General features: G+C 68.5%; 51 protein-coding genes and 2 pseudogenes (2 of these 53 cut by a window edge). 31 read left to right on the top strand and 22 right to left on the bottom strand.

The genetic code is table 11. The features are described from left to right. Both RV986_RS19355 and RV986_RS19350 read left to right on the top strand, forming a co-directional pair. Positions 1–1,090: the 3' portion of an ATP-binding cassette domain-containing protein gene (locus tag RV986_RS19355; RefSeq protein WP_475918619.1), read on the top strand. Its footprint begins 23 nt before the window's first position; the window shows 1,090 of its 1,113 coding nt (coding positions 24–1,113); the start codon falls outside the window, past its left edge; the stop codon is at positions 1,088–1,090. Continuing rightward, positions 1,087–1,935 carry an ABC transporter permease gene (locus RV986_RS19350; RefSeq protein WP_475918618.1) on the top strand — a complete coding sequence of 283 codons (849 nt, stop codon included), beginning with the start codon at positions 1,087–1,089 and terminating at the stop codon, positions 1,933–1,935. The genes RV986_RS19355 and RV986_RS19350 overlap by 4 nt, the downstream gene beginning before the upstream one ends. Positions 1,936–1,997: 62 nt before the next feature. On the opposite strand, the gene greA is transcribed toward RV986_RS19350, so the two are convergent. Both greA and RV986_RS19340 read right to left on the bottom strand, forming a co-directional pair. Further along, a complete protein-coding gene (greA, locus tag RV986_RS19345; RefSeq protein ID WP_475918617.1) occupies positions 1,998–2,495 on the bottom strand; it encodes a transcription elongation factor GreA in 498 nt (165 codons plus the stop codon). 224 nt (positions 2,496–2,719) lie between these two features. Then, entirely contained in the window at positions 2,720–3,121 is a 402-nt protein-coding gene (locus tag RV986_RS19340; RefSeq protein ID WP_475918616.1) for a DUF4307 domain-containing protein, read from the bottom strand. 158 nt (positions 3,122–3,279) lie between these two features. On the opposite strand from RV986_RS19340, the gene mca reads away from it, so the two are divergent. The 3 genes from mca (at position 3,280) to RV986_RS19325 (ending at position 4,845) form a co-directional block, all read left to right on the top strand. Further along, the gene (gene mca / locus RV986_RS19335) at positions 3,280–4,140 is read left to right on the top strand and encodes a mycothiol conjugate amidase Mca (protein ID WP_475924333.1); all 861 of its coding nucleotides are present in this window, start codon (positions 3,280–3,282) and stop codon (positions 4,138–4,140) included. After that, the gene (locus RV986_RS19330) at positions 4,133–4,396 is read left to right on the top strand and encodes a hypothetical protein (protein WP_475918615.1); all 264 of its coding nucleotides are present in this window, start codon (positions 4,133–4,135) and stop codon (positions 4,394–4,396) included. Before mca ends, RV986_RS19330 begins: the two co-directional genes overlap by 8 nt. A gap of 95 nt (positions 4,397–4,491) precedes the next feature. Continuing rightward, complete coding sequence (locus tag RV986_RS19325) at positions 4,492–4,845, top strand: hypothetical protein (protein WP_475918614.1); 354 nt, start codon at positions 4,492–4,494, stop codon at positions 4,843–4,845. Here RV986_RS19325 and RV986_RS19320 read toward each other — a convergent pair. After that, a complete protein-coding gene (locus RV986_RS19320) occupies positions 4,814–8,032 on the bottom strand; it encodes a tetratricopeptide repeat protein (RefSeq protein ID WP_475918613.1) in 3,219 nt (1,072 codons plus the stop codon). The genes RV986_RS19325 and RV986_RS19320 overlap by 32 nt on opposite strands. Before the next feature lie 208 nt (positions 8,033–8,240). Between RV986_RS19320 and RV986_RS19315 the strand changes: the two genes are divergently transcribed. The 8 genes from RV986_RS19315 to RV986_RS19280 all read left to right on the top strand — a co-directional run bounded on the left by RV986_RS19315 (position 8,241) and on the right by RV986_RS19280 (position 21,789). Beyond that, a complete protein-coding gene (locus RV986_RS19315) occupies positions 8,241–9,899 on the top strand; it encodes a recombinase family protein (RefSeq protein WP_475918612.1) in 1,659 nt (552 codons plus the stop codon). A 65-nt stretch (positions 9,900–9,964) separates the two neighbouring features. Next, positions 9,965–12,004, top strand: coding sequence for a thioredoxin domain-containing protein (locus RV986_RS19310; protein ID WP_475918611.1), 2,040 nt, complete (start codon positions 9,965–9,967; stop codon positions 12,002–12,004). A 202-nt stretch (positions 12,005–12,206) separates the two neighbouring features. Beyond that, on the top strand, positions 12,207–13,460 hold the full coding sequence (locus tag RV986_RS19305) for a glycosyltransferase (RefSeq protein ID WP_475918610.1): 1,254 nt from the start codon (positions 12,207–12,209) through the stop codon (positions 13,458–13,460). Between the two features lie 168 nt (positions 13,461–13,628). Beyond that, complete coding sequence (locus RV986_RS19300) at positions 13,629–15,299, top strand: ArnT family glycosyltransferase (protein WP_475918609.1); 1,671 nt, start codon at positions 13,629–13,631, stop codon at positions 15,297–15,299. Continuing rightward, positions 15,296–16,501, top strand: coding sequence for a glycosyltransferase (locus RV986_RS19295; RefSeq protein WP_475918608.1), 1,206 nt, complete (start codon positions 15,296–15,298; stop codon positions 16,499–16,501). Before RV986_RS19300 ends, RV986_RS19295 begins: the two co-directional genes overlap by 4 nt. A gap of 5 nt (positions 16,502–16,506) precedes the next feature. Beyond that, the gene (locus tag RV986_RS19290; protein WP_475924332.1) at positions 16,507–18,909 is read left to right on the top strand and encodes a galactose oxidase-like domain-containing protein; all 2,403 of its coding nucleotides are present in this window, start codon (positions 16,507–16,509) and stop codon (positions 18,907–18,909) included. Positions 18,910–19,343: 434 nt separating this feature from the next. Continuing rightward, positions 19,344–19,970: a lasso peptide biosynthesis B2 protein gene (locus RV986_RS19285; RefSeq protein WP_475918607.1), complete on the top strand. Its 627-nt coding sequence runs from the start codon at positions 19,344–19,346 to the stop codon at positions 19,968–19,970. A 1-nt stretch (position 19,971) separates the two neighbouring features. Next, entirely contained in the window at positions 19,972–21,789 is a 1,818-nt protein-coding gene (locus RV986_RS19280; RefSeq protein ID WP_475918606.1) for an asparagine synthase-related protein, read from the top strand. Here RV986_RS19280 and RV986_RS19275 read toward each other — a convergent pair. From RV986_RS19275 to trhA, 5 genes are all read right to left on the bottom strand, one after another. Then, a complete protein-coding gene (locus RV986_RS19275; protein WP_475918605.1) occupies positions 21,773–23,002 on the bottom strand; it encodes a hypothetical protein in 1,230 nt (409 codons plus the stop codon). The genes RV986_RS19280 and RV986_RS19275 overlap by 17 nt on opposite strands. Before the next feature lie 561 nt (positions 23,003–23,563). Beyond that, the gene (locus RV986_RS19270; protein ID WP_475918604.1) at positions 23,564–24,301 is read right to left on the bottom strand and encodes a Mut7-C RNAse domain-containing protein; all 738 of its coding nucleotides are present in this window, start codon (positions 24,299–24,301) and stop codon (positions 23,564–23,566) included. A gap of 33 nt (positions 24,302–24,334) precedes the next feature. After that, on the bottom strand, positions 24,335–24,967 hold the full coding sequence (locus tag RV986_RS19265) for a TetR/AcrR family transcriptional regulator (protein ID WP_475918603.1): 633 nt from the start codon (positions 24,965–24,967) through the stop codon (positions 24,335–24,337). Positions 24,968–24,972: 5 nt separating this feature from the next. Next, positions 24,973–26,541, bottom strand: coding sequence for an MFS transporter (locus RV986_RS19260; protein WP_475918602.1), 1,569 nt, complete (start codon positions 26,539–26,541; stop codon positions 24,973–24,975). 114 nt (positions 26,542–26,655) lie between these two features. Next, the gene (trhA, locus tag RV986_RS19255; protein ID WP_475918601.1) at positions 26,656–27,369 is read right to left on the bottom strand and encodes a PAQR family membrane homeostasis protein TrhA; all 714 of its coding nucleotides are present in this window, start codon (positions 27,367–27,369) and stop codon (positions 26,656–26,658) included. Positions 27,370–27,703: 334 nt separating this feature from the next. Between trhA and RV986_RS19250 the strand changes: the two genes are divergently transcribed. The 7 genes from RV986_RS19250 to RV986_RS19220 all read left to right on the top strand — a co-directional run bounded on the left by RV986_RS19250 (position 27,704) and on the right by RV986_RS19220 (position 35,174). Beyond that, complete coding sequence (locus RV986_RS19250; RefSeq protein ID WP_475918600.1) at positions 27,704–29,548, top strand: phosphoenolpyruvate carboxykinase (GTP); 1,845 nt, start codon at positions 27,704–27,706, stop codon at positions 29,546–29,548. Between the two features lie 296 nt (positions 29,549–29,844). Further along, positions 29,845–30,831 carry a protein kinase domain-containing protein gene (locus RV986_RS19245; protein WP_475918599.1) on the top strand — a complete coding sequence of 329 codons (987 nt, stop codon included), beginning with the start codon at positions 29,845–29,847 and terminating at the stop codon, positions 30,829–30,831. Next, positions 30,818–31,282: a hypothetical protein gene (locus RV986_RS19240; RefSeq protein WP_475918598.1), complete on the top strand. Its 465-nt coding sequence runs from the start codon at positions 30,818–30,820 to the stop codon at positions 31,280–31,282. Before RV986_RS19245 ends, RV986_RS19240 begins: the two co-directional genes overlap by 14 nt. Positions 31,283–31,377: 95 nt before the next feature. Beyond that, complete coding sequence (locus RV986_RS19235; protein WP_475918597.1) at positions 31,378–32,409, top strand: hypothetical protein; 1,032 nt, start codon at positions 31,378–31,380, stop codon at positions 32,407–32,409. Positions 32,410–32,436: 27 nt separating this feature from the next. After that, on the top strand, positions 32,437–33,198 hold the full coding sequence (locus tag RV986_RS19230; RefSeq protein WP_475918596.1) for a vWA domain-containing protein: 762 nt from the start codon (positions 32,437–32,439) through the stop codon (positions 33,196–33,198). Between the two features lie 3 nt (positions 33,199–33,201). Next, the gene (locus RV986_RS19225; RefSeq protein WP_475918595.1) at positions 33,202–34,008 is read left to right on the top strand and encodes a PP2C family serine/threonine-protein phosphatase; all 807 of its coding nucleotides are present in this window, start codon (positions 33,202–33,204) and stop codon (positions 34,006–34,008) included. Further along, positions 34,005–35,174: a hypothetical protein gene (locus tag RV986_RS19220; RefSeq protein WP_475918594.1), complete on the top strand. Its 1,170-nt coding sequence runs from the start codon at positions 34,005–34,007 to the stop codon at positions 35,172–35,174. The genes RV986_RS19225 and RV986_RS19220 overlap by 4 nt, the downstream gene beginning before the upstream one ends. Here the strand turns inward: RV986_RS19220 and RV986_RS19215 are convergent, their stop codons facing one another. From RV986_RS19215 to RV986_RS19200, 4 genes are read right to left on the bottom strand one after another with little or no spacing between them, the layout of a single operon-like run. Then, positions 35,175–35,765, bottom strand: a complete 591-nt coding sequence (locus tag RV986_RS19215) for a hypothetical protein (RefSeq protein ID WP_475924331.1) — start codon at positions 35,763–35,765, stop codon at positions 35,175–35,177. It abuts the gene before it with no gap. A gap of 7 nt (positions 35,766–35,772) precedes the next feature. Continuing rightward, on the bottom strand, positions 35,773–37,329 hold the full coding sequence (locus tag RV986_RS19210; protein WP_475918593.1) for a substrate-binding and vWA domain-containing protein: 1,557 nt from the start codon (positions 37,327–37,329) through the stop codon (positions 35,773–35,775). Continuing rightward, positions 37,326–38,498, bottom strand: a complete 1,173-nt coding sequence (locus RV986_RS19205; protein WP_475918592.1) for a toxic anion resistance protein — start codon at positions 38,496–38,498, stop codon at positions 37,326–37,328. Before RV986_RS19205 ends, RV986_RS19210 begins: the two co-directional genes overlap by 4 nt. Positions 38,499–38,511: 13 nt before the next feature. Next, on the bottom strand, positions 38,512–39,585 hold the full coding sequence (locus RV986_RS19200) for a hypothetical protein (protein WP_475918591.1): 1,074 nt from the start codon (positions 39,583–39,585) through the stop codon (positions 38,512–38,514). Between the two features lie 201 nt (positions 39,586–39,786). Here RV986_RS19200 and RV986_RS19195 point away from each other — a divergent pair, with 201 nt between their 5' ends. Then, positions 39,787–39,921, top strand: a complete 135-nt coding sequence (locus tag RV986_RS19195; protein WP_475918590.1) for a hypothetical protein — start codon at positions 39,787–39,789, stop codon at positions 39,919–39,921. 73 nt (positions 39,922–39,994) lie between these two features. Here RV986_RS19195 and RV986_RS19190 read toward each other — a convergent pair whose 3' ends face one another. Both RV986_RS19190 and RV986_RS19185 read right to left on the bottom strand, forming a co-directional pair. Beyond that, positions 39,995–40,411 carry an SCO4983 family protein gene (locus tag RV986_RS19190; protein WP_475918589.1) on the bottom strand — a complete coding sequence of 139 codons (417 nt, stop codon included), beginning with the start codon at positions 40,409–40,411 and terminating at the stop codon, positions 39,995–39,997. 104 nt (positions 40,412–40,515) lie between these two features. Beyond that, complete coding sequence (locus RV986_RS19185) at positions 40,516–41,727, bottom strand: pyridoxal phosphate-dependent aminotransferase (protein ID WP_475918588.1); 1,212 nt, start codon at positions 41,725–41,727, stop codon at positions 40,516–40,518. Positions 41,728–41,852: 125 nt separating this feature from the next. Between RV986_RS19185 and RV986_RS19180 the strand changes: the two genes are divergently transcribed. After that, positions 41,853–42,521 carry a hypothetical protein gene (locus RV986_RS19180; RefSeq protein ID WP_475918587.1) on the top strand — a complete coding sequence of 223 codons (669 nt, stop codon included), beginning with the start codon at positions 41,853–41,855 and terminating at the stop codon, positions 42,519–42,521. A 226-nt stretch (positions 42,522–42,747) separates the two neighbouring features. Here the strand turns inward: RV986_RS19180 and RV986_RS19175 are convergent, their stop codons facing one another. Further along, the gene (locus tag RV986_RS19175) at positions 42,748–43,161 is read right to left on the bottom strand and encodes an ATP-binding protein (protein ID WP_475918586.1); all 414 of its coding nucleotides are present in this window, start codon (positions 43,159–43,161) and stop codon (positions 42,748–42,750) included. A gap of 246 nt (positions 43,162–43,407) precedes the next feature. On the opposite strand from RV986_RS19175, the gene RV986_RS19170 reads away from it, so the two are divergent. The 3 genes from RV986_RS19170 to RV986_RS19160 all read left to right on the top strand — a co-directional run bounded on the left by RV986_RS19170 (position 43,408) and on the right by RV986_RS19160 (position 45,332). Then, positions 43,408–44,259, top strand: coding sequence for a helix-turn-helix domain-containing protein (locus RV986_RS19170; protein ID WP_475918585.1), 852 nt, complete (start codon positions 43,408–43,410; stop codon positions 44,257–44,259). A gap of 11 nt (positions 44,260–44,270) precedes the next feature. Beyond that, positions 44,271–44,462 carry a hypothetical protein gene (locus RV986_RS19165; RefSeq protein ID WP_475918584.1) on the top strand — a complete coding sequence of 64 codons (192 nt, stop codon included), beginning with the start codon at positions 44,271–44,273 and terminating at the stop codon, positions 44,460–44,462. Between the two features lie 360 nt (positions 44,463–44,822). Continuing rightward, positions 44,823–45,332 carry a hypothetical protein gene (locus RV986_RS19160; RefSeq protein WP_475918583.1) on the top strand — a complete coding sequence of 170 codons (510 nt, stop codon included), beginning with the start codon at positions 44,823–44,825 and terminating at the stop codon, positions 45,330–45,332. Between the two features lie 108 nt (positions 45,333–45,440). Here RV986_RS19160 and ltrA read toward each other — a convergent pair whose 3' ends face one another. Beyond that, on the bottom strand, positions 45,441–46,826 hold the full coding sequence (gene ltrA / locus RV986_RS19155) for a group II intron reverse transcriptase/maturase (RefSeq protein ID WP_475917391.1): 1,386 nt from the start codon (positions 46,824–46,826) through the stop codon (positions 45,441–45,443). Between the two features lie 661 nt (positions 46,827–47,487). Here ltrA and RV986_RS19150 point away from each other — a divergent pair. The 4 genes and pseudogenes from RV986_RS19150 to RV986_RS19135 all read left to right on the top strand — a co-directional run. Beyond that, positions 47,488–47,736: pseudogene (locus RV986_RS19150) on the top strand (tyrosine-type recombinase/integrase); the annotation flags it as partial. 205 nt (positions 47,737–47,941) lie between these two features. Then, positions 47,942–48,784 (top strand): transposase family protein, encoded by an 843-nt coding sequence (locus RV986_RS19145; RefSeq protein ID WP_475918582.1) that lies wholly within the window; start codon positions 47,942–47,944, stop codon positions 48,782–48,784. Between the two features lie 210 nt (positions 48,785–48,994). Then, positions 48,995–50,760: pseudogene (locus tag RV986_RS19140) on the top strand (reverse transcriptase domain-containing protein). A 30-nt stretch (positions 50,761–50,790) separates the two neighbouring features. Next, positions 50,791–51,522, top strand: a complete 732-nt coding sequence (locus RV986_RS19135) for an ISAs1 family transposase (RefSeq protein ID WP_475924330.1) — start codon at positions 50,791–50,793, stop codon at positions 51,520–51,522. Between the two features lie 116 nt (positions 51,523–51,638). Here the strand turns inward: RV986_RS19135 and RV986_RS19130 are convergent, their stop codons facing one another. The 4 genes from RV986_RS19130 to RV986_RS19115 all read right to left on the bottom strand — a co-directional run bounded on the left by RV986_RS19130 (position 51,639) and on the right by RV986_RS19115 (position 55,289). After that, positions 51,639–52,097 carry an SMI1/KNR4 family protein gene (locus RV986_RS19130; protein ID WP_475918581.1) on the bottom strand — a complete coding sequence of 153 codons (459 nt, stop codon included), beginning with the start codon at positions 52,095–52,097 and terminating at the stop codon, positions 51,639–51,641. 339 nt (positions 52,098–52,436) lie between these two features. Next, complete coding sequence (locus RV986_RS19125) at positions 52,437–52,859, bottom strand: DUF4259 domain-containing protein (protein ID WP_475918580.1); 423 nt, start codon at positions 52,857–52,859, stop codon at positions 52,437–52,439. 609 nt (positions 52,860–53,468) lie between these two features. Further along, positions 53,469–54,722 carry an IS4 family transposase gene (locus tag RV986_RS19120; protein WP_475918579.1) on the bottom strand — a complete coding sequence of 418 codons (1,254 nt, stop codon included), beginning with the start codon at positions 54,720–54,722 and terminating at the stop codon, positions 53,469–53,471. A gap of 63 nt (positions 54,723–54,785) precedes the next feature. Further along, a complete protein-coding gene (locus tag RV986_RS19115) occupies positions 54,786–55,289 on the bottom strand; it encodes a polymorphic toxin-type HINT domain-containing protein (RefSeq protein ID WP_475918578.1) in 504 nt (167 codons plus the stop codon). Positions 55,290–55,389: 100 nt separating this feature from the next. Here RV986_RS19115 and RV986_RS19110 point away from each other — a divergent pair, with 100 nt between their 5' ends. Further along, positions 55,390–56,106, top strand: coding sequence for a hypothetical protein (locus tag RV986_RS19110; protein WP_475918577.1), 717 nt, complete (start codon positions 55,390–55,392; stop codon positions 56,104–56,106). A 74-nt stretch (positions 56,107–56,180) separates the two neighbouring features. On the opposite strand, the gene RV986_RS19105 is transcribed toward RV986_RS19110, so the two are convergent. Next, positions 56,181–56,582, bottom strand: a complete 402-nt coding sequence (locus tag RV986_RS19105) for a DddA-like double-stranded DNA deaminase toxin (protein ID WP_475918576.1) — start codon at positions 56,580–56,582, stop codon at positions 56,181–56,183. A gap of 152 nt (positions 56,583–56,734) precedes the next feature. Between RV986_RS19105 and RV986_RS19100 the strand changes: the two genes are divergently transcribed. Further along, a complete protein-coding gene (locus RV986_RS19100) occupies positions 56,735–57,556 on the top strand; it encodes an HARBI1 family protein (protein ID WP_475924329.1) in 822 nt (273 codons plus the stop codon). A 38-nt stretch (positions 57,557–57,594) separates the two neighbouring features. Here the strand turns inward: RV986_RS19100 and RV986_RS19095 are convergent, their stop codons facing one another. Next, positions 57,595–57,671, bottom strand: partial view of a polymorphic toxin-type HINT domain-containing protein gene (locus RV986_RS19095; protein WP_475918575.1) — the 3' end only. It continues 325 nt past the right edge of the window; only the last 77 of its 402 coding nucleotides appear in the window; its start codon lies off the right edge, out of view; its stop codon occupies positions 57,595–57,597.

The following is a 57,671-nucleotide window of genomic DNA, read 5'->3' as shown; positions in this document are numbered from 1 at the left end:
AGGCCTGGTGAAGACCTTCGGTGACGTAAAGGCTCTGGACGGCGTCGATCTCGATGTCCCGGAAGGCACCGTGCTGGGCCTGCTGGGGCCGAACGGCGCGGGCAAGACCACCGCCGTCCGCTGTCTGACGACCCTGCTGCGCCCCGACAGCGGCAAGGTGGTCGTCGCGGGCATCGACGTGCTCAAACACCCCGACGCGGTCCGCCGCAGGGTCGGCCTCTCCGGACAGTTCGCCGCGGTCGACGAGTATCTGACCGGCCGCGAGAACCTCCAGATGGTAGGCCAGCTCTACCAGATGAGGGCGAAGGCCGCAAAGGTCCGGGCGGTCGAGCTCCTGGAGCAGTTCAATCTGACGGACGCCGCCGACCGCCCCGCGAAGACCTACTCGGGCGGTATGCGCCGCCGGCTCGACCTGGCCGCCGCGCTGGTCGTATCGCCCCCGGTGATGTTCATGGACGAGCCGACGACCGGCCTCGACCCGCGCAACCGCCAGCAGCTGTGGGAGGTCATCAAGCAGCTGGTCTCCGGCGGTACGACACTGCTGCTGACCACCCAGTATCTGGAGGAGGCCGACCACCTCGCGCACGACATCTGCGTGGTGGACCACGGACGTGTCATCGCCCGCGGCACCGCCGACCAGCTCAAGGCGCAGACCGGCGGAGAGCGCGTCGAGGTCGTCGTGCACGAGCGCGAGCACATGGCGACGGCCGCGGAGGTGCTCCGGGGCTTCGGCAAGGGCGAGACGAGCGTCGAGGAGCACACCCGCAAGCTGACGGTGCCCGTCACCGGTGGCGCGAAGCTCCTCGCGGAGGTCATCCGCGAGCTGGACACCCGTGGCATCGAGATCGACGACATCGGGCTGCGCAGGCCCACGCTCGACGACGTGTTCCTCTCCCTGACGGGACACATGGCCGAGGTGAGGGACGAGGAGAACGGCGTGTCCGGGGAAGCGAAGAGCGGCCGTACGACCAAGAAGGAGACCGCGGCGAGCGGGGCCGCGGCGGACGAGAACGTAGACCAGCACGTAGACGAGAACGTGACGGACGAGAACGTGACGGACGAGAACGTGAAGACGGAGGCCGCGAAGTGAGCGCCGTGACAGACGCCCTGCCCGTGGCGGCCGGCCCCAAGGGTGCCGTCGTCCAGTCCGTGCGCGACTCCCTGGTCATCGCCAAGCGCAACCTGATCAGAATGTCCCGCATCCCCGAGATGGTGATCTTCGGGCTCATCCAGCCGATCATGTTCGTGGTGCTGTTCTCGTACGTGTTCGGCGGCTCCATGAACATCGGCGGGACGACGGATCCCTCCACCTACCGCGAGTTCCTGATGGCCGGCATCTTCGCGCAGACCGTCACCTTCGCCACCGCGGGCGCCGGCGCGGGTATCGCCGACGACATGCACAAGGGCCTCATCGACCGCTTCCGCTCGCTGCCCATGGCGCGTGGCGCGGTCCTGACCGGCCGTACGCTCGCCGACCTGGTGCAGACGGCTCTCACACTCCTCGTGCTCGCCGTCGTCGCCCTGCTGGTCGGCTGGCGCACCCACACCAACATCGGCGAGGTGCTCGGCGCCTTCGGGCTGCTGCTCCTGTCCGGATACGCGTTCACCTGGATCGGCGCGCTCATCGGCCTCTCCGTACGTACGCCCGAGGCGGCCACGTCCGGCGGGCTGATCTGGCTCTTCCCGGTCACGTTCATCTCGAACGCGTTCGTGGACTCCAGCAGAATGACCCCCTGGCTGCAGCACGTCGCCGACTGGAACCCCTTCAGCGCCACCGTGCAGGCCTGCCGCCGGCTCTTCGGCAATCCGGGTGTCACACCGTCGGACGCCTGGCCCATGCAGCACCCCGTCTGGGCCTCGCTGATCTGGTCGGTCCTGATCATCGTCGTCTTCCGGACCCTGTCGGTGCGCAAGTACCGGTCCGCCACCGCATGACCCGGGCATGACGATGCCCCCGGCCGCGACCGGGGGCATCGTCGTAGGGATCGGTCCCGGGCTCAGCCCTGGTACGGCTCGGCCTTGAGGATCCGCACCGAGGCGAGCTTGCCGTTGGGCAGCTCGTACTGGGCGTCCTCGCCGACCTTCTTGCCGTTCACACCGGAGCCCAGGGGGGACTGGGGCGAGTAGGTCTCGATGTCGGCGCTGGCGTACTCGCGCGAGGCGAGCAGAAAGTCCAGCGTGTCGTCCTCGTCGCCGTCGAAGGCGATGGTGACGACCATGCCGGGCGCGACCACGCCGTCCGCCGCGGGAGCCTCGCCCACCTTGGCGTTCTCCAGGAGCTGGGTCAGCTGGCGCACACGGAGCTCCATCTTGCCCTGCTCCTCCTTGGCCGCGTGGTACCCGCCGTTCTCCCGCAGGTCGCCCTCCTCGCGCGCCGCCGCGATCTTGGCGGCGATCTCCGTGCGCGCGGGACCAGACAGGTACTCCAGCTCGGCCTTGAGCTGGTTGTACGCCTCCTGGGTCAGCCAGGTGACGTTCTCGCTGGTCTGGGTCACAGGTGCTCCTCGTAGGTACTGGGAATACAAAGCATCGCCCTACCCAGAAGAATGTGCTTTCACGGGTGGGCGAAACCACGAGCCTAACAATTCAGCGGCTCAAGGGGGAGGACATAAGACATCAGAATTACGTAAACGCAGGTCAGCGCAGGTCAGCGCAGGTGAGTGCGGAGGCGCTGGGGGCGATGTCGGTGGTGGTGCGGGCGGTGACGCCGGTGGTGGTGTCAGTCGGCGTGGCAGCCGAGCAGTTCCGCCGTGCCGCCACGAGCGGTGGTGCGGATCGTGACGACCTTGTCGATGCGGGAGGAGTCCTGGTCGAAACGGAAGTCCGCGCGGCCCACCTCGGAGCCGTCGTCGGCCTGCGAGCGCAGGGTGCAGTAGCCCCGGGTGCCCGCGTCCTTGCGTACCTCCAGGTGCACCTCGACCGCGCTGTCCGAGACGGCCTTGAAGGTGATCACCTCGGCGCTGATCTTGTTCTCGACGACGTAGTGGTACGCGAACCAGCCCATCAGGACGAGTAGGGCCGCCCCCAGCACACTGCCGATGACCTTGAGTTTACGGTCGGCACGCTCGTCCTCGGAGCGGCCGTAGCGGCCCTCGGGCAGCTGTGTGCTCGCCGTGCTCATGATCGTCCTCTCGGGGAGGGGGTCCCGGAATTATTCGCCCCCCGATTCCGTCACTATAGAAGCCGCCCATCACGCCGAATCACGCCGGGCGCCGACTTGCCGACTGGCCGACCGGCCGACTTACTGAGGATCGAGTCTTGACTGACCAGCTGCGACTGATGGCCGTGCACGCCCACCCCGACGACGAGTCGAGCAAGGGCGCGGCCACGATGGCGAAGTATGTGTCCCAGGGGGTGGACGTGCTGGTCGTGACCTGCACGGGCGGGGAGCGCGGCTCCATCCTCAACCCGAAGCTGCAGGGTGACAAGTACTTCGAGGAGAACATCCACGAGGTACGCAAGAAGGAGATGGACGAGGCCCGCGGGATCCTCGGCATCAAGCAGGAGTGGCTCGGCTTCGTCGACTCGGGCCTGCCCGAGGGCGACCCGCTGCCGCCGCTCCCCGAGGGCTGTTTCGCCCTGGAGGACGTGGACAAGGCGGCCGGAGAGCTGGTCAGGCAGATCCGTTCGTTCCGTCCGCAGGTGATCACCACGTACGACGAGAACGGTGGTTATCCGCACCCCGACCACATCATGACCCACAAGATCTCGATGGTGGCGTTCGAGGGGGCGGCGGACACGGAGAAGTACCCGGAGTCCGAGTACGGCCCGGCGTTCCAGCCGCAGAAGCTCTACTACAACCAGGGCTTCAACCGCCCGCGCACCGAGGCGCTGCACAACGCCCTGCTGGAGCGCGGTCTGGAGTCGCCGTACGGGGACTGGCTGAAGCGGTGGAGCGAGTTCGAGCGCGTCGAGCGCACGCTGACCACGCATGTTCCGTGCGCGGACTTCTTCGAGATCCGTGACAAGGCGCTGATCGCGCACGCCACGCAGATCGACCCCGAAGGCGGCTGGTTCAAGGTCCCGATGGAGCTCCAGAAGGAGGTCTGGCCGACCGAGGAGTACGAGCTCGCCACCTCCCTCGTCGATACCTCCCTCCCCGAGGACGACCTCTTCGCGGGCATCCGCGACAATGCCTGACATGAGCGCAAGCCTGGCACTGACGCACCTCGTCCCCCTCGCCAAGGAGGTCGACGAGAACAAGGTCACCCCCGGCGTCCTCGGCTTCATCGTCTTCGCGGCGTTGGCCCTGGCGGTGTGGGGACTGATGAAGTCGATGAACCGGCACATGGGGAAGGTCACCTTCGAGGAGGACCCGGAGCAGCCGAAGAAGGGCGCGGCGGCCTCCGGGAAGGCGACCAGGTCGACCGGTACGACGGGTACCGCCTCGGGCTGAACCCTCGTGGCTGAACACCTGTGGCCGAACCCCCATGGCTGAACGCCTGTGCGGTCACGTTCTCGGCGTGAGTGGTCCGTCAGGGACAGCGGCAGGTGTGCGGACTCCGGCCGCGGATGGTCGGAGTGCGCACCCGCGGGACCGTTCCCCCGTACGGAGACGTCGCTGGTGTCGACGCCGACGAAGCGGTGGTCGAGGGCGTCGAGCGGGTACGGCTCCTCGACGGGCCGCATCCGCAGGACGGAGACGGGCGCGGGCGCGGTGCCGACTCCGGCGTACCCGAGGCCCTGCCCCGTCCGCGACCTCCCGCGCCCGTACGCCGGGGAACGCGGACCAGCCCGTCCCGGGCCCGCCGGGCCGGTCACCAACAGGAGCTGTTCGTCCCCGAACATCCCGAACATCCCGACGGGCCCCGCCTCACGGTGTCGTCGGCACCGGCACCCCCATGACCTCGCAGGCATGGCGACCCGGCACCATTCCCAGGCGCCAGGCCTGCCATCCCCCGTCCAGGTCGACCCCCCGTTCCAGCAGGAGCTGGTAGGCCTCCACGTAGTCGTCGAGTTTTCCGTCGCGGGAGGCGTGGCCGGTGCGGGAGAGCTGGGCCAGTTCCTCCTGGGCGACGGCGCTGCCGATTTCGAGGCCGCCGGGCGAGGCGTACGGCAGCAGGGTGCATCTCAGGAACCTGGCCCAGTCCTCGCCCCGCCGGTCGCCGTACGAGGCGAAGAGGCCGGCCGCCTCGTCGCACAGGGCGAGGGCCCCCGGCGTACGGGCGTTGCCGGCGTCGACCACCGCCAGTTCCAGGCATGTCCATGCCTCGCCGTGGGCCACGCCGATGCGCTGGAAGTCGGCGCGCGCGTCCACCAGCAGCTGGCGGGCGAAGCCCGAGTTGCGCAGCGAGCCGGTCTGGGCGGCCCGTTGGTCGCGGGTGACCCGCGCCGAGTGGTGGCGGGCGCAGGCCAGGCCGTAGACGTCCCGCATCCGGGAGAACATCGTGCGGGAGCGCTCCAGCTCGCGGACCGCCTGGTCGAGGTTGCCGGTCTCCTCCAGGGCCTGGCCCAGGTAGTAGACCGTCCATGCCTCGCCGCGCGCGTCCTCGTTCTCCCGGTGCCGGGAGGCCGCCTGGCGCAGGCCGTCGACCGCGGTGGACGCGTCGCCGTCGACGAGGCGGGCGCGGGCCAGCTGGGTCAGGGCCCAGGCCTCGCCGCGGGCGTCGCGCGTACGGCCGTACAGGTCGAGGGCGTCGCGCAACTCCCGCTCCGCGCGCGGGACGTCGCCCATCCGCAGGCCCAGCTGGCCGAGCTGGAAGTGGGCCCACGCCTCGCCGTGCACGGACTCGCCCTCGCGGTGCAGGACCAGGGCCTCGGTGAGCAGGCTCAGGGCGGTGGCGAGGTGGCCCCGGTCGCGCTCCACGGCGGCCAGCGCGTGCATCGTCCAGGCGCGGTCCGCCGCCAGGTCGGGGGAGGCCTGCAGGTCCATGGCCTCCTGGAGCCTGGTGGCCGCCTCGGTGAGGTTGCCCTGGTGGTGCAGGGTGATGCCGAGGGAGCACAGGGCCCGGGCCGCGCCCGCGTCGTGGTGCGCCTCGAAGTAGAGGTTCACCACGGACGACAGGGTGGTGTGGGCCTTGTCCAGCTCACCGAGCTGGCGGGCCGCGATACCGGTGCGCCACTGGACCGAGCGCACCAGCAGGCCCTGGTCGACCGCCTGCGTCAACTCGCTGATCTCGCCCAGCCGGTAGAGGTCGCCGCGCAGCAGGCAGTAGTCGCAGAGGGCGCCCAGCAGGTGCAGTACGGCCGCCTGGTTCACGCCTTCCGCGTGGCGCAGGGCCGCCGTGATGAAGCTCGACTCGTCGTCCAGCCAGCGCAGGGCCGCGTCCAGCGAGGTGAAGCCGTGCGGGCCGACTGTGCTTGATTGAAAGGAAGTATCGGCCCTGGTCGACGTCTTGCCGTCGACCAGGCGGATCACCGAGTCGGCCAGCTCCGCGTAGTTCACGATCAGGCGCTCCTGCGCCGCCGTCCGCTCGGCGGGGTCCTCCTCGTCCAGCAGCCGGGCCTGGGCGAAGGCCCGTACGAGGTCGTGCAGGCGGTAGCGGCTGCCGCGGACGTGGTCGATCAGGCCGGCCTGCGCGAGCGCGGTCAGATGGCGGGTGGCCTCCTGTTCGTCCGTCGCCAGCAGGGAGGCCGCCGCCGCGGCGCCGAGCGAGGCCCGGCCGGCCAGCGCCAGGCGCCGCAGCAGCCGCCTGGCCGGGTCCTTCTGGTCCGTGTAGCGCAGCCACAGCACCCGCTCGACGGGTTCCACCGGGCCGTACGCCGCAAGGTCGGCGGCGAGCCCGCGCGGGGTGCGCGGGCCGAGCGAGGAACCCGCGACGCGCAGGGCGAACGGGAGGCTGCCGCACAACTCCCGCACCTGCTCGGAGGCTTCGGCGTCGTACGGGTCCGGCTTCTCCTGAGCCGCCGCGTTCAGCAGCTCCTCGGCGCTCGCCGCGTCCAGGGCGTCGACCGGGAGCTGGTGGACCCAGGCGGGGAGGTCGGCGGGCAGGTCGAGCGGTTTGCGGGCGGTGACCAGGACCAGGCTCTCCGAGCGTTCGGGGACCAGGGTGCGCACCTGCTCGGCGTCGCTGGCGTCGTCCAGCACGATGGTGACCGGCAGGCCCGTCAGATGCTGGTGGTACAGCTCGCTGAGCCGTCTGACCTGCTGGTCCTGCGAGGAACGCTCTCGGAAGAGGAGCTGTTCGCGGGGCGCGCCGAGCCGGTTGAGGAGGTGCAGGAGGGCGTCGCGGGTGGTCAGCGGGGGTTCCTCGGGGCTGTCGCCGCGCAGGTCCACCACGCACGCGCCGCGGAACTGGTCCTTCAGGCTGTGCGCCGCCCGGATCGCGAGGGTGCTGCGGCCGGAGCCGGGGGCGCCGTGCAGCACGACCACCGTCGGTTTCGTCTCCGTGCTCGCGCGGGCCGCGTGCACCCACTGCGCGACCCGGGACAGCTCGGTGCGGCGTCCGGTGAACGGGCCGACCGGCTCGGGAAGCTGACCGAACGACTGCTCCAGGACGCTGCGGCGGCGCGCGGCGGCGCTCTTGTCGGTGCGGCGCAGCTGGGGCGCGCCCTGCTTGGCCCCCGCGGAGGCGCTGAGCACCCGCTGCTGGTCGAGGAAGGGGCGGATGCCGCGCACCTCCAGGGCCGTCAGCCACTGGAGCCGCAGCTGTTCCGGACCGCCCGGCTGGCCCAGGGCCCCCGCCCGGCGGCTCGCGGCCGGTACGTGCGAGGCGGTCACCCGCAGCACGATGGCCGCCGCGCCGACCACGGCGACGGTCGCGCCCGCGCCGAGGGCCGTGCCGGCGCCGGTGCCGAGGGCCAGGTCCGCGACGCAGGCCGCGACCGCGGCAACGGCCGCCACCAGCAGGGGAGTTCCGGCGCCCTCCCGGGCGTAGCGCTGTCCGAACGTCAGCCGGCCGACCTCCGCCTCGTCCAGGGCGTGGGTGTACGCCCCGTACTCCTCGGCGGCCGCCTCGGCCATGGTGTCGAGCGCGGCGCGGGCCCGTGACAGCAGCACGGCGCCGTCGGTGCGCCCGCCCGAGCGCCGTACCTCTTCCTCCACGGCCCGGGCCAACAGCCGCTCGGCCTCCGCCCGATGGACTTCCCGCATGTCACGTCCCCCTCCGGCGGTAACTCCTTTGGCGTCAAGTGTCCTTTGTGCGGGGCGTGAGCGCGAGGGGGCCGACGATCACACCAGCTCGGCGGCGGTTTTGTCTGCTGCTCCGTCCACCGCGACTGGATCGTGCTGCATTTCTGGGAATGTGACTGCTAAGGACCACCACCTCCGTACGCTTCTTTTTGAGAGCGAAGGGGGTTCGGTGCGCGACGATCACGGGACGCTGGTGGCGTTGGGGCTCAGCTTTGACGAACTCAAGGCCATGGGGCTGGACATGCCCTCCACGGCGGAGCCGACGGGCCTTGTGGACGCGTACTTGCGGCGCAGCAACAAGAAGGAGAATTTGGCGACCCTCAGAGGGCACTTGTGGGACCTGGTGCGATGGGCGCAGGCGGACGGGCTCCAGATCCGGCACGTCTGGTTCGAACAGCTCTCGGCCTCCAAGTCCTATGTGCGACGACGCGAGTTCGAGAAGGCCACACGGGTAATCATGGACGGCAAGTCCAAGACGCTCGCGGTCTGGAAGACGGACCGCTTCGACCGGCGCGGAATGGGGGCGGTCGGCCGCATTCTCGATGAGTTCGACCGCAGGCAGTCGCGCCTCGTATCCGTATCGGAAGGGCTGGACTCTGCGAAGGGCGGGCGCGTGGTCTTCGCCATCCTGAGCGAGCGGGCGCGGGAGGAAGCGAAGGACATCGCGAAGAGGGTCAAGATTGGTCACGACTCGCACAAGGCGGAAGGCCGACGCGGCACGGGCAAGCCTCCGTTCGGGCTCTGCAGCGCCCCCGGCAGCGGCAAGGTCGCACCTCACGCCGACGAGTATGAGACCGCACGCCGGCTGGCAGATCTGCTACTCGACAAGAAGAGCACGAAGGACACGGCGCACAAGCTCAACGAAGAGGGCCATCGGACCCGAAGCGGGGCCACGTGGTCGTCTACCGCAGTGAGCAAACTCGCCCAGTCCCCGCTTTTCGCGGGCATGGTCCCCGTGCGGCGGCGCAGAACGGACGAACACGGCAACCTCCTGGACAGCTGGGAGGGCTACGGAGAACCCTTGCGTGACGCGCACGGAGAAATCGTCATGTGCGGCGAGGGAGTGATGACTCCGGCCGAGTGGTTCAAGATCAAGACACTCATTGCTGAACGGACAGACCACCGGTGGGCCAAGGGGAAGCCGGGAGCGAAGTATCTCGGCACGGGCACCTACCGGTGCGGACGGATGCGTGACAAGAAGGGTACGGGAGCACTGGAGCCCTGCGGCGGCTCGATGAGCCATCGTGGAGGGCGTTACCGGTGTGAGGTGCGGCAGACGCGCGGCGAGTCCATCTGCGGTGGCGTCGTCACGCTGGCCGAGCGCATCGATCAGGCCGTAGGGGAGGCATGGGTTAGGCACATCACCACCCTTGAACCGGACGACCCGGTGATCGCCGAGATCGCCCGCCGGTGGCTTGCCTTCTCGGACCCTGAAACACAGGCGAAGAAGGAAGAGTCTCAGAGGGAGCTTGACGCCGCGCAGAAGCGCGTGAGGAAGCTCGAAGACGACTTCTACATCTACGGCAAGATGGACGAAGAGCGCTTCGAGGAGCTGAGCGAGGGGCAGCGCACCGTCATCGAGAGCACGATCGCTGCCCTTGAAGCCCTGGATGCCGAAGCGGACCTGACCCCCCTCATGCAGATCGAGAATCTGCGAGACGCGTGGGAGGGGGCAGACATGGCGGACAAGCGCATGCTGTTGAAGTGCGCCCTCGGGGAGAAGGGCATCACGGTCAGGTCGGCGGCCCGCCAGGGCGATCACACGCCGATTCTTGAGCGGCTTGAGTTCGACTGGCTCTCGAAGAGGGACGTAGCCGTGGGCGAGTGAGATTCTGCAGGCCGCTGCCCTGCGGCTCACGAGCGGGGATCCAGTAGGTGCGCAAGGATGAGATCATGCCCAATCGACTTGCGCACGCCACGTCCCCGTACCTCCTCCAGCACGCTGACAACCCCGTCGACTGGTGGCCGTGGGAGCCGGAGGCGTTCGAGGAAGCCCGGCAGCGCAACGTCCCCGTCTTCCTCAGCGTGGGCTACAGCGCCTGCCACTGGTGCCATGTACTCGCCAGGGAAAGCTTTGAGGACGGGGCGGTCGCCGCGTACCTCAATGAGCACTTCGTGAGCGTGAAAGTCGACCGGGAGGAACGCCCCGACGTCGACGCCGTCTATATGGAAGCCGTGCAGGCGGCCACCGGGCAGGGCGGTTGGCCCATGTCCGTGTTTATGACCCCCGACGGGGAGCCGTTTTACTTTGGAACCTACTTCCCGCCCGAGCCCCGGCACAGCATGCCCTCCTTCCGCCAGGTACTCGAAGGCGTCCACAGCGCTTGGACGAGTCGGCGGGACGAGGTGGGGGAGGTGGCGCAGAAGATCACGCGTGATCTGGGCGAGCGCTCGCTGAGCGTCGCGTCCGCCGGGCCGGCCACCGCCGAGAGCCAGGCCAGTGCCCTGCTTCAGTTGGCCAGGGACATCGACCCTGCGAGCGGCTGGTTCAAGGGCGACACCAAGTTCCCCCCGAGCATGGTCATCGAGTTCCTGCTGCGCCACCACGCACGGACGGGCTCTGTGGGGGCACAGGAGATTGCCGAGGGGCTGTGCGACGCCATGGCGCGATCGAGCCTCTACGACCAGGCGGGCGGAGGGTTCCACCGTTACGTACTCAGGGCGGTGCTCAATGGGCCGTTGATTCCCCACTTCGAGAAGATGCTCTACGACAACGCCCTGCTCTGCCGCGTCTACGCGCACCTCTGGCGCGCCACCGGCTCCGAGCTGGCGCGCCGCGTCGCCCTGGAGACCGCCGACTTCATGGTCGGCGAACTCCGCACGAGCGAAGGCGGGTTCGCCTCCGCGCTCGACGCCGACAGCGACGACGGAACGGGCAAGCACGTCGAGGGCGCGTACTACGTGTGGACCCCGCGGCAGCTCCGCGAGGTCCTCGGCCAGGCCGACGCCGAACTCGCCGCCCAGTACTTCGGGGTGACGGAGGAGGGGACCTTCGAGGAGGGTTCCTCCGTGCTGCAACTGCCGGAGCAGGACGGGCTGTTCGACGCGGAGAAGGTGGCCGACATCCGACGCCGGCTGCTCGCGGCGCGGGCGGAGCGGTCCGCCCCCGGGCGCGATGACAAGATCGTCGCCGCCTGGAACGGGCTCGCCGTCGCCGCCCTCGCGGAGACCGGCGCCTACTTCGACCGTCCCGACCTCGTGGACGCGGCCATCGCCGCCGCCGACCTCCTCGTACGGGTGCACCTGGACGACCGGGCGCGGCTGTCCCGTACCAGCAGGGACGGGCAGGTCGGTTCGAACGCGGGGGTGTTGGAGGACTACGCCGATGTCGCCGAGGGGTTCCTCGCGCTGGCCTCCGTGACCGGTGAAGGGGTGTGGCTGGAATTCGCCGGGTTCCTGCTCGATCAGGTGATCGCACAGTTCGCCGATCCCGAGTCCGGCGCGCTGTACGACACCGCGGCCGACGCCGAGCGGCTCATCCGACGGCCTCAGGACCCCACCGACAACGCCACGCCCTCCGGCTGGAGCGCGGCGGCCGGTGCCCTGCTGAGCTATGCCGCCCAGACCGGCGCCGAGCCCCATCGGACGGCCGCCGAGCGGGCGTTGGGCGTGGTGAAGGCGCTCGGGCCGCGTGCTCCGCGTTTCGTCGGCTGGGGCCTCGCGGTGGCGGAGGCGCTGCTCGACGGGCCGCGTGAGGTCGCGGTCGTGGGGCCGGACGGACATCCCCTGACAAAGGCCCTGCACCGGACGGCGCTGCTCGGTACCGCGCCGGGCGCCGTGGTCGCCGTAGGCACTCCGGAGAGTGACGAGTTGCCGCTCCTGGTTGACCGCCCCCTGGTGAAGGGCGAACCCGCCGCGTATGTCTGCCGTAACTTCACCTGTGACGCCCCGACGACCGATCCTGAACGGCTTCGTACGGCTCTGAGCGGCTGAAACGCCGATGGTCGGCCTACTCGCCAACCGGTTGAAACGCGACCACTGTTCGAATTGTTCAGCAAATCATCCGACTGTGATGAAACACGCTCTTCACCAGAACAACCTGCGCGCTTCACAGATCACCCATAGTCTCTGACCCGTGACGCGGCGAATGTGACACATCGTCGCGACTGGGGGTTTTGGGATCTGGGGGGATCTGTTGCTCACGTCTGTCTTTATTGCTGCCGTTTCACTGGCTCTGTTCTGGATGGCGGCTTTCACTCTCTGGTGGCAGATGCACGCGTGGCGCACGCCCGAAGTGCTGGCTTCCACCCGGTTCAGCAGACCGGACGGCGGTGACCGGCTGGCCTTCTCGCTGCTGTTGCCGGCCCGCCACGAACAGGCTGTGCTCGACCACACCATCCAGCGACTGCTGGAATCGAGCCACACCGACTTCGAGATCATCGTCATCGTCGGGCACGACGATCCGGAGACCACCGCGGTCGCCCGGCAGGCGGCCGCCCGTGACGAGCGGGTGCGGGTCGTCGTCGACCACCACGAGAAGAAGAACAAGCCGAAGGCCATGAACACGGCGCTGCCGCACTGCCGCGGCGATGTCGTCGGAGTCTTCGACGCCGAGGACCAGGTCCATCCGGAGCTGCTCGCCCACGTCGACCACGCGTTCCGTACGACGGGTGCGGACGTCGTCCAGGGCGGGGTCCAGCTCATCAACTTCAACTCCAGCTGGTACAGCCTGCGCAACTGCCTGGAGTACTTCTTCTGGTTCCGCTCGCGGCTGCACCTGCATGCGCAAAAAGGTTTCATCCCGCTCGGCGGCAACACCGTCTTCGTACGGACGGATGTGCTGCGGGAAGCGGACGGCTGGGATCCGGAGTGTCTCGCCGAGGACTGCGACCTGGGCGTACGGCTCTCCAGCGTCGGCAAGAAGGTCGTCGTCGCCTACGACTCCGACATGGTGACCCGGGAGGAGACCCCGGGCAGCCTGGTGTCGCTGATGAAGCAGCGCACCCGGTGGAACCAGGGCTTCCTGCAGGTCTACCGCAAGAAGGACTGGAAGCAACTGCCGGGCTTCGGGCAGCGGCTGCTCGCCCGCTACACGCTCATGACGCCGTATCTGCAGGCCGTCTCCGGGGTGGTCATCCCGCTCAACGTGGCCATCGCGCTCTTCCTCGACGTGCCCGTCGGGATCGCCTTCATCACCTTCCTGCCGGCCGTGACCGCCCTGGTCACCTTTGTCTTCGAGCTCGTCGGACTGCATGACTTCGGCAAGCAGTACGGGCTCCGTGTCCGCTTCGTCCACTACCTGAAGCTCGTGGTCGGTGGCCCCTTCTATCAGGTGCTCCTCGCCGGCGCGGCCGTCCGTGCCGTCTGGCGTGAGCAAAGGGGCCGCAACGACTGGGAGTTGACCAGTCATGTCGGTGCGCACCTCACCGAGGTCGAAGCGACTCACTAGGGCCTGAGGCGACCCGCCGGGCATCCCGTCCGGCGGGGAGACCTTGGTTCCACGCGCCTTGGTCGCCCGCGCCCTGGTTCCGCATGCCGTCATTCCGCATGCCCTGGTTCCGCAGGCCCTGGGCCCGAACATCCCGAACGTACCGAAAGTCCCGAGAGGACCTTCCGCGTGACCTCCACCCTTCCCGCGGTGACCCCGTCCACGGTCCCCGCGACGCGGCCCTCCGCGCCCGACACCGTCCGCGACCACCCACCGCTCCGGCGGTTGCGCACCTCGCGCCCCGACCTCCTGCTGTGCGGCGCCCTGCTGCTGGCGATCATCGTCGTGCAGGGCTGGAACATCACCGACTACCCGACGCTCAGCGACGACGAGGGCACCTACCTCGCCCAGGCCTGGGCCGTGCAGCAGGGCAAGGGCCTCGCGCACTACACGTACTGGTACGACCACCCGCCCCTGGGCTGGATCCAGATAGCCGCCCTGACCTGGATCCCCGCCCACATCAGCCCCTCGCTGATGACGGTCGGCTCGATGCGGGTCGCGATGCTGGCCGTCAGCGCCGTGAGCGCGGTCCTGCTGTACGTCCTCGCGCGCCGCCTCTCCCTGCCGCGCTGGGCGGCGGCCCTCGCGATGGTGCTCTTCGGGCTCTCGCCGCTGTCGGTCGTGCTCCAGCGCGAGATCTTCCTCGACAACATCGCGGTGATGTGGACGCTGCTCGCGTTCTGCCTCGCCGCCTCCCCGAGCCGCCATCTGTGGCACCACTTCGGGGCGGGCATCGCGGCCGCGGCCGCCGTGCTCACCAAGGAGACGATGCTCGTCGTCCTGCCCGCGCTCCTGGTCACCATGTGGCGCCACGGCCACCGCGACACCCGCAAGTTCGCGCTCACCGGAGCCATCACCGCCTGCGTCCTGATCGGCCTGGCCTATCCGCTGTTCGCGCTGCTCAAGGGCGAGTTGTTCCCGGGCGCGGGCCATGTCTCGCTCTGGGACGGCATCACGTACCAGATGAGCCGCCCCGGCTCCGGGTTCGTCCTCGACTCCGGCTCCGGCTCCTACGGCGTGCTGCACTCCTGGCTCTACTACGACCGGGTGCTGATCATCGGCGGCCTCGCCGGAGCGCTGCTGCTCCTGGCCACCTGGCGCTGGTCGGTCACCGGCCGCGCGCTCGCCGGACCCGCGCTCACCGTGGTGATCCTCGCCCTGGTGGCGCTGCGCCCGAGCGGCTATCTGCCCGCGATGTACATCATCCAGGCGCTGCCGTTCCTCGCGCTCGTCCTCGCCGGAGGCACCGCCAGCCTCGCCCATCTGGTGCTGCGCAGGTGGCGGAGCGAGTCGGAGAAGCCGTACGTGACCTGGGGACGGCGGGTGACGGCGGCCGTGCTCGTGGCGGTCGCCGCCGTCTATGTCCTGCCCCGCTGGTACGACGGCGACCGCACCGCCGTGACCGCGGACGCCAACGCGCCCTACCGGTCGGCGGCCACCTGGCTGAAGACCGAGGTGCAGAACCCGGCCGACACCAGGGTCCTCGTCGACGACGCCCTCTGGCTCGACCTCGTCCACGACGGCTACCGGCCCGGGCTCGGCGTCATCTGGTTCTACAAGGCGGACCTCGACCCCGCGGTGACCAAGACGATGCCGCACGGCTGGAAGGACATCGACTACGTCGTCGCCTCCCCGACCGTACGGCGTGACGCGGTCGACCTGCCCAACGTCAAGGCGGCCATCGAGCACTCGACGCCGGTCGCCACCTTCGGCCGGGGCGCGGACCGGATCGAGATCCGGCAGATCAACGACAGCGCGGGAGACACCATGACCACGACGACGTCCGGAGGCAGTCGATGAGCAGCTTCGAGAGCACTGTCCCGGGGGAGCTCGGCGATCCCGCCGTACGTGCGGCCGAGGTTCCCGAACCCGGCGCCGTCACCATCGTCGTACCGACCTTCAACGAGTCGGCGAACATCCGCGAACTCCTGCGCCGGATCACCGAGTCGGTGCCCTCCCGGCTGCCCTGCGAGGTCGTCTTCGTGGACGACTCCACGGACGACACCCCCGAGGTGATCTCCCGGGAGGCGCAGGACTGCCCGTTCCCGGTGACCGTGCTGCACCGCGAGGAAGCCGTGGGCGGGCTCGGCGGCGCGGTCGTCGAGGGGCTGAAGGCGGCGAGTTCCGACTGGATCGTCGTGATGGACGGCGATCTGCAGCATCCGCCCTCCCTGGTGCCGGAGTTGGTGGCCTCGGGAGAGAGGTCCAACGCCGGGCTCGTCGTCGCCAGCCGGTACATCAAGGGCGGCAGCCGCGAGGGCCTCGCGGGCGGCTACCGCATCGCCGTCTCGCGTGGCGCGACCTGGCTGACCAAGACGCTCTTCCCGCGCCGGCTGCACGGCATCAGCGACCCGATGAGCGGCTTCTTCGCGATCCGCCGCAGCGCGGTCACCGCCGAGATCCTGCAGCCGCTCGGCTACAAGATCCTCCTCGAACTCGCCGTGCGCAGCCGCCCCCGCCAGGTCACCGAGGTGCCCTTCGTCTTCCAGGACCGGTTCGCGGGCGAGTCCAAGTCGACCGCGCAGGAGGGCTTCCGCTTCCTGCGCCACCTCGTCGGGCTGCGCACCGCCTCGCCGGTCGCGCGGATGGTGGTCTTCGGACTGATCGGTGCCACCGGCTTCCTGCCGAACCTGCTCGGCCTGTACGCGCTCACCGCCGCCGGCCTGCACTACGTACCGGCGGAGATCCTCGCCAACCAGCTCGGCGTGGCCTGGAACTTCCTGCTCATCGAGCATCTGCTGTTCCGCGAGCGCCGAAAGCACCGCAACTGGTGGGACCGGGTGGGCCGGTTCGCGCTGCTCGCCAACGCCGACCTGGTGCTGCGCATCCCGCTGATCGCCCTGTTCGTCGGCCATTTCGGGATGGGCGCCCTGTCCGCCACCGCGCTGGCCCTGGTGACGACCTTCGTCCTGCGCTTCGCGGGCACCGAGGCGCTGGTCTATCTGCCGCGCCGCAGCAGTGAGGCCGCGGACGGGAGCCGTACGACAAGGAGAGCCGCGTGACCTATCTGGTACGACCCCGACGGAGAACCTCACTGCTGGCCGTGGCGGGCCTGGCCGCCGGGCTGCTGCTCGTCTCGCCGCAGCCCGCCTCCGCCGCCAACCTCGTCACCAACCCGGGTTTCGAGACCGGCGGCACGGACGGTATGCCGTACTGCTGGGAGAAGTCCGGCTGGGGCGACAACGACTTCACCTTCGCCACCGTCGCCGACTCGCACTCCGGCGCCAAGGCCATGAAGGTCACGCTGACCCGGCGGGTCGACGGCGACCGCAAGGCGCTGATCACGGAGTCCGCGACCTGCGCGCCGGTGGTCACCGCGGGCAAGCAGTACGACCTCGGCCTCTGGTACAAGACGACGACGCCCGACGCCTCGATCACCCTCTTCCGGCACGACACCACGGCGGGCTGGCAGTACTGGACCGACCTCAAGACGCTGGACATGGCCGCGGGCTGGACGCAGGCGAGCGTCCGTACACCCGCGGTTCCGGCCGGTACCGACCGCATCACCTGGGGCGTCTCGGTGTACGGCACCGGCTCGGCGACCACCGACGACTACACGATGGAACAGGTCTCCGACCCGATTCCGCCGGCCACCTGCACCGTCACCGCCGACGAGTGCGCGGGCGGCCGCTGGGACGTGCTGCCCACGCAGAACCCGGTGCGCTCCATGCACTCCGTCGTCCTCAACAACGGCAAGGTGCTGCTGATCGCCGGGTCCGGCAACAGCGAGGAGAACTTCGACGCGGGCACGTTCACCAGCGCGGTCTACGACCCGGTGAACGGCACGTACAAGGTGATCCCCACGCCGAAGGACATGTTCTGCTCGGGCCACGTCCAACTCGCCGACGGGCGGGTGCTGGTGATGAGCGGCAACAAGGCGTTCCCGGTCGCGGGCGGGCACGGCTACGAGGGGTACAAGGACTCGTACATCTTCGACCCGGTCACCGAGACGTACAGCAAGACGAACGACCTGAACGACGGCCACTGGTATCCGTCGGCCACCGAGCTCGGCAACGGTGACGTCATCTCGTTCGGCGGGCTGCGCGAGGACTCCACCGGCTCGGTGACGGCCGAGCGCTGGTCGGCGGCGCAGCAGCAGTGGCTGCCGCTGTGGCAGGTCAACCAGACCTGGTCGTACTGGGGTCTGTACCCGTCGATGATCCTCATGCAGGACGGACGCCTCTTCTACTCGGGCAGCCATGTCTTCGGCAACGGCACCCCGGGCACCGGCTCGGCGATCTACGACTACGACGCCAACACCACGACCGCCGTCCCCGGCCTGCAGAGCAAGGACGAGCGCGACCAGTCCGCGAGCGTGCTGCTGCCTCCGGCCCAGGACCAGAAGGTGCTGACGATCGGCGGCGGCAACATCGACTCCAATCCGGAGGCGAACCGGCTCACCGACATCATCGACCTGAAGGCCGCGAACCCGGCGTACACCGTCGGCCCGCAGATCCCGCAGGGCACGGTCGACCTCGGCAACGGCAAGGTCGCCGAGACCGGCAACCAGGGCAAGATGTACGTCTCCGCCGTGCTCCTGCCGGACGGCAAGGTGCTGGAGACGGGCGGCGGACTGCACAACCGCGCCAACCCCGTCTTCGAGGCGTCCATGTTCGACCCGGCGAGCTCCACCTTCGACCCGGTGGCCGCCGACCCCGAGGCACGCGGCTACCACTCCTCCGCGTTCCTGCTGCCCGACGGCCGGGTGATGGCCACCGGCGACAACCCGGGCAACGGCACCTGGAACCACAACGTGTCCATCTACACCCCGCCCTACCTCCTCAAGGGCACCCGCCCGACGATCACCTCGGTGATCGACAACGAGTGGGTGTACGGGGACACGCAGCGCATCACGGTCGACCGGCCCATCGTCAAGGCGGAGCTGATCCGCCCCGCCGCGGTGACGCACTCCTCCGACCCGAACCAGCGTTTTGTGGACCTTCCCCTGTCGGTGGACGGCAACAACGTCGACCTGAACGTGACGAGCAACCCCGACATGGCCCCGCCGGGCTGGTACATGCTCTTCGCGGTCGACGCCAACGGGGTGCCCTCGGTCGCCAAGTGGGTGCACCTCCAGGGCCCCTCCGCCCTGGCCACGGACACCGCCTCGGCACACGTCCACTCCTTCGCCGACTCCCTGGAGGGCACGGTCACCAAGGGCGGCAAGAAGCGGACCTCGCAGAAGGTCAGCACCACGATCTCCGGCTGCGACCGGCACTACGGCTCGATCAACGTCTGCGTGCCGACCGCCTTCCCGGACGGGGTCAAGAAGACGACGGCCTCGCGCTGCGCCTGGCTGAAGACCAACGACTACGGCCGCTTGAAGGTCAACGGCAAGGACGATCCGCTGGGCCTCGACCCGAACAAGGACGGAGTGGCCTGCGGAAAGGCGGACGTGCGCAAGGCGTAGCCCGCCAGGGTTCCAGTCGGCCCGAGCGCATGGCCGCGCCGGCGACCGTCCGAGGGAGAACACAGAACCCGGCCGCGGCCTGGGGTTGCGGCGCGCTCGCGAGGAGCCGCCGCAGCCCATCCGCGTCGATCCGATCCGCCCGCGCTTCAACCGGGTCCCGCTCGGCGCACGTCCGCAGTCCGGTTGCGGGATATTCGGGGCAGAGTAGCCTTAACTTGATCGACACTCCATGATCCTGGAGGTAGGCGATGTTTCTCCGACGACTGCGGCGTCGTATGCCGCATGGGCTTGTCCTTCTTGGCAACGGCCGCTTGATCCGGGGCTTCAGCGGCGGGTTCTACGACGGTCACGGATACCAGTCCTGACACCGCCCACCGAGTTGAACCGGTTCCGCCGCGGAGTCGCTGCTCCAGGCCGACCTTGGAGGATGTGGGGTGGCAGAGGAGACCGATGCCCTGGTGGCCGTGACGCGGATCCTGTCACCGCATTGCCGTGTCACCAGGATGTCCGGCGGAGCTCTGATCGCGGACTGGAGGCGGCGGACGCGTTTCCTCGGCATGACGACGACAGACCTGCAGAAGTTCGCCGACGGGACCACCGATGAACGCGCCGAACTCGTCACCGGTCTCATCCGTGCCGGGTGTGCGACGGCCCGCCGAAAAGAGCACTCGGACGTCGAGGTCGGGCTCTGGTTGCGCGGAGTGCACCTGCTGATCCGGACCCTGGGATTCGGGCGCGTTCTTCGGCTCCTGTGTTTGGCGGCCCCGGTGTACGCCCGTGCGGACCCTCCCTCCGCGGAGGACGTCGCGCGGCTGAAACGAGCGGTGCGATCACACAGCCGCAGAAGCTGGTTCGTCAACGACGACTGCAAGGCCGAGGCCGTGACGGCTTTCGTGCTGCTGCGGCGGTGCGGTCTGAAGGCCGTGCTTCACGTGGGTGTGCGCGAGCACCCGTTCGCCTTGCACGCCTGGACGTCTTCCGCGGGCCTGTGCATCCCTGACGCTGATCCGCGAGGGCACGCGTTCGCGCCGGTTCTCTCGATCAGTTGCGGAGGGCAGTGACGTGGAAGCACTCCGCCTTGAGTGGGCCGGGAGCGCACCGAAGCTCTGGGCGGCCGAGGCCATGGCGAGGCAGGGACTCGTGACGACGGTCTCCTCACGGGCCGGCACCGCAGCGGTCGTCGGCTGGGCCGGCTCGGTCCGTGACCGCGTGGCGGGCGCGCGCGGCCTCCTGGACGACTTCGGCCGACCGGGAGCCGCACCGCGTCTGCCGACCGGCGACTACGCGGCGGTCCTGGTGTGCCGCGACCGCATCCTGCTGATGCGGGACGAGCACGCACGCATTCCGCTGTTCTTCAGGGAGTCCGGCGGGCGGGTGAGCGCGGTGAGTACTTCGGCGTGCCGTCTGGGCGGCTTCGAAGAGCTGGAACGTCGCTACTTCTGCCGGTACCTGACCGGGAACATGGCGCAACCGCACTCGGAACTCACCCCTTTCGCCGGGGTGCACCGGGTTCTTGGCGGCGAGGTCGTGGAGCTTTCGATCACCGGGCGGCTGCGTGGTCGGGTGCGGGGACGCGTCGGTCGGGCCGACGACCCGTGGGAGTCGACAGCGGACGGGCTCCGTCTCGGCGGGGCCGCGAAGGAGCTGCGCCTCGCACTGGAGAACGCTGTCGGGCGTCGCATGGGCGGAATGACGGCGTGTCACGTCTCCGGCGGCACCGACTCCACCAGCATCGCGTTGCTCGCAGCACATCTGCTGGCCGCGGGAGCGGGCCGCCCCGGGGGCCTTGTGCTGCTCGCCGGGCGCTTCGGCAGCGGAGAGCTGGCGGGGGAGCAGCCGTACCTCGACGAGGCGATGGAGGAGATTCGCCGGCACGCACCCGCGGCCCGCCCGGTGATGGTCGATGCCGACGACGTGGCCGACTTCGACGACTTCCAGTACCACGCGGGAGACGCGGACGAGCCTCATGCGCACGCCTTTCGCGCCCCGTTCTGGAGCAGGCTTCATGCCGCCGCGGCGGAACTGGGCTGTGACACCCTCATGACCGGTTGCGGGGCCGATCCGATTGCGGACGCCAACCCTCTTCACCTGCACAGGCTGGCCCGCACAGGGCAGCTCCGGCAGATGACGAAGCAGGCACGTGCGTGGGCCGCGGGCAGCGAGCGTGGCTTGCGGGACGTCGTCCACGACTACGTCGTGCGGCCGGCTCTTCCGCTGGCAGCCGAACGGATCACAGCGCTCGTCCGCCGCGGTACGGTGCTGGGCGGCCTCGGCAGCTTCGCCCGCCCCCGATGGCTGCGACCCGGATTCGCGCGGGCTCACGGCTACCGTGAGGCCAGCATCGCGGAGAGCCGCTTCGCGTTCGGGCGCAGGCCTGAACAGTCGCTCTTCGAAGCGGCCAATTACATCGCCGCTCCCGACCCGCTGTCCTGGCGCCGGGCACGGCAGGACGGGTTCTTCCTCTCGCACCCCTTTCTCGACGGGGAGGTCATCGCCACGATGCGCCGCCTCCCTCCTGAAGCCACGTTCCATCCGGGCCGTCCGAAGGCGGTTCTGCGCGAGGCGATGGCAGATCTGCTTCCGCCCCGGATCCGTGACCGAGTGGTCAAGGTCCCCTTCAACGAGCTCTACGCCCGCGGCTTGCGGACCCACGGCGACGAACTCATCGACCTCTGCCGCTCCGCGAGGCATCCGCTGGTCGCGGAGATGTTCGACGTGGAGACGCTGTGCCGGGCAGTGAGCGAGGCACAGCTCGGTGTGGGGGACTCATATTCCTGGGATCGTATGAACAGCTCTCTCGCCCTCGTGGTGTGGCTGGAGCGATTGGACCAGCGTTCACGCGCGCTCGGTGCGGCGATGCCGGTCAGCGCAGGTTCTTGACGTCCCCCAGCGTCAGTTCCATCGGGCCCGTCACGGCGTCGACGAGGCCGTAACGGTTCACCAACTCGCGGCTTTCCGCTACGGAAGTGGTGCGGTCTTCCTCGCCCCTTCGCGTGATTACTGGTACCACCCTTACGCCGTGCGTGTCGAACTTCCAATAGACAGTGACGACGCGGGGGGTCATCGTGCGATCGTCGATCGCATTGTTTTCGCGCACACTGCCACGGTAGATGAGGGAGTCGACACCGTTCTTTGTCTCCTTCTTCAACCACTGGGGCGGGGTCGCCTTGCCGCCGTCCCAGGATGCGCTTTTGAAATCGAGCGAGTCCAGGCGGATTCGGTCCTTGCGCGCGAAGCTCGCGGTGGCGTAGAACGCCAGCTGATCGTATGGCGTCTCGATGGGCAGCTGCACAACTGTTCGGGTGGCGAACGCGTCGCTTGCGTCGATCCAGAATCCGGGGGACATCCATGGCTGTGCCGTCACCAACTCGCCGGGCTGGTGGATCTCCCTGCGGGAGAGCGGGTTTTTCTCCTGAAATTTGCTCCACTGCTTGGCGTCAGCACGCCATTGCTCGCGGAGCCGGTCGTTCGCGCTCAGCTGCACCCGTTCCCCCATGGCGTGGAACTCGGCGCCGAGCACGTAGAAACCCACATCGCTGTGGTTTTCGAGTCTGATGTCGACCGGCACGGAGAGTACCTTTCGGTCCTTGCTCAACACCGGCTTCCCCATGGTCATCTTGATAAGAGGCCTGGCCCCGCGCTGGTACGGCTGATAGAGGTTCTGGTAGCCAAAATTGGTGGCCGCGAAAACGGAGGAGACGACGACCGCCGCGGCCACCCGCTTCGGAGCGGGGATCACGACCGATGTCCGCCACACCGCGAAGACAGCCCAGGCGGAACCCACCACGAGCAGGCCCAACAACACGGGGTAGCACACGGAGTCGCCGTTCTTATATGTTCCGAACAGGAGCAGGGCATTCGTCAGCAATGCCGCGACCGTGCCGATCAGCGCGACCATTCCGGAGTAGGGGAAGCTGTTCCAGAACCAGTGGTCCACCACCGCGGCGGCGCCCAACAGCGTGGTGGCCGACACCAGGATGAGGACGGCACCTGTGAGGCGACCCGCGAAGGTCAGGGCCTCGCTGAGGTCTTCGATGCCGAACCAACCCAGCAGGAACGCCGTCGGGAGGAGGACCAGCAGGATCAGCACCATGGCTGGTCGTGACCGTCCGACTTTCGGCGGGTCCCGTCGCACCCGTGGGCGCGAGCCGGCGCCGGACCTGGGCGGAGTTCTCACGTGGTCACCTCTTGACGTCGCAAGTCGTGTGCAATGTGCCGGCCGTGCCGACGCCGATCACGACCGGACACGCATCCGGCCCGGCCGGGAAGACTCCCGCCGGTCGGTAGCGGCGTACGGCAACAGGACCTTTCGGGGTGTCTCCTTCGACCGTCACTGGGGCACTGCACGGGCGAAGCGCCGTCCGACGAGCCCCCGGTGGGCTTCCTGCGGCACGTACCTTGAGGTGGAGTCGCGGAGCATCCGCTCCCTTCAGCGGATGCAGCGGACGCAGCGGACGCAGCGGACGCAGCGGATGCGGCGGACGCGGCGGACGCAGCGGATGCGGCGGACGTAGGAGAACTGGCGCTGCGCCGGGGGCCTGAGCACCATCGTTCGTGGTGATCCGGCGGATCGCCATCCGGATGCCTCCGGACGGCCTAACCAGGACGTGCTGTGAAAGTGCTGGTCACAGCCACTTGCTGAGGACGGCGACGGTTACGGCGCCGTCCGGCTGCCGAACTCGGCGAGGGCGCGTTCCACGATGGCCTCCAGGCTGTCGTGGTGCGCGCCCTTCCAGTAGGCGCGCCCGCACTCCTCGCACTGCGCGAACACGTCGTAGGACCGCTCGGTGCCGCCCTCCAGCTGGTCCACGACCTGCTCCTTGGCGGCCTCCTTGAGCAGGCCGTTGCAGGCGGTGCAGCGTGTCCACGGCCGCAGCTCGGGTGCGAACCGGCCGAGCACGTCCCGGAGTTGGTCATCGGGCCGGGTGCTGTAGACGAACGCGCCCGCCCACAGCTCGCGGCGGCGCAGCAGCCCCCGGTCGCGGCTGAGCAGTACGCGCCGCTCGGCCGCGGAGCGCGCGGCGAGGGCCGGGTCGCCGATGTCCGTCGACTCGTACGCCGCGTCGACCCCGAGGAGGCGCAGCCGGCGCGCGAGGGTGCCGAGGTGGACGTCGAGGAGGAAGCGGAGCGGGGCGCCGGGGACCTGCTGGGGGCGGGTCACGGCCTGTACGGTCACGGACTCGCCGGCCGCCGGGATGTGCGACACGGGCAGCTCGCGGCCGTCCACGAGGAGCGTGCCGACCTCGGTCAGCGGAACGCCGAGGGATTCGACGACATGGCCGAGGGTCGAGACGCCGTCGGTGGTGACGGCGGTGGTGGCCCGGCGCCGCTCGCTCGGGACGAACACCGTCAGTGCGGGGGCGAAGGCGACGTGGATCTCGGGTCCGTTCACCCGGTCAGGATGCCACGCCGGAGGGGCCCGGCCTCAGGGAGTTTTGCTGGGAAGCCCGTGCTCCAGGACGTCCAACGTGCGGTCCACGAGGTCCGTGAAGTCGTCCCGGTGGTCGTTCTCCGCCCAGTACAGGGACGTCTCCATGAGGCCGCCGATGATGGCCATGGCGTAGACCCGTACCTCCAGGCTTTCCGGGTCCCGGCCGGTGCGCTCGCCGATGGCCTCGCAGAGCATGTTGCCGGTGACCGACATGCTCTCCATCATCCGTGAGCGCACCGCCGGGACCTGGACCATCAGGTGGGTCCGCAGCCGGGACACCTCCGGGTCGTCCTTGATGCCGAGCCGGATGGCCTTCTGCATCACGTACCGAAGGGTGTCCATCCATGGTTCGTCGGCGGGGCGGGCCCGGAGTTCCTCCATGATGAGCGGGTCGAACTCGTCCGTGAGGACGATGTCCTCCTTGGTGGGGAAGTAGCGGAAGACGGTCGACGGCGACACCTCGGCGCGCTCGGCGATCTGCTCGATCGTCGTTGCGTCGTACCCCTGCTCCCTGACCAGTGCGTACATCGCGGTACGGATCGCCTCGCGGGTCTTGATCTTCTTGCGCTCGCGGAGGCCCAGTTGGGGGCGGTCGTCGGGGCTGAAGGGGGTGGGTGCGGCCGTCATGTTGTTCATTGTCCGGCATCCGCGGGAACGGTGGCCATGGCCGGGTCCTCGTCCTCCTTCGTGGTGTGCGCGACCGGGGTGTTCGGCAGGAACGCCGCGGCCAGCAGGGCGGTGACGAGGGCCGCGATGCCGCAGACCAGCAGGACCAGGCCCATGCCGTGGACGTACGCGCCGTTCGCGGAGGCCACGAGGTCGGTCGAGCCCGCCTGCCGGCCGACGATGTGCGCCGCGACCACGGAGTCCCCGGCGGCGTCGGCCGCCTTCGCGGGCAGCCCGGTGACGTCGAGGCGGTCGCGGAAGGTGCTCGCCAGCAGACTGCCGAGCAGGGCGATACCGATGGCGCCGCCGACCTGGCGCATCGTCATGAGGAGCCCGGAGCCGCTGCCGGCCCGGTCGCGGGGCAGGGCGCCGAGGGCGCCGTCCATCGCGGGGACGATCGAGAAGCCGAAGCCGAAGCCGGTGATGGACAGCCACAGCGCGGTGAAGCCGTAGCCCGAGTCGACCGTCGTACGGCTGCCGAGCAGGGCGGCGAAGGCCAGCACCACCAGTCCCGCGCTGACCACCGCGCGGGAGCCGAACCGGTCGACGACCGGTTGCGCGGCCCGGGCCGCGACGATCAGACCGCCCATCATGGGCAGCAGCCTGACGCCGGTGCCGAGGGCGTCGTGGCCGAGCACCGCCTGGAGATACGGCGGCAGCACGAACAGCAGGCCGGACAGGACGAACATCACCAGGGTCGCGGCGAGCGTGTTGAACAGGAACCCGCGGTGGGTGAGCAGTGACATGTCGAGCATGGGGCGTGCCATGCGCCGCTCGCGCAGTACGAGCGCGGCGATCAGGACCACGGAGCCGGCGAGCATGCCCACGATCAGCGGGTCGCCCCAGCCGCGGCCGGGTGCCTCGATGATCGCGTAGATGAGGGCGCCGAGCCCGGCCGCGGTGAGCGCGGTGGACAGGACGTCGACCCTGGGGGAGGCGGGGTCGCGGGTCTCGGGCAGCAGGAAGACGCAGGCGGCGATGCCGATCGCGGCCATCGGGACGTTGACCAGGAAGACCGAGCCCCACCAGAAGTGGTTGAGCAGCCAGCCGCCGATGATCGGGCCGAGCGGCAGGCCGAGCGAGGAGGCGGCGGAGATGATGCCGACGGCCTTGGTGCGCTCGTCGGGGCCGAAGAGCGAGGGCAGCACGGACAGGGCGAGCGGCATGACCAGCGCGGCGCCGAGGCCCATCAGCGTGCGGGCCGCGATGACCCAGTTCACGTCGGCGGCCAGGGCGCCGGCCAGGGAACCGGCGAGGAAGATCCCGAGCCCGACGACGAGCATCCGCCGCCGTCCGAACCGGTCGCCGAGCAGTCCCGCCGGGAGCATGAGGGCGGCGAAGACGATCACGTACGCGTCCGCCATCCACTGCTGCTGGCCGGTGGTGGCGCCGAGTTGGCCCGCCATCGTAGGCAGGGCCACGTTGAGGATCGTGGTGTCGAAGCCGAGCGTGAGCATGCTCGCGACCAGGGCCCCGAGGGCCCACCAGCGGCGAGGGTCACGCCGTACGCCATCGTCTTGAGTGACAGTAACCATGAAATGAGAGTAGCTCTCAAAAGGTGGTGGGTGTCAATGGGGATGCACTGTCAGGGCGCACAAAAATGGCCACGGCTCAGAAGCCGTGGCCATGAAGAGAAGGAGGGAGGTGGGTTACCCGTGCTGGTACGCCACCAGTGAGATGCCCACGTAGTGCACGACGAACGCCGCGAGGGTCAGGGAGTGGAAGACCTCGTGGAAGCCGAACCAGCGGGGAGAGGGGTTGGGGCGCTTGATCCCGTAGATCACCCCGCCCGCGCTGTAGAGCAGTCCGCCGACGATCACCAGGACCAGGACGGTGATGCCGCCCGTGCGCATGAAGTCCGGGAGGAAGAAGACGGCCGCCCAGCCCATCGCGATGTAGCAGGGGGTGTAGAGCCAGCGCGGGGCACCGACCCAGAACACCCGGAAGATGATGCCGGCCGCCGCCGCGGCCCAGATGCTCCACAGCAGCCACTCTCCCTTGGCGCCCGGGAGCAGCAGCATCGTGAGCGGTGTGTAGGTGCCCGCGATGATCAGGAAGATATTGGCGTGATCGAGCCTGCGCAGCACGCCGTCCATCCGCGGGCTCCAGTCGCCGCGATGGTAGAGCGCGCTCACTCCGAACAGCAGGCAGGCTGTCAGGGCGAAGATCCCGCAGGCGATGCGGGCGCGGGTGGAACTGGCCAGAGCGGTGAGGACCAGGCCGGAGACCAGAACGGCCGGGAACATGCCGAGGTGCAGCCAGCCGCGGAGCTTGGGCTTGACCGGATGCGACGGGGAGGGCGCTGCGGGGCTGCGGCCTGCGGCCGGCGAGTCCGTGGGCGCGTCGGGGACGGGCGCAGTCATAGGCGGAATCCTACCTACGGAACCGTAAGTTACGTGTCAGTACGGCGCACTGAACAGCCAAGAGTGGCCATGTTCTCACGACCGTGACGCGAAGCGGCGTCGGCGCAAAAAAACCTTCGGCTGAACCCCACGTGTACGCAAAGAAACGCGCATACACGTGGCGATGGTCACCCCGCTCAGGTGTGAGGCCCTATGGACATATGGGCGAACCCGTCGGATGATCAAATGAGTGCGGTCGGCACCGGATGAGCGCCAGAGGCTTTCACACCCCGAAGCATCCGGGTCGCAGCCCCCACGGGGCCTCAACAAAAAAACCCCTCATCTAGGAGCAATCGTGGCGCGCGACATCGCGGCTCCCTCCACCGTCCCCACCCAGCACAAAGCACTGATCTCGTGGGTGAACGAGATCGCAGAACTGACCCAGCCGGACAGCGTGGTCTGGTGCGACGGATCCGAGGCCGAGTACGAGAGGCTCAGCGAGGAGCTTGTCCAGAAGGGCACCTTCAAGAAGCTCGACCCGATCAAGCGTCCCCACTCGTACTACGCCGCTTCCGACCCGACCGATGTCGCGCGGGTCGAGGACCGGACGTTCATCTGCTCCGAGAAGGAGGAGGACGCGGGCCCGACCAACCACTGGAAGGCGCCCGACGAGATGCGGGCCATCTTCACCGGAGAAGGAAACGGCTTCGCGGGGGACCAGGGCATCTTCCGCGGCTCGATGAAGGGCCGGACGATGTACGTCGTCCCCTTCTGCATGGGCCCGCTGGGCTCGGACCTCTCCGCGATCGGTGTCGAGATAACCGACTCCGCCTACGTCGCCGTCTCCATGCGCACCATGACCCGCATGGGACAGCCCGTCCTCGACGAGCTCGGTACCGACGGCTTCTTCGTGCGTGCTGTGCACACGCTCGGAGCGCCGCTGGCCGAGGGCGAGGCGGACGTACCGTGGCCGTGCAACTCCACCAAGTACATCTCGCACTTCCCCGAGTCCCGCGAGATCTGGTCGTACGGCTCCGGCTACGGCGGCAACGCGCTGCTCGGCAAGAAGTGCTACGCCCTGCGCATCGCCTCCGTCATGGCCCGCGACGAGGGCTGGCTCGCCGAGCACATGCTCATCCTGAAGCTGACCCCGCCGCAGGGTGGGTCCAAGTACGTCGCCGCCGCCTTCCCGAGCGCCTGCGGCAAGACCAACCTCGCCATGCTGGAGCCCACCGTCTCCGGCTGGACGGTCGAGACGATCGGCGACGACATCGCGTGGATGCGGTTCGGCGAGGACGGACGGCTGTACGCGATCAACCCCGAGGCCGGTTTCTTCGGGGTCGCGCCCGGCACCGGTGAGCACACCAACGCCAACGCGATGAAGACGCTGTGGGGCAACTCCGTCTTCACCAACGTCGCGCTGACGGACGACAACGACATCTGGTGGGAGGGCATGACGGAGGAGACTCCGGCCCACCTGACCGACTGGAAGGGCAACGACTGGACGCCGGAGTCCGGTACGCCCGCCGCCCACCCCAATGCCCGCTTCACCGTCCCCGCCGCGCAGTGCCCGATCATCGCGCCCGAGTGGGAGGACCCCAAGGGCGTGCCGATCTCGGCGATCCTCTTCGGCGGACGCCGTGCCACCGCCGTACCGCTGGTGACGGAGTCCTTCGACTGGAACCACGGCGTCTTCCTCGGCGCCAACGTGGCTTCCGAGAAGACCGCCGCCGCCGAGGGCAAGGTCGGCGAACTGCGCCGTGACCCCTTCGCCATGCTGCCGTTCTGCGGCTACAACATGGGCGACTACATGGGGCACTGGGTCGACGTCGCCAAGGACAAGGACCAGGCGAAGCTCCCGAAGATCTACTACGTGAACTGGTTCCGCAAGAACGACGCGGGCAAGTTCGTGTGGCCGGGCTTCGGCGAGAACAGCCGCGTCCTGAAGTGGATCGTGGACCGTCTGGACGGCAGGGCCGAGGGCGTCGAGACCCCCATCGGCATCCTGCCGGCCAAGGGGGCCCTGGACACCAAGGGGCTCGACCTGTCCGAGGCCGACCTCGACTTCCTGCTCACCGTCGACAAGGACGTCTGGCGTGAGGAGGCGGCGCTCGTGCCCGAGCACCTCAACACCTTCGGCGAGCACACGCCGAAGGAACTGTGGGACGAGTACCGGGCGCTGGTGCGGCGCCTGGGCTGAGCCCCGGGTGGACGGCGGCCTCGCGGCTGCCGTCCACCCCCACGGCGGACCCTGTTGGCACATCCGCCGCGGAGCCACCCTCCGTGGAAGCCGTGAGCACTAAATCGATTTAGTGCTCACGGCTTCCGGCACACATGCCGGGCAGCCGACATGACCGACCGGATTCGCCAACAGCATCCACGGCGGGCGGGGGCGAAAACCTCCCGGTGTCATTTCTCGTATCACCTCCGCCCGGACGGGCGATTCGCGGGACACTCGGGACATCCTGGAATGAACCCCGAAACGAGGTGAGCGGGGTGCGCACACCCGTCAGCGACCCCATGAAGATCGGCCCGTACCGCATCGTGGGGCGGCTCGGCTCCGGCGGCATGGGATGGGTGTACCTCGGCCGCTCGCCCGCCGGGCGCGAGGTCGCCGTGAAAGTGGTCCGCGCCGAACTGGCCGCCGAGGCCGAGTTCAGAGCGCGCTTCGCCCGCGAGGTCGCCGCCGCCCGTGTGGTCAGCGGCGCGTACACCGCCGCCGTGATCGACGCCGACACCGAGGCCGAACTGCCCTGGCTGGCCACGATGTACGTGCCCGGCCCCTCGCTCGCCGAGGCCGTCCGCACCGACGGCCCGCTGCCCGAGCCGCAGGTACGACGGCTCGGCGCGGGCCTGGTCGAGGCGCTGGGGGCCATCCACACCGCCGGTGTGGTGCACCGGGACCTGAAACCGGCGAACGTGCTCCTCGCCTCCGACGGACCCCGCGTCATCGACTTCGGGATCTCCCGGGTCGACGGCGCCCCCGGGCTCACCCAGGTCGGCGTGGTGATCGGCACCCCGCCGTTCATGTCGCCCGAGCAGGTCAAGGGGGCGCGGGTCGGCCCGCCGAGCGACGTCTTCTCCCTCGGCGGGGTGCTGGTGTACGCCCTCACGGGCCGCCCGCCGCACGGCAGCGGGGAGGCCGTGCGCTACCGGGTCGCCCTCGCGGAGCCCGAACTCGACGGCGTACCCGAGGGAATGCGGGAGCTGATCGCGCACTGCCTGGCCAAACGGCCCGAGGACCGCCCTCGGCTGGACCGGCTCCTGACCGAGCTGCTGGAACAGACCCCCAGGCCGGCGTCCTGGCCGCCGCCCGCCGTGGCCCACAGCATCAAGGTCCGCACCCGGGAGCTGGCGGTCCGCCGCGGGGCCGGTACGAGCGTGTCCGTGCCCTCCTGTCTGCTGCTGCACGCCCAGGCGCTGCTGGACGCCGGGCTGACCGACGCGATGGTCGCCGAGGCGGTGGGCCGTGGCGGCGTCTGATCCCTTTCCCGGCGCCGATCGCGACATCCTCGAAGTCGGCGCGCACTGGCGGCGGTTGGTGCAGAACTGGGTGGCCCGAAGGAATTACCACATCATGGCCGACACCGTTTCCGTGTCCCTGCAATTCGATCTCAAGGAGACAGGGCGGATGGTCACGGTGCGCTTCATGACGACGAAAAGGCTCCTTGTCGCCTTTGCGACCGACGGTCATTATCTCCGTCAGGACCAACTCGCCGTCGCCGCCGCGGCATCGAACGCCTGGAATACCGAACAACTGAATCCCATGCTCTCCGTGTGGGACGTACGAGGGCCGCGTCCCTGTCTCGCCGGTGTCTGCGATCTGCCGCTGACCTGCCGGATGACACAAACGGATTTCGATGCTTTGGCCAGTGATTGGGTGGAACGGGCGCGGCAGATGTTCACCCGCTGCCATCAGGTTTTCAAGTTGTAGAAGTGAAATCCGGCGTGTGCCCCAAACCCCTTCCGGGCGCACGCCGGTTGCCCCCACTATTGGGCGAGTGCCTTTCAGGCCACGGGGGGGTTGCCATGAGGCGTTCGCTGTACTTCATCGGGATTCTGGGAATGCTCGTCGCTCTGGGTCCCGCGGCGCCGGCCGCCGGCGCCTCTTGTGAAACGGACTTCGAGGCGCGCCTGAACTGCTGGTCCCGCTGGATCGGCGAGGGGACCTTCGTGGTCACCCTGAACGACGCGCTGCCGTTCGACGGTTCCGAGAAGGACCGCAGGAACATCGAGCAGAAAGTGCTGAACGCCCGCAACCATCTGGTGGTCGAAGTACCGGCGGGCCGGCACACCGGGCCGGGCGGCACGGCGCTCCTGCTGCTCGCGAAGACCCGCTGGGTGGATCCCAGTGCCCGGGTCGACCAGCTGTCGACCGAGGCCGTGAACGACCTGAAGGCCGTGGGCGCCTGCGACTTCGAGAACCGCGACGGCCTGTGCGCCCGGCTCGCCGGCCAGCCGCTGCGCGGCAGCGACCTGATCAAGGCGGACCCGACGAGCGAACGCTCCAAGCACACCTACTCCGTCGGTGCCTCCGGCCCGCCCCTCACCACGGCGCCTCCCACCACCCGCGCCTCCACCGAGCGGGCGGGCGAACAGAAGTCCTCCACGTCCCTCTTCGACCAGAAGACCACGGCGCTCACCGCTCTGTGCGCCCTGCTCCTCCTGCTCCTCACGGCCTTCCTGATCCTTGTCCGCCGCTCCTCCCACCACCCCGCGCCCGCCGTCCCCCGCCCCGCCGCGCCCGCCGGACCGGCCGGACCGGCGGCCACCCACTCCAGGGCGTCCGACGAGACCACCACCCGGCTCAGGGCCACCCCGGATCCCGGCCACGGACGCGAGGTCGGCGACAGGCCGGGACCGGCGCGGACCGCCGTCGTCCGCACCGAACTGCACCCCCAGGGCTATGTCGAACTGGGCCGCGTGCTGTACCGGGCGGTGTGGGCCGACCCCGGGCGCCCGCCGCCCGGCCCCGGCGGACTCGTCGACGTCACCGACGCGCGCGAGCGGGACTCCGACGTCCTGTACGCCTTCCCGCCGGACACCGGACGCCACGCCTAGACCAGGAAGAGACCAGGAGAAACCGAGATGCACAGCGAATACCCGCCCACGCTGCCGGCGGAGTACGCCGACATCGAGTTCGAGAACAACGCGCAGCGCCTGCCGCTGGTGCTCTGTCTGGACACCTCCAGTTCCATGGCCGGAGCGCCCATCCAGACGCTCAACAACGCGCTCCTGGAGTGGACCCGGGAGCTGCACGACGACGTCAGCCTCAGCTACAGCGTCGAGGTCGCCGTCATCACCTTCGGCGGCCAGGGCGTCGGGGCCTGGCGCGGGCCGCAGCTCCTGGACCCGCGCGCCCCGGTGAGCCCCTTCGTGCCCGCCCATCTGTTCCGGCCGCCCCGGCTCACCGCCGCCGGGGTCACGCTGATGACCGAGGCCCTGGACCTGTCGATGCACATCGTCGCGGCCCGCAAGGCGGAGCTGCGCGCCTCCGGACTGCAGTACTACCGGCCGCAGATCTGCCTGGTCACCGACGGGCTGCCGACCGACGGCACGGGCCATCTCACCGACTCCTGGCACCGGTTGGTCCCCGTCCTCGCCGAGGAACAACGCGCCCGCCGCTTCCGGCTGTACGCGATAGGGGTCGGCGGCATCACCGACATGGGCGAACAGGTGCTCCAGGCCTTCGCACCGAAGTTCCACGCCCGGCTGCAGGGTTTTCCCTTCCGCGAGCTGCTGCAGATGATGTCCGCCAGCGCGAACGCCGAGCAGAAGGGCGCGGGCGACGAGGTCTTCGAGAAGATCTTCAGCCAGTTCAAGACCCAGCGCCCGGCCTGGGAATCCTGACCGATGACCGGCAAGGGCTCGCGGGAGTCGCCGTGGCGCGTCCACGGCATGAGCGTCGAGGGCTACCGCCACCGCCGTCAGGGCCTGCCCTGCCAGGACGCCTGCGCCCACAAGGTGTCGCCGTCGGTGGCGGTACTCGCGGTCGCGGACGGCGCGGGCAGCCGGCCGCGCTCCGACGAGGGATCACGGCTCGCGGTCGAGCTGGCCGCCGAGCACTTCGGGCGACGGGCGGCCGCGGCGGCGGAGTCCCACCCGGGCGAGGCCGTCCACGAACTCCTGGTGGACGCCTTCCGCGACGTCAGCAAGGAGTTCATCGACACCACCGGAGCGGACGCCGCCGACTTCGCCACCACCCTCACCGTCGTGGTGCTCGCCCCGGGCTGGCTGGGCCATTTCACCCTGGGCGACGGCTTCGTCGTCGTACGGGCCGGTACGGAGGACGGCGAGCGGCAGTTCCATCTGCTGCCGCAGGCCGCCGCGGCCAGTGAGTACAGCAACGAGACGGTCTTCCTCACCTCGCCGGACGCGGTTCGCTGGGTGCGTACCGACTGTGTGTCCGACGAAGGGATCGACGGGGTGCTGCTGTCCACCGACGGGCTCGCGCAGGCCGCGCTCAACCGGTCCGGCAGCGGTGCGCAGAGCCCGAACACGTCCTTCGCCGAGGCCGTCTTCCGCTCCCTCGACACCCCCGGGCCCGTGTCCGACAGCGCCCACGACGGACTGGCCGCACTGCTCAGGTCGGACCGGCTGACCGCGCTCAACGCCGACGACAAGACCCTCCTGCGGGCGGTCCGCAAGGGGCGCCCATGAGCGGCCTCACCGTGTTCCTCGACGGCAGGTCCGTCACCCTCGCGGAGCTGCCCCTGAAGGGCGGCGGCCAGGCGGCCGTCTTCCCGGTCGTCGGCGACGACGGGATCGTCGTCAAGCTCTACCGCGAACCCCCGGGCCCCGAGCAGGAGCGCCGGCTGACCCGGATGCTGACCATGTCCCCGCTCGCCGCCCGCCCCACCAACGCCTCCCAGCCGCCCGAACTCGCCTGGCCCACCGCCATCGCCCGCGGCGCGCAGGGCGAGTTGCTCGGCTATGCGATGCGCCGCTTCGGCGAACCCGCGCACGTCCAGCTGATCGGCCTGTTCACCCGCGCCCAGCGGCGCAAGCTCTTCCCCGAGCGGGCCGACTGGCGCTTCCTGCTCGGCGTCGCCTGGAACCTCGCGTTCATGACCGCCCGCATGCACCACGACAACCTCGTCATCGGCGACTTCTCCAGCAGCAACGTCGTGGTCGACGCCAACGGCTTCGTCACCTTCCTGGACTGCGACTCCATCGCCTTCACCGACCCGGCGACCAGGGAACTCTTCCCCTGCCTGATGCACACCACGGAATACTCGCCCCCGGAGCGCCAGGCCGGCGGGCCCGCCACCCGCGCCACCGACGACTTCGCCCTCGCGGTCCTCGTCTACCAGCTCCTCACGGCCGGCAACCACCCCTTCGGCGGCGTCCCGCACGACAGCGCCTCCGAGTCGACCGTCAAGGACAACATCGCCGCCAGCTGCTCGTACGTCGTCCGTCCCGAGCGGGTCGTCATCCCGCGCGGCACCGTCGACCCCTCCGTACTGCCGCCCGACCTGCTCGTCCTGGCCCGCGCCGCGTTCGGGGCCGGTGTCCTCGCCCCGGCCGCCCGGCCCCCGGCGGAGGCCTGGCTGCGCGCCCTCGACAAGGAGCGCTCCCAGGTGCGGATCTGCCCGGCCCGCCCGCTGCACGCGTACGGCTCCCATCTCACCTCGTGCCCCTGGTGCACCCGTGCCGCGGTCACGGGCCACGACGTGTTCAACGGGCCCGCGCCGGTAGCGCTGCCGGACCCGCCGCCGCGGGAGGAGGAGAGGCCGGGCGGACGGCTGCGCGCGGCGCTGAAGGTCGCCGCGCTGGTCGCGCTGGTGATGATCCTGGCGATCGTCGCGAAGCGGGTGGGCGGTTGATCACTGCGAGCGGCCGCGGTCCTCCAGATAGCGGGTGTGCGACTCCTGCCGCCGTGCCTCGACCTCCCGCAGGGCCACCGCCAGCCGGTCCGCCTCCTCGTAGAGCAGGGTGAGCTGGCGGTCCAGGTGACGTTCCGGCGGTTCGGTGCCGGGCGTCAGCCGGGTCCACCACCGCGTCCGTACGAAGGTGTCGACGGCCTCGGGAATGTCCTGCCGTACGGCACGGGACAGCGTGTGCATGCCCTCCGGGTCCTGCGCGAGGACCTCGGCGACCCAGCCGGGGTCCAGCAGGGCGGTCAGCAGCTCGGTCAGCTCGGTGAGCCGGCCTCCGGCCGCCGGGGGCAGTTCCACCCCGCTCAGATACTCCCGCAGCCGGGCGAAGTCTCCCCGCAACTCCTCCAGCTGGGCCGAGGGGTCCGGGAAGTCCGGCAGCGGCGGGCGCTCCGGCGGGGCGATCAGGGCGCCCGCGCCGTACAGCCCCGCGACGACGACGGGCCAGTACGGGCCCGCGACCCCCGCGAAGGTCAGGGCGAGGCCGGCGATCCCGCAGGCGCTGCCGGTGAGGTTCTTGCGGGACTCCAGATACCTCAGGGGGTTCCTATTGGTAGCCACGGATCTCCTCGAAGGCGCCGTCGAGCGAGCCCTTGCGGGCGTCGAAGAGGCGGCCGCCGGTCAGGTCGGCGATGTGCTGGAGTTCACTCTGGTCCGAGTCCCCGAAGAGGATCGGGAAGACCGGGATCTCCCGTTGACCGCCGGGCAGTTGACGGTAGAAGCGGTCGAAGTCCTTGGGGGCGGCGCCGGTCGTGTTCTCGCCGTCCGTCATCAGCACGATCGAGGTGAAGGTGTCGTCGTCGGTGCCGAGATGCTCGTACGCCTTCTCCAGCGAGGTGTAGATCGCGGTGTTGCCGGAGGCGCTGAGGGCCTTCGTGTCCTCGCGGATGCCGTCCAGTCCGGCCTTCGGGTCCTCGGGGCGCACCACGTGCGTGTGGACGCTCTTGACCTTCGACCCGAACGGCATCAGCGTCACCTCCTCGCGGTCGCGGAAGTCGCCCGTCAGACCGGTGAGCGCCTTCTTCAGCCGGTCGAGCCGCTCGCCGTCCATCGAGCCCGAGGTGTCGAGAACGTATACGGTCCGGGAGGGCCGGCGGAGCTTGTTCTCGTACGAGTCGAGGAGGCGGTCGGCGACGGACCGGGTGCCGGGGAAGGGGAGTTCACGCCGTCGGCCGGTGTCGAGGTCGGCCGCCGGGGCGACGGAGGCGACGACCGGGCGGCGATGCGTCTGCTCGGTGATCCGCCGCTGCACGGCCGGGGCGCGCAGCGCCTCGGTGAGGCGGCGGACGGTCTCGCGGGTGTCCTGGCTGGAGGCGGCGAGGGAGGAGAGGGGATAGTCGGCGGTCACGACGCCGTCGCGCGGACGGATGACCGTGAGCCCCTTCACGCCCTTGAGGACCGACTCGTAGTTGAGCAGGGCGTCCACGGTGCCGCGCCGCTCGTACGCTGTCGCCAGCCAGCCCGAGGACCCCGAGGTCAGCTTCTGCCCCTTGAAGAACTCCTTCAGCCGGGGCGTCGCCTTCGCCACGTCCGCGTCGGTGAGCGCCGACTGCGCCCCGGACAGTCCGGAGGCCACCGAGATCAGCGTGGAGAAACCGGAGTTGGAGCGGGCCGGGTCGGTCATGCCGTAGGTCAGCTTCCCGTCCGCGACCGCCTGCTCCACCTGCGACCAGGTGACGTCCTGCGGCTTCCAGCCCAGCGCGCTCACGGTCGCGGCCTTCACCCCGATGGCCACCGGGCTCGACATGATCGGGGTCTCCGAGACGACCTTCTTCGCCGCGTCGGGGCGCAGCCGCAGATAGTCGTCGGACGACAGCCACAGCGCGTCGAACGAGCCGTCCACCCCGCCCTTGGCGAGCAGGTCGACGGCGGAGAGGGTGCCCATGTAGGTGGGCTTCACCGTGATGCCGGTGTCCTTGCGGACCTGTTCGAGGATCGGCGCCATGTCGCTGAGCTCGCTGGAGGCGAGAACACGCAGGGTGCCGGGCTGGGGAGCGTTGCTGTCGGACCGCTGCTTCTGCTCCTGCGCCGTGCAGCCGGTGACGGCTGTGACGGCGGTGAGGGCCACCAGGGCCACGGCGGAGCAGGCCGTACGACGTCTCATGCGGACCCGCCTTCCAGGGCGCTCTGCGAGCGGCTGCGCTCCAGGTAGGTGGTGGCGTTCTGGAGTTCGGAGGTGAGGGACTCGACCGTCGCGGCCATCGTCTCGGTCGCCTGCACCTTGTAGGTGTCGATGGCGTCGAGGGTGCGGTAGATCTGCTGGAAGGCGGTGCGGAGGGTCTCCGCGCCGACGGCCGGGTCGGCGGCGATGCGCTGGATCTCCCCGCTCTGGGTGGCGAGCATCTCGGCGTTGCCGCGGATCAGGTCCTCGGTCGTACCGCGCAGGGCGTTGACCTGGTCGACGACCTTGCGCTGGTTCTCGAGGGCGGAGGCGAGCATCACGGAGATGCGCAGGGCGGAGACCGTGGTGGTGGCGGCGCGGTCGACGCCCTTGATGAGCTCCTCGTTGTTGCGCCGCACCACGTCCATGGCGAGATAGCCCTGCGCGCACACCGCGAGCTGGGTCAGCAGGTCCTGGTGCTTCTGGCGCACCGGGAAGAGCACGTCGGCGCGCAGGGTGTCGGCCTGCGCGGGGTCCACGGCCTCGGCGCCGGCGATGTGTTCCTCGACCGCCGTGTCCAGGGCCTGGGTGAGGACGACGTACTCCTGGAGCTTGCCCATCGTCTCCCAGAGCCGGACCCGCTCGGTCTGCAACGCGGCGTTGTCGCGGCGCAGTTCGTCCTGGCCGCCGCGCAGCGAGCCCACGATCTTGTTCAGGGTGGTCTGCGAGGAGGCGTACTTGGCGACGTGATCGCGCAGCTTGTTGCCGCCGGGCAGCTTGGAGAGGAACTTCCGGCCCTTGCTCGCGGGCAGGTCGCGCGGGTCCAGGTCCTCGACCACACGACGGAGTTCGACGAGCGAGCCCGCCACGTGCGCCTGGGCGTCGCCGCCCTTGTCGGGCAGGCTGCGCAGGGTGCGCTCCAGCATGCGGTTGGACTGCGCGGCGGCGCCCCGCATCTCGCTCGCGCCCAGGCCCGCGATCTCGCCGACCTTGCCCGCGAACTCGGGCGAGCGGGCATCGAGGGCGGCGAGCCCGCCGACGTACTCGGCGGCCCGGCGGGCCATCTCGTCCTGGACGGACGGGTCGACGGGGACCAGCCCGCCGGCCTTCTCACGGGGCACGGGCGCGACGGCCTCGGGCGGTGTGAGGGTGAAGGTCTCTTCGGTCGTCACGTGCTGTTCCCCCCTAGTTCCGGGCCCGGCGTGCCATCTCGTGCAGCACCTTGTAGGCGGGCACGGGCACTTGCCGGACACCGGTCAGCTTCTGGTTGAGATAGGTGGCGTGGGCGGCGGTGGCCGCCGTGAACTCCGCGGTCGCGCCCTGCGGCCGGAAGCCGTGCCGGACGGCGAGTTTGCGCAGGGCCGGGTCGCTGCTGAGCAGTTCCCCGAGTGCGCGGCCCTGCTCCGTGAGCGGGACGACGGTGTGGTCGCTGTTCGCCGTGGTGTCCGGGTAGAGGACGGTGAGGTCACCCACGTCCTGGCCCTGGGCGAGCAGCGCGGCGACCTGTGACTCGTACACGAGCACGAGCGGGTTCCCGGCCCCGCTGACGAAGTCCCGGAACGCCGCGTCCGTGCTGGACTGCTGGGCGCCCTGGACGCTGATCAGCTTGTGCAGGAGGGGTGCGGTGCGTGTGACGGCGGCGTCGTCCGCGGCGACCTTGCCGCCGTCGGCGACGTACGAGGCCGCGGCCAGGTAGAGCGCGCCGGAGTTGGAGGTGCTCGGATCGGTGCTGGCGATGTAGAGCGTGCCGGTCAGCTCGCCGTGCGCCTTGGCCCCCTTGAGCTGCTGCCAGGTCCGGTCCTGCTCGGCGGCCTTGAGGTACGCGGCCATTTTGAGCGTGCCGCTGCCCTTGCCGACGGTCGCGAGCCCATTGGCCGCCAGTACCTCGGCGGCGCTGCGATGGGCGACGACCACGAGGGGCGAGTAGAACGGGCGCGGCAGCGGCTGCCGGGCGTGGTACTTGGCGGCCAGCTCGTCGGCCGGGGCCTGGCTGGAGGGGAAGGCGAAGTCGTACCCCTTGAGGTCCAGGCCGTCCATGGCCCAGGACCCGGAGGTCTCCGTCTTCACGGTGAGGCCCTTGGCAGCCAGGGCCTTCACCACGTCGGGATCGGCGAAGAACTCCGCCTTCTCCGATCCGATCACTCCTCGCACGGTCTTCGTTGCCGTGCCCTTGTCCTGACCTTCGCGGCCTGCGACGACGGCTGCTACCACGCCGCCGATCAGCAGGACCGCCAGGACGATTCCCACGATGCGTCTCACACCGAGGAGGGTGCTCCCGGAACCCAACGTTCCTGGTTGTGGTGGGTGAACAGAGGGTGTCCGACCGATCCCGGTATGCAACCGGAACGGTGACCTCCTCCGGTATGTGCGCCCCCGGCTCCTACCAGGGAAGGGTGCCCCCGGCCTGCACGAGACGCGGCGTACGACCTCATCTCGTGGAACCCGCTGCGGGCCGCGCTGGTGAGGAACCCGTCGGGCGGGGACCTGCGGATCACGATCTGCTCGGCGGCGCCGGGCACGGAGGCGGAAGCGCAGCTGGCGCTGCTCGCGACGGTGGGGTTGCAGACGACGGCCACCGCGGTCTTTCCGCGGTGACATGCGGGGCACCCGGTCCGCACGTCGCTGCGGGTGCGCGCGGACCGGGGCCGTACGGGGGAGCCCGGGGGGCTCAGCGGGCCGCGAGTGCGCGGGGCTCGGCCGCGGCGTGCGCGTCCATGCGCTCGGCGGTCAGGATCGCGGACGCCGTGTCCGCGCGGGACGCGGCGACGACGAGGGCGCGCCCGGCGAGCGTGTGGGCCCGCCGGTGCAGGGCGACGGTGTGCGGCTCGTGCACGGCGGCGGCCGCTGACGCGCGGGCCGGCGCCGCTGCTCCCCGCAGTCGCGCCACCTGCGCGGCGAGGCGCTCGGCCGCGGCGTCCAGGTCGGCGGACGGCTCGATCGCGCGGATCTCGTCGGTCACCGCGAGGAGCGCCGCGAGGTGACCGGCGAGCTGGATGTCCAGCTCCTCCTCGCGCGACCGGTGGGGAAAGTCGGTGGGGGTGCCGGCCGTCGTGTGGACCGACTTGCCGCGGATCGGTTCGTACATGGGGACGGCCTCCTGTGGTCTTTCAGGAAGCCATCCTAGCTTGGATTACGTCTAAAGTTGAGCCACGTCGCACATGTTGTCGTGCCGCGTACACAGCGTGAGGGTCACGGCTGGCCGTATCCGTCCAGGAAGTTGCCGATCCGGGTCACCGCGTCGGTGAGATCGCCCACGCTCGGCAGGGTGACCACCCGGAAGTGGTCCGACTCGGGCCAGTTGAAGCCCGTTCCCTGGACGACCATGATCTTCTCGCGGCGCAGCAGGTCGAGGACCATCTGCCGGTCGTCCTTGATCTTGTAGACCTTCGGGTCGAGGCGGGGGAAGAGGTACAGCGCCCCCTTGGGCTTCACACAGCTCACGCCCGGGATCTGCGTCAGCAGCTCGTGCGCGACGTCCCGCTGTTCCTTCAGCCGCCCGCCGGGCAGGACCAGGTCCTTGATGGTCTGCCGCCCGCTGAGCGCCGCGACCACCCCGTGCTGACCGGGCATGTTCGCGCACAGCCGCATGTTCGCGAGGATCGTCAGGCCCTCGATGTAGGAGTCGGCGTGCGCGCGGGGGCCCGAGATCGACATCCAGCCGACCCGGTAGCCCGCCACCCGGTACGCCTTCGACATGCCGTTGAAGGTGAGGGTGAGCAGGTCGGGGGCGACCGAGGCGGTGGGGGTGTGGGTCGCGTCGTCGTACAGGATCTTGTCGTAGATCTCGTCCGAGCAGATCAGCAGGTTGTGGCGGCGGGCGATGTCGGTGAGCCCGCGCAGCATCGCCTCGTCGTACACCGCGCCCGTGGGGTTGTTCGGGTTGATGATGACGATCGCCTTGGTGCGGTCGGTGACCTTGCGCTCCACGTCCGCGAGGTCGGGCATCCAGTCCGACTGCTCGTCGCAGTGGTAGTGCACGGCGGTGCCGCCGGACAGGGACACGGCCGCGGTCCACAGCGGATAGTCCGGCGCCGGTACGAGGACCTCGTCGCCGTCGTCCAGCAGGCCCTGCATCGCCATCACGATCAGCTCGGAGACGCCGTTGCCGATGAAGACGTGCTCGACGTCGGTCTCGATGCCGAGGGTCTGGTTGTGCATGACGACGGCGCGGCGCGCGGCGAGCAGGCCCTTCGCGTCGCCGTAGCCATGGGCCGTCGACACGTTCCGGAGGATGTCCTCCAGGATCTCGGGCGGACACTCGAACCCGAAGGCCGCCGGGTTGCCGGTGTTCAGCTTCAGGATCCGATGCCCCGCCGCTTCCAGCCGCATCGCCTCCTCGAGCACCGGGCCCCGGATCTCGTAACAGACGTTGGCGAGCTTGGTCGACTGGATCACCTGCATGACGGTGAGCTTACGGCCGCGTAACACTTGGTGGGGGGTGTTTTCCACCACGTGAGACGTGGTGTTTTGGGTCGCTTTCTTCCCGCGTTGTGCCGCAAGCCTTTGCAGTCCTTAGAATCCGCGCCGTGTCCTGGCAGAACGGTGAGACCGAGGCCGAGCCGAGGGTGTACCTCCCGAGCGGTGACGGCGAGGCACCTCCGGCGTACGAGGCGTACGCGGATCCGGCGGCGGCGCACGGCTGGCAGGACGCGTACGAAGAGCCGTACGCGCGGGCGGTCGACGAGCCGTCCGAGGCCGAGGGTGGCGATGCCGACACCGTCGGCCAGGACGTCGTCGCCGGCGAGGCGTCGGACCGTCGCGCACGGCTGCAGCGCCGTCGCCGCGCACGGCTGCTGCGCCGGGTGGTCCTGGCCGGAGGCGCGGCGTGCGTCGCCCTCCTGGCCGCGCTGATCGGCGGGGCGTTCGACTCCGGGTCGTCCCCCGTCCCCCGGCCCTCGGGGCGGAGCGAGGGCGGAGCCGCCGGGGAGACGGCCTCGCCGACCGCCTCGACGGCACCCGAGCAGGGCTCCACGACCGCTCCGGGTACGTTGTCGGGGCCGGCTTCCGAGGTCTCCGGCGTGTCCGCGAGCCCGGGCGGCACCGCTGCGAGTGCGTCCGCCTCCGTGAGCGCGTCGAAGTCGGCCTCGACCGGGGCCGTCGCGACCGCTACGTCCACCACCACGACCGAGCCGAGGCGCGGCAACGCCAACGGCAACCCCGGCCATGGTCAGGGGTCGACCAAGAGGCCCAGGTAACCGGCCCACGGCCCTGCGTGACCTGGGCCTGGACTCGGACTCCGACGAGGCCGGGGCCGGGGCCACCGAGCAGGCAGTGGCGGCCACCACCGACGCCAAGCTGATCCGGAAGGCCACCCGGCGCAGCAAGGCCGCGAACCTCTCCTGCTTCGCGTTGTCGACGACGACGCTGCCTGACACGCCCGGCCCTCCGGCCAACCCCTCCCGGCCGGTGTCCTGCTCCCCGTCAACCGCTGTAACGGAAGGGGAGGCCCGCGATCACGGACGTGCCGCGAGTGGGGCGGGGCCGTACGGTCCAGGCGGTGGCGAGGTGGTCGACGAGGAGCAGGCCACGGCCGGTCTCGGCGTCCGTGTCCGGGTGGGCCGGCACGGGTTTGCCGGTGCCGGGATCGGAGACGGCGAGCCAGTAGTGTCCGTCGGCGGGCCACAGGACGAGTTCGACGAGGTCGTCGTCCTCCCGACAGGTCCCATGGCGGATGGCGTTGGTGACCAGTTCGGAGGTCAACAGGCCGAAGTCGTCGCCGAGGTGGGGGCGAAGGGCGTGCGGCAGGGATTCGGCAACGGCGTGCCGGGCTCGCCGTACGGAGGCGGGGTGGGCGGGGAAGCGCCAGAGGACGGGTACGAGAGGGATCTCGGGCATGGCGAACTCCATGGCGGTGGTGAGGGGTTGGGGTTGCCGGTGGCCTACCGCCCTGGTCGCGGGCGCACCCGTCCCAGGGCGGGCGGGCGGGCATGCTCGCGCGGTGCGCTTCCGGCGTTGCGGTGTGTAACTTGCGCGATACTCACGGTAGGGCAACGGGGGTACATGTGCTACCTAGTCCGGAAGGCCCGTTGGAACGAACTTCGCGCCGCGGCAAACTGAGCCGCACACGACGAGAGGGAACGCATGCCGCCGAGGAGCAATCCGACCGCACGTCAGCAGCGTCTGGGCGCGGAGCTTCGCAAGCTGCGGGAAGGGGCGGGACTGTCCACCGAACAGGCCGCCGCGCTGTTGGACACGAAGCGGACCGTCATCACCAGCACCGAAGCGGGACGCCACGGCGTCAGCCCGGAGCGTGTCCGGCGTATTGCCTTCCGGTATGAGTGCACGGACGAAGCTCTGGTGGATGCACTGGTCGCCATGTGCGGCGACCGCACAAGCGGCTGGTGGGAGGAGTATCGCGACCTCCTGCCCGCGACATTTTTGGACATCGCCGAGTTGGAGTGGCACGCCGAGGGCTTGCGTGTGAGCACGATGACGCACATGCCGGGGCAGTTCCAGACCGAGGCATACGCGCGCGCTCTCTTCCGAGCCGCCATCCCGCCCCTGCCCGCCGAGGAGTTCGAGGCCAGAGTGGCCCACCGTGTGCAACGGCACCAGGCCATCGACCGGCCGGGGGCTCCGGCCTACGTCCTGATCATCCACGAAGCCGCCCTACGGATCGAAGTCGGCGGGCGCGGGGTGCTGCGAGACCAGCTCGGTCACCTCATGTCAGCCGCAGACCGCGACAACGTCACGGTCCAGGCCATCCCGTTCTCGGCCGGCGTGTTCCCCGGCTCGGGCCAGGCGATTCTGTACGCCCTCGGCCAGGTGCCCCCGCTGGACACCGTGCAGCTGGATCGCACCACGGCGGGAGAATTCCTTCATTCCGGCGTTCACCTGTGCAAGTACCGGCTGCAACTCGACGAGATGCAGAGGATCGCGCTTCCGCCCAAGGAGACCCTCGATCTCATGCACACCATTTCGCAGAGCCTTTAGGGGAGTTCACCGTGCCTGACATCACCTGGGAAGCACCCTTCTGCCAGGATGCGAGCAATTGTTTCCGCCTCGGCACCGACGCCGACGGAAACGCCTACATAGCCGTCAACGGCCAAGAGGACCGCTACCTCACCGACTCCGTCGAAGCCCTTCGCACCCTGATCACCGACATCAAGGCGGGCAAGGCCGACCACCTGCTGTAGGCCCGCGCCGGTGCCGTCTCGCCGTCCACGAGGGGGCACGGGCGTGCGGGCCCTGGGCCAGCGCCGGCTGTGACCTTCCCCTGCTCGGGACCTCTGGCATCAAGGTCCGTACCGCCGGCATCGAGATCCGACCCCGGGGACGACGCTCTGACGCTCAGGGGGTGACGGTCGGCGGGGGGAGGGGCGCGATCTCGCGGTCGAAGAAGTCGGTGTACTTCTCTGCCCGTTCGTAGAGCACGTCGACCTCATGTGTTCAGCTGGGGCCGCGACTTGATGCTCCGACGGAAGAAGGGTGCCTCCGACTTGTGTTGGTCTGGACTTTCTGGATCAAAAGCGTCGCAGAGAAGAGGCGCCCGGCAGGTGCAGGCTGCCGAATGGGATCACCGGCTTGCCGTTCGGGCCAACGGCAGGAACCTGATCGGCCACGCGGGCGTGGTGCTGCTGCGGAAGGTCGCCGACCGCGTCGGCTTGGCCATCGCGCTGAGTGCGGCGCTGCGGAAGGGTGCCGGGCCGGGCCGGCGGGGTCGGGGCATGGCGTTGGTCCAGCCGGTCTGCGCGATCGTGCTCGGCGTGACGAACGTCCTGGAGGGCGGGCAACTCCAGTACCACTGGCGGCCGGTGTTCCCCGGGCCGGTCTCGGGCGGCACCCTGCGCCGCGCCCTGGCCGCGATCGACGCCCCGGTCGCGGCCCGGGTGGAACGCGACCGCGCCGCGATACGCCGCGTGGTGTGGATGCTGCTCGCCCTGCGCCCCGGCGGCTTCCCTTGGATCGCGGTGTGCGGCCGGGTACTGATCGGCTGGTACGTCCTCGACTTGGACGCGACCGTTCCCTCCTCGGTCGGGCAGGGCTCCGCCGCATCCGCTTGTTGAGTCGGCCCGGGGCGCGGTGCCGGGATTGCTCCCGGTCCGTTTCCCCGGACCGCTCGCCGAACCCGCCGTACCGATCTCTCGGTAACGGGCTCTCCACGGTGTCAGCCGTCAGGCAGTGGCAGGCCAAGGGGTTGGGATCTTGTTGCCCCGGTAGGTGTAGCGGGTGACCGCCACCTTCTCGATCCGGAAGAACTCAATCCCGTCCGCTGCGATCCGCCAGCGCCCGGTGGCGGCGGTCAGATGGCGGCGGAGTTGTCCCCAGCTCCAGCCGTGGCGGGCTCTCAGCAGGTGGGCGAGTCTCCAGAACGTGAAGTCGTCCAGTTTGCTGAAGGTCCGTTTCGCCACGGCATGTTTGAAGTAGTTGGCCCAGCCTCGCATGATCTGGCCCAGCCGGGTCAGGGTCGATGCGAGGTCCCACTGCGATGTCTTGTGCGTCAGGGCACGGATCTTCGCCTTCAACGTCCGGACGGGCCGGGCATCGATGAAGGTGTAGACGTACCACTTGTTCGTCCCCCTCTTGCGTTTCCACCGGATACGGAAGCCGAGGAAGCTGAACCCGTCACTCATGTGGACCACCTGGGTTTTGGCTGGTGACAGCCGCAGCCCCATGGTGGCCAGCACACGGGCGACGTCTTCGCGCAGCGCTTCGGTGTCCTCACGCGAACCATGCACCAAGATCACGAAGTCGTCGGCATAACGGATGATCCGCCACGTCGGCCGGCCACGGGAGTGCCGGTAGGTTCGCTTTCCCCGGGTGGACATCGTCCCGCCGTCCTTCCACGGCGCCATCACGTGCTCGTCGAGCGCGGACAGCGCGATGTTAAAGATCAACGGCGACAGGATGCCGCCCTGGGGTGTGCCGGTATGGGTGTTGCGCTGCTCACCGAGTTCGGTGAGCACACCGGCCTTGAGGAACGCCTTGACCAGGGCCAGCACGCGCTTGTCCTTGACGCGTGTCCGCACTCGGTCCATGACGAAGGAGTGCGAAAGGTTGTCGAAGGCCGCCTCGATGTCCGCGTCCAGCACCCACCGGTAGCCCCGGGTGCCGAAGTGGTGGATCTCGGCGATCGCGTCGTGCGGCCTGCGCCGGGGCCGGAATCCGTAAGAGACCGGCACGAAGTCGGCCTCAAAGATGGGTTCCAGCACCAGTTTCAGCGCTGCTTGGACGACCCGGTCGGCAAGCGTGGGAATGCCCAGCTTGCGGACCTTTCCCGACCCACCCGGCTTGGGGATCTTTCGTTCCCGCACCGGCAGCGGCCGGAACGAGCCGTCCTTGAGGGCGGCCCGCAGATCATCCAGGAAACCGGGGACCCCGATCTCCTCCTCGACCTCAACGGCCGTCAGGCCGTCGACGCCGGGAGTGTTGGCCCCCTGATTGCCCGCGACCCGGACGAACGCCATGATCAACGTGGCCGGGTCGTACACGAAGTTGAACAAGTCATCGAACCGGCGGCCCGGATCGGCCGCCGCCCAACGGTGAAGCTTGGTCTGCATCCCCGATACCCACGTCCACGACCCGCCAGGTCCCGGACGCAGAGCGCCGCCGTTCAGCAGTGCATCTTCCGGCATTACAGTCTCCAGTCCTTCTCGAAACCGCTGCCGCCCTTCCCCATGCGCGCGGGCTTTCCCCGGCTCGGAGTACTACGGCGGCTCCGCCCCGTCCCAGGCCGATCGGCGGTCGGTGAGCCCAGCCCCAACCCCCGCGCTGGATACGCGGGCTGAGGGCAGACCCGGAACGGTTCCCGTGTTCACAGTGATTCGCTCGTCGAAGTAGGAGCCCGACTATGCCCCTGCGGCATCGCTGCGAGTACGCCGCAGTCCTTCCTCGCAGCCTCCCTGGCAGCTCATGCCCACCGCCTCAGGAGTTCCCCGCCCACACGCTCGACGGGTGCGCGCCGCCCCCGGCCCAGATCCACCAGGTTCGAGCCGGTGCCGCATCAAGGGGGTGTCACACGCCGGTTCCTCGCGTACTCCTCTCCGTCCCGCTAGCCGGACCCGCACCATCTGGCAGTACTGGCACGTCCCGGCGTTGTCAGGGCTGCTCCCACCCTCCCCGGCACCACCCGGCTCAGGCTGCCCCCAGCTCCACCGTCCCGCTGCGACGGGATCAGCGGCGAAGGCCTCTCACCCCCACTCGAACCACTGCGCCTCACGGCGCACCCACGACCTGCGGCACTCCACCGCCAGCCTGCTCCTGGAACAGGGCGTCGAACTCGTCGTGATCAAGGAACTCCTCGGCCACGCCCACATCGGCGTCACCGCCACCGTCTACGCCCACGTCCGACTCCGCCTCCAGCGCGACGCGATCGACCTCCTCGGCCGCACTCTCTACAACCCTGCCGAGACCGCCAACCAGCCTGACGCCAGCGACAACCCGCCGCCTTGCGCACCCCACGTCCGTTGACGTTGCCGTCAACTACTGCCGTCAAACAGCCAGGGGTCGTTGCGTGATCGGGGTTCGTCCGGATCGCCGGGCTGGTTCGGAGTCGCGTCGGACGTCCCGGTTCGGGCAGGGGAGGACGCAGTGCAGGCACGGTCCCGGTGATCATGTGAGTGTCGAAGTCCCATGAATACTTGGTGAGTCCGTGCCTGCTCCTGCATCTTCCCCTATGCCCACCGCGCTGGACCAGCTGGCCCAGGCATCCGCGCCGGCCCCACTGACGGACGCGGTTGCCCTGTCCGGCTTCCTGGGCCTGGTGCCCGATCCGAGAGGCGTTCGCGGGCGCCGCTACCAGCTGTCCGCCCTGGTCACCGCGGCCGCGGCAAGTGTGCTGGCCGGCGCCCGGTCACTCACCGCGATCACCGAGTGGATCACCGACGCCCCTGTCTGGGCCTGCCGGGCCCTCGGCTTCCCCCTGGATCCGCTGACCGGCACGGTGTCCGTCCCGCACCCCCATACCCTGCGCCGTCTCCTCGTCCAGCTGGACGGCGACGCCCTCGACCAGGCAATCGGAGCCTTCCTCGCCGCCCGTACCACCCCAACCGGCCCCGGACTGCGAGCGATCGCCGTCGACGGCAAGGTCCTGCGCGGATCACGCACCGCCACCACCACGGCCGTCACGCTGCTGGCCGCAATGGACCACGCCGGTCACGTCCTGGCCCAGCGCCAGGTCGCCGACAAGAGCAACGAGGTGCGCCACGAGGCGCTCTGTCGTATCCCCGGCTCAGCCGGGAAGAACTCGGAAGGAGGTTCTTGGGCTCAATGGCTAACCCTGAGGCGAAAGCCGACGGGGACAAGAGCATGCCATGGAAACTTGCGGCCGTGTCCAGAGATCAGGAACGGTGCACAGGGGAGTCCGCGTGATATGGCGAAAGCTAGACTGCCTGAATCCCAATCTCCAGTGATGCAACTCTTCATCCACCGGAAAAGATCTCTGAAACCGGTGCCGCGCTCTGCGTCGGATTATTTCGTTGGCGACGCAACTTCCGGAGCGCTGGGCGATGTCCAGTGAGGACATTCAAGGGGATGAGTGGGGCGCCTACGTCACGCTGCAAACGTACGACAGGGACGAACGTGGGATCGCCTACGGACCGCGAGGTCCAGGGCGACGGAGTGCTCATAGTAGTCGTCGGAGTCGCGACCGGCCAGGGAGGACGGGAGAGCCGTCCGCAGGGCGAAGGAGCACAGATGATCGGACACACATGCCTGGGAGGTATGCGAAATGCAGAGTGCTGAAACGGTGCTGGGTGTCCTACGTGAACGCGGCCGGCGTGGCCTGCCGTTGGAGGAACTGTATCGACAGATGTTCAATCCGCAGCTGTATCTGCTGGCTTACGGGCGCATCTATTCCAACCACGGAGCGATGACACCCGGAGTCTCGGGAGAAACCGCAGACGGCATGTCCATCGGGAAGATCGATCGCATCATCGATGCGATGCGCCACGAGCGCTTCCGATTCAGCCCGGTGAGGCGCACTCATATTCCCAAAAAGAATGGAAAGATGCGCCCCCTGGGCCTGCCGTCATGGACGGACAAGCTGGTCGGCGAGGTGATGCGCCTATTACTGGAGGCGTACTACGAACCGACGTTTTCCGACCGTTCTCACGGTTTCCGTCCCGGACGCGGTTGCCACACGGCATTGACCGAGGTGGCCAACACGTGGACCGGGACAACCTGGTTCATCGAGGAGACATCGCCGACTGCTTCGGATCTTTCGACCATGAGGTCATGATCACGATTCTGTCGGAGAAGATCCACGACAACCGGTTCCTGCTGCTGGTGCGCAACATGCTCGCGGCCGGATACATGGAGGACTGGGTCTGGCACGCAACGCTGTCCGGCTCGCCGCAAGGTGGCGTCCTCTCGCCCTTGCTGTCCTCGATCTACCTGCACAAGTTGGACATGTTCATCGAACAGACACTGATTCCCGAACACACCCGAGGAGAAAAGCGGCGGCACAACTCGGCCTACGTCAAGCTGTCCGGCATCATCGAGCGCGGACGCCGACGCGGCGACCGCGCAGTCGTACGGGAGGCGCGCAAACGGCGGCGAACGCTGCCCAGCAAAGACCCCTACGATTCGGGATACCGGCGGCTGAGGTACTGCCGCTACGCCGACGACCATCTCCTTGGTTTCACCGGGCCGAAAGCCGAGGCTGAGCAGATCAAGGCACGTCTGGCGACATTTCTGCGCGAGGAACTCAAGCTCGAACTGTCCCCCGACAAGACACTGATCACCCATGCCCGCTCACAAGCGGCACGCTTCCTCGGCTACGAGATCACCGCTCACCACGATCACCGAAAGGGAGCCCGAGGCCGCAGATGGACCGACGGCTTCATCAAGCTGAACGTGCCGCGATCGGTGATCAAGGCGAAGTGCGCTCGGCACATGCGGCGAGGCAAACCCGCCCACCGCCGCGACCTGGTCAACGAGAGCGACCACACCATCGTCGCGACATTCGGGGCCGAATACCGAGGGCTCGTCCAGTACTACCTGCTCGCCGGAGACGTCTACAAACTGAACCGGCTCGAATGGGTCATGCGAACCGCGATGCTGCGGACCCTGGCCGCCAAGCACCGCTCGTCGGTATCGAAGATGACGACCCGCCACAGGGTCAAGACCGAGACACCATACGGGCTCCGCACGTGCTTCGAGGCCACGCAACCGCGGCAGGGCAGGAAACCACTGGTCGCCCGGTTCGGAGGGATTCCCCTCCGGCGCAACAAGAACGCGGTGCCCTACGACCGCGTCCCCAACCCCACACCCCACCGTCATCGGGAAGTCGTCCGACGACTTCTCCGCAGCGAGTGCGAGCTCTGCCATCAGCGAGGCGAAGTGGAAACCCACCAAATCCGCACACTGGCCGATCTCACCGGCGCGGGGACCGCCACACCGGGTTGGAAGAAGCTCATGGCCGACAAGCGCCGCAAAACCCTGATCGTCTGCGGCGACTGCCACGACTCCATCCACCCCGGAACACCGGCATGATGATCACGGACATGCTCATCGGAGAGCTCACTGCGGGGAAACTCGCACGGTGAGTTCGGAGGGAGGCCGCGCGGAAAAGGACCAGTTCACGCTGGCACCTCGCCGCGCGGCCGACCCTACATCCCCGCCTTCCAGCCCCTGCTGGACAGCATCGACCTGACCAGCACGGTCATCACCGCCGATGCGCTGCACACCCAGCACGCCCACGGCACCTACCTCCGCACCCGTGGCGCCCACTACATCGCCCAGGTCAAGGCCAACCATCCCGGCCTGTTCGACCGCGTCCGCCACCTGCCCTGGCGCGAGATCACGCTCGACCACCATGACCGCACCCGAGCTCACCACCGCCTGGAGATCCGGCGGCTGAAGACCGTCGCCTTCGCCCACCTCGACTACCCCGACGCACGCCAGGCCCTACAAGTCGTGCGCTGGAGAAAGGACTTCACCAGCGGCAGGCTCACCATCGAGCGCGTCTACCTGATCACCAGCCTGCCGCCCGGCACGGCGACCGGCCCCCAGCTCGCGGCCTGGATCAGAGGGCACTGGAAGATTGAAAATCTCCTGCACCACGTCCGCGACCGCACTTTCCGCGAGGACGACTCCAAGATCCACGTCGGTCGCCTCCCACGCATCATGGCCGGCCTGCGCAACCTTGCCATCGGCGTCCACCGTCAGGACGGTCGCACCAACATCGCCGCCGCCCTCCGCTACACCGCCCGCGACTGCCGCAGATCCCTGACCGCCCTCGGCCTCACCGGATGAATCCGGACAGATCTCGATCATGCAAGGGACCCTGGTCAAACAGCCCAGTAACCCCCCGTCGTGGATTCGACGGGGGGCTACTGACAGCCCTGCTGAGGGCGCTTATGCCAGGCGAACTATCTCCCTACGCGAAGTCCCTCACGCGCCAGGAAATCGAGGAAACCGGTCGCTTCAAATTCAACTCGCCCGTCCTCGTGGTCCGAGAAATCCACCTGGTTCGCACAGCGTCCTTCGATGACCGAGAAGCCCCACCAGTCGCCTGTACCGACCGGGGCCACAGCGACAAAGTCGGCAGCTTTGAACTCTTGAGTATTCACCCTCAGTAGGTCATCTCCCTGATCGTCGGAAGTAATGACCGGCAGCAGGTCAAGGAAGAGGAACATTCCTCCACCGTGCCGCTTCATAAACTCCTTATATTCACCAGGGAGCTGCACGCGGAGAGCTTTCTCTACCTCCGACAGTTCGGATTCAGAGGTCACTCGGGACGCAAAGAAATCAAAGCCTCCCGGACTGCTCAGGCTGGTGCGTCTTGCCCGAGCAGCAGACAAGTGGGCTTCGAACTCTTCAAACTCCACGAATTCACCTCACCAATCATCCAGGCCAGTTGTCGAACCAGTGGTCCGGGCTGTACGTACCCCAGTCCTGCTCCTGAGATCTATACCACCAGTGCAACTGGGTGTCTTCCTTCCGCATGTCCTTCGTGACGCCTTGATTATGCGGATTCCGATGGAGATCCGTCCCGACCCCTCGGTGGACATTTTGATCTAGCTCATGGATCGGGGACCCCGGCATCTGGTCTTGCTGACGTTGCCGTCACCGTTGCCGTCAGCATGCAGGAAGCTCCGCTGAATGAACCTTCAGCGGAGCTTCCTGTTTGAACCTAAATCTCGTCAATCCACGTTACTTTGGATTCTCTAAGCGCTGGCGAGTACGGCCTTGATTTCGTCAACCTGCTGAGCCATAGCGGTGCGGTCGCTATCGTTCTTCCATCCCGCCAGCAGGAACGAATTATCCCCCTCGGCAACCTCGCGCAAGGCCGCAAGTGCCACGTCATGGAGTTGAACCTGAGGCCGAATTCCCCGGATTGCATCCAGAAAATTCTCGTCATCCATCCATGCGTAATCACGTGAGTCGGTAGCCGCCGCTGCAACGATTGCCACGGCTGCAATTACCTCTTCCGGAAGAAAATCTCGGTTAATGACAGAGGCGTCTGCTGTCACTTTCCTCAGAAGATCTGCCACGGAGGCCAATCGCCCCTCGATGGGCAGGCCTCTCACCTGGTCAATGAAGTCTTGCGCGCTGTCACTCTCCAGAACACCGCAACCCCATGTCCCCATGTCATTACCTCCAGTTTTGTTGGCCGCCTAGACCAGTAACATCGAATTCAGGATCTCGTCGATTAACGAGAGAAACCCCTCGACTCTTCAAGCCTTCCATCACCGTCTGCTCCACTCGCCTAGCAGTTACGGACTTGACGCCTACAGGGAGTGGCATCCAGGTCACGTTGCAGATATCTGCACAGGAATATCCCGCAGTACCCACGGCATGGGACGGCTTGGTTGCGGCCATTACGCGATCCTGAATATTCGTTGTTGACATTCCGACGTACTTCTCTCCACCCTTCAGGTGGATGGTGTAAACCCCTGGCGTGCTCGGAACATTGAAATCCTTGACCGGATTACAATTGTGAACGAGAACGGGGGTGGCCCCCGCCAGCACATAGTACGCGTGCACGTCCTGGATCAATGCCGCTAAGTTAGGTGGCTCGGATGAGTTGCGGTGTGGGTGGTCCGGTGTGTTTGAGGGCTACGTCGGTGGGGCGTTTCACGCGGTAGGAGTTGTGGCGGGCGCGTTTGATGACGCGGGGGTAGGTGCGGTGGCGACGCCGGGGGTTGGGCCGCTCGGTGATCTCGGCGAGGGTGTGGGCGGTTGCCGTGGGCAGGTGTTCAGGGGGGAAAGGCCGCCTGGTCGGTGACCTGGCGGCGGACGACGCGGACGGAGCGGGCGAATGACAGCCGGTCGGGGTCGTGGCCTGCTTCGTCCGCGGCCTGGCACATCAGGTCCCTGACCGCGTAGTGCGCCAGGAGCAGTCCGTAGATCTCCTGCTCGACCATGTCGGGAGACTTGCTGCGCAGGATCTGGCCGCCACCACGCAGATGCGTCTTGATCTCGTCCAGCGCCGACTCGTGCTCCCACCGCTGGGCATACGCGGTGGCCAGCTCGGTGGCGCTGATCCGGGCGGGGTCCAGGACGGTGGTGATCAGGCAGACCAGTTCCCCGTCGGGATTTCGGTCGGGCACGGTGAACTCCACGGCCCGCACCAGCTGCGCCTGTTCCCCGGGCACCTCCTGCCCGGCCCGGGCGGCGGTCAGGAGTGCCTGGCGGCGCGCGGTCTTGACCGACGGGTCGAAGAGCAGGCCCAGGTAGGAGCCGTCGGGCAGGGCACGAACGACGGGCAGACTCACACCGGCGCCGATCCTCCACACCAGGGCAGCGCCGGTGGCGGCGGCGTCGTGCCACAGCTGCCAGCTGTAGAAACCGGCGTCGGCCAGCAGCAGCATGTCCGGCTCCAAAGCGTCCAGCACACCGGCCGCCAGCGTACGCTCCCCGGTCCGGCAGCCGCCGATTTCCGCCGCGACCACAGCGTGGGTACCGCACTCGGACAGGGTGACCAGGTGCACCTTGGGAAAGGCCGACGCCTTGGGCCCGGAGTTCATCCGTCCGAACGCGGCCACGTTGGCCTCGGTGTCGGCCGCGTCCAGGCCGGTTCCGTCGATCGACATCAGCCGCAGGCCGGCCAGCCACGCGCCCTTGGTGCCGTGTCCGGCCGCCGGGACCGCCGCGCGTCGGAACAACTCCCGCAGCGGTTCGGCCCCCAGCCGGGCCCTGGCCTGCGCGATCGCCGAAGTGCTGGGCACCTGCCAGTCGTCACTCCACGAGCCCAGATGCCGCAGGGAACCGACCAGTTGGCGCATGACCTCCTCCGACCCGCTCCCGAAGAACAAGCCCTGCGCGATCACGTAACGGATCATCACATGAGCGGGAAGCCGCCGCACCCGCCTCTCCCGCCGACCCGTGACGTCCAGGACCTCCTCCAGCAGATCCCGGGGAAACGTACGGGCGAGCACACCCAACTCGATGTGGTCCGTCAGCCGCCCGCCCGACGGCTCGTCCCCACTGACCTGCCCAACTCGCGCCACGAACCGCACCCTAGCGAGACGGCTGCCCCCCTGCCCCATCGTCAGGCGGACGACACGAGCCGCCTAACTTAGCGGCATTGCGTCCTGGATGGTTAGGTCGTGGGTGCGCTGGCGCTTGGTGTAGTGGGCGACTTCGGTGATCTGGACGTGTGTGCCGGCGCTGGTGCGCAGCCACTGTCCGGGGTGGAGGTCTCCGGCTTTCAGCCATTTCTTGAGTTTGGGTTCCCAGAAAGGGTGGGTGTCGGTTGCGATGATGCTTGAGTGGTTGCCGTTGTTGTCGGAGATGGTGATGTCGGTGAAGTCCTTGTCGTCCTCCGTGGTGATGGTGGAGACGACCTTTTTGTGGACTGTCTTTCCCGTGTTGGTGTCGGTAGTGACGACCGTGTCGCCGGCTTCGACATCCTCGATGGCTTTGTGTGTGCCGTCAGCCTGGAGGACTTTGGTTCCGGGGAGGAAGCTGTGGCACTTGCCGAGGAGTTTGGCTGCGTTGCCGAGTCCGTATCCGACAGCGCCTGCTGCTGCGCCCCAGATGGCGGCTTCGGCTTGGCTTGTGAGCTGGCCGGACACGCTGTGATCGGGCAAGAGCCCCGTCGGACAGGCTTCCGACGGGGCTCAAGTTTGCACATGCCCAGCATGGAGGCGTGTGTACGTGATGCATACTAAACACATGGAGGAACTGCTCAATATCACCGGCGAGAGTCTGAGTAGGTTTTTGACACGCTGGTACGGCGACTCAGATCTACCTATTTCCGCAGACTCAGAAGAAGCCAAGATGCCATGTCCGCTGAGGCTTTGGCATGAAGTCGCTTCCCAGTGGTCTACGCCCGTGGCCACATTCAACCATCCCATTAGTCCGAGCGAACTGGAGATCGAGGACCAGAAGCTGGTCTTCTGGGTTGAGAATCAGGGATGCTGGACGTGGTCCACAAACATTGACGGCGACGATCCAATCGTATTTGATCGTCAACCAGGTTCAGATCCCGAACCCTGGACACCTACGGGCGAAACACTTTCAGAATTCCTCCTTCATGCGACGGTGTTCGAAGCGATTATCGGGGCTCCCAACCAGATACATGCCGAGAACGTCACCGAAGAAATTCTCTCTCAGATCATCTCTGGCTTCCGGCCGCTCCCACTGCCACACTGGCGATGGCCCTCTGCGGACGTCAGCATTCTCGTGGGCACCAGTCTGCTCGCCCAGGTGTCCGACAGCCTGATTAGCGTGCCAAACGACACGACTCGCCGATTTGACGTGTCTGTTGCGGCACCCGCTCCAGAGCTCCTCACTCCACTCGCCAACATCGTCGACGTTCCCTGGAAGCGCTACATGGCAATCGAACCGCAAGAGTCCAACTGGGACGATCTCCCGGACTTCCTTCGATAGCAAATCTCTGGCAGCAGAGAATAATGGCCCGACCTGCACTAAACGGCAGGCCGGGCCATTTCTATCGATCCTCTTTAGTTTGCATTACCAGTGAACGGTCCGTATTTACGACCTTGCGAGTTCACCCACACCTGCACTCCCTCCGGGAGCATGTCTTCCATTCTTGCCGCACAACCGTTTGGTCCTGTACACATACCAAACTTGTTGTCGATGTAGAGCACTGCTTTTCTGATACCTGGGTTCATCCTCAGGAATGCAGCAGCATGAGTCTCAACGTGGTCGAAGTTCTGCTTCGTTCGACCAGAGAGATTGGCAAGCATCTGCGACTGTCCGCCCGGGCCGCTCGAAATGGGAATCTGCTCAACCCCCACATCAAGAACCCCCGCCGTTCTCCGCTCGAAATCCTTCGGCAGGTCATCAACCGCAGCGGCAACATTGCAGTTGTGAACCAGGACCGGCGTGGCGCCAGCCAGCACATAGTGAGTCTTTCCCAGTAAGCGCTCGTCGCTCGCTGTGATCGCGATGCTGGCGCTGCGGCCCGCGTGGTCCCCAAGTCCGGGCAGGCGTAAGGCCCCTGGTAGGAACGATCTTGCGAAGAAAAGATCCGACCGAGGGGCCTCACGTGTCGATCAGTGTCACATACACCGCCGTGCTCGATGTGAAGCGGTCCACCGCCGAGCACCTGGCCCGGCTGCTGCGCGATCACCGCATCGTGGCCGGGACCCGCAAGGGGCGGCGTGCGCTGGGCTGTTTCAAGCAGGCCGTGCTCGTGCTGCGCTGGTTCCTCGACGGCACCCGACTGGCCCAACTCGCCTGTGACAACGGCCTGTCGGCCTCCACCGCATACCGCTACCTCCACGAGGGGCTGACCGTTCTGGCGGCCGGGGCACCGGACCTCGCCACCGCGCTGGAGCGTGCGAAGGCAGCCGGGCTGACGCATCTGAACCTCGACGGAACGGTCATCCGCACGGACCGCGTCGCCGCCCCCGGCCCCAACGGCGCGGACCTGTGGTGGTCCGGAAAACACAAGCACCATGGTGGGAACGTGCAGGTCATCTCCACCCCGGACGGCTGGCCGATCTGGGTCTCACCGGTTCGCCCGGGCAGGGAGCACGACACCACCTGCGCCCGCCACCACGGCCTGACCGACGCCCTCAACCGGATCGCCGCCGAGCTGGACATGCCGACCCTGGTCGACCTCGGCTACGAGAACGCCGGCGACGGGTTCCGCCACCCCGTCAAAAAGCCCGCCGGAGGCGAACTGACCGAGGCCCAGCAGACCTACAACAAGGTCATCCGCGGCATCCACGGCGTCTGCGAGCGCGCCAACTCCCTGCTCAAGACGACCTTCAAGGCCCTGCGCAGAGTCAGCCTCGACCCCAGCCGCATCACGAAGATCGCCGCCGCAGCCCTCGTCCTGCTCCAGCTCGAGTACGACCGCACCATCTGAACGATCACACAACGTCATGATCCATTACTGGGAAAGGCTCAGTACGCGTGCACGTCCTGGATGGTCAGGTCGTGGGTGCGCTGGCGCTTGGTGTAGTGGGCGACTTCGGTGATCT

The sequence above is a fragment of the Streptomyces sp. RLA012 genome, from assembly GCF_056270325.1.
Note: the sequence above shows the minus strand (reverse complement) of the source record. Positions and strands in the feature narration are given on the sequence as shown.

Bases quoted from the DNA above. Each gene is read 5' to 3' on its own strand.
- RV986_RS19125 (WP_475918580.1), bottom strand. From the start codon at position 52,859: ATGGGGACATGGGGTTGCGGTGTTCTGGAGAGTGACAGCGCGCAAGAC.
- RV986_RS19260 (WP_475918602.1), bottom strand. From the start codon at position 26,541: ATGGTTACTGTCACTCAAGACGATGGCGTACGGCGTGACCCTCGCCGC.
- RV986_RS19210 (WP_475918593.1), bottom strand. From the start codon at position 37,329: ATGAGACGTCGTACGGCCTGCTCCGCCGTGGCCCTGGTGGCCCTCACC.
- RV986_RS19170 (WP_475918585.1), top strand. From the start codon at position 43,408: ATGCCGCCGAGGAGCAATCCGACCGCACGTCAGCAGCGTCTGGGCGCG.
- RV986_RS19175 (WP_475918586.1), bottom strand. From the start codon at position 43,161: ATGCCCGAGATCCCTCTCGTACCCGTCCTCTGGCGCTTCCCCGCCCAC.
- RV986_RS19145 (WP_475918582.1), top strand. From the start codon at position 47,942: ATGCCCACCGCGCTGGACCAGCTGGCCCAGGCATCCGCGCCGGCCCCA.
- RV986_RS19295 (WP_475918608.1), top strand. From the start codon at position 15,296: ATGAGCAGCTTCGAGAGCACTGTCCCGGGGGAGCTCGGCGATCCCGCC.
- RV986_RS19320 (WP_475918613.1), bottom strand. From the start codon at position 8,032: ATGCGGGAAGTCCATCGGGCGGAGGCCGAGCGGCTGTTGGCCCGGGCC.
- RV986_RS19225 (WP_475918595.1), top strand. From the start codon at position 33,202: ATGACCGGCAAGGGCTCGCGGGAGTCGCCGTGGCGCGTCCACGGCATG.
- RV986_RS19110 (WP_475918577.1), top strand. From the start codon at position 55,390: ATGGAGGAACTGCTCAATATCACCGGCGAGAGTCTGAGTAGGTTTTTG.
- RV986_RS19185 (WP_475918588.1), bottom strand. From the start codon at position 41,727: ATGCAGGTGATCCAGTCGACCAAGCTCGCCAACGTCTGTTACGAGATC.
- RV986_RS19265 (WP_475918603.1), bottom strand. From the start codon at position 24,967: ATGACGGCCGCACCCACCCCCTTCAGCCCCGACGACCGCCCCCAACTG.
- RV986_RS19190 (WP_475918589.1), bottom strand. From the start codon at position 40,411: ATGTACGAACCGATCCGCGGCAAGTCGGTCCACACGACGGCCGGCACC.
- RV986_RS19235 (WP_475918597.1), top strand. From the start codon at position 31,378: ATGAGGCGTTCGCTGTACTTCATCGGGATTCTGGGAATGCTCGTCGCT.
- RV986_RS19310 (WP_475918611.1), top strand. From the start codon at position 9,965: ATGCCCAATCGACTTGCGCACGCCACGTCCCCGTACCTCCTCCAGCAC.
- RV986_RS19275 (WP_475918605.1), bottom strand. From the start codon at position 23,002: ATGGTGCTGATCCTGCTGGTCCTCCTCCCGACGGCGTTCCTGCTGGGT.
- RV986_RS19330 (WP_475918615.1), top strand. From the start codon at position 4,133: ATGCCTGACATGAGCGCAAGCCTGGCACTGACGCACCTCGTCCCCCTC.
- RV986_RS19220 (WP_475918594.1), top strand. From the start codon at position 34,005: ATGAGCGGCCTCACCGTGTTCCTCGACGGCAGGTCCGTCACCCTCGCG.
- RV986_RS19230 (WP_475918596.1), top strand. From the start codon at position 32,437: ATGCACAGCGAATACCCGCCCACGCTGCCGGCGGAGTACGCCGACATC.
- mca (WP_475924333.1), top strand. From the start codon at position 3,280: ATGGCCGTGCACGCCCACCCCGACGACGAGTCGAGCAAGGGCGCGGCC.
- trhA (WP_475918601.1), bottom strand. From the start codon at position 27,369: ATGACTGCGCCCGTCCCCGACGCGCCCACGGACTCGCCGGCCGCAGGC.
- ltrA (WP_475917391.1), bottom strand. From the start codon at position 46,826: ATGCAGACCAAGCTTCACCGTTGGGCGGCGGCCGATCCGGGCCGCCGG.
- RV986_RS19340 (WP_475918616.1), bottom strand. From the start codon at position 3,121: ATGAGCACGGCGAGCACACAGCTGCCCGAGGGCCGCTACGGCCGCTCC.